We start from the raw sequence: 57,671 nt of genomic DNA, 5'->3' as shown, positions 1-57,671 counted from the left end.
CCGCTCAACCCTGTCCGCCAGTCGCGCGCGACCGCCCGGAGCGCACGGGGTGATGTGGTCCCGGATCGGTCACGACCCCTCGCCCTGCGGGCGGATCCGCGCCATGCTGGCTGGGTGGACACCACCTCGCGACGTCGGCGGCTCGGCCTCGGTGCGCTCCTGGTCACCCTGGCACTGCTCGTCGCCGGCTGCATGCGGATCGACATGGCGCTGACCCTCGGCGAGGACGACACCGCCGACGGCACGATCGTCATGGCGATCTCGGACGAGGTGGCGCAGTCCCTCGGGCAGGACCCGCCGGCGTTGTGGGACCAGCTGGGCTCCGAGCTGCAGTCCGACCTCCCACCCGGGGCGACGACCGAGCCGTACGCGGAGGACGGGTACACGGGCACGCGGCTGACCTACACGGACCAGCCGATCTCCCAGATGTCGGCGGGAGACCTCTCGATCACGCGCGAGGGCGACGCGTACGTCGTGAGCGGCGCGCTGGACCTGTCGGACGACGAGCTCGGCCTCGGCGGCGACCAGCCGTCCGACGACATGGCCCGCCAGATGATGGAGGGCTTCGAGGTCGTCGTCTCGGTGACGTTCCCCGGCGAGGTCGCCGAGACGAACGGCGACGTCGACGGCACCACCGTGACGTGGCGACCGGTCGTCGGCGAGGTCAACGAGATCTCCGCGCGCGGCTCGGCGGTCGCCGGCGGCACCGTCGCGCCGGGCCCCGGCACCGGGGACGACGGGACGGACGGCACCGACGAGACGGACGACGGCACGAGCGGCTCCGCGGACGGGACGGGCACGGACGTCGGCGACTCCTTCCCGTGGTGGCTGCTCGGCATCGTCGCGGGCATCGTGCTGCTCGGGATCGTCGCCCTGGTGCTCTGGCTCCTGCTGCGCACGAAGCCCGCCGACCGCGGCGCGCGGGGTTCCGGGTACCCCCAGGCGACGTACGCCGGCGCGCCCGGCCCCTACGGGCCGCCCGGACAGGCGGGCGGGCAGGCGCCGGGGCCCGGTCACCCGGGTCAGCAGAGCGGCCCGTACCCCGGTGCACCGCAGGGCGGCCCCTACCCCGGTGCACCGCACGGCGGCCAGCCGTACCCCGGCGGGGCCGGGCCCTACCCGGGCGGAGCACCAGGACCGCAGGGCCAGGGCCCGTACGGGGCTCCGCCCGCGGCACCGTACGGCGCACCCGGGCCGCAGGGCGCCGGGCCGTACGCATCCGGGCCGTTCGCACCCGGGCCGCCGGGTGCGTACGGCCCGCCGCACCCGCAGTCCGCGCCGACGGCGCCGCTCCCGCAGCAGCAGCCGCTGTCCCCGCCGCCCTCGTCCCCGCCGCCTTCGTCCCCGACGGTTCCGTCGCCGGACGTGACTCAACCGCTGCCCCCGCCCCCGGGTCCGGACGCCGCGGCGCCCGGCCCGACCGGCGAGCCCGCCCCGACCGGTCAGCAGGACGCCGACGCCCCGGGTGCGGCGCGGAGCGACCCCGGTCCCGACGACGAGGTCGACGACACGACGCACCTACGCCGGCCGCAGGACTGAGGGTCCGCTCAGCCCCAGAGCGGTTCGCCCGGGACGTACCCGAGCGCCCGCGCCCCGAGCTCCGGGTCGACGTCGGCGAGCCTCGGCGGGTCCCACGCGGGCGCGCGGTCCTTGTCGACGACCTGGGCGCGGATGCCCTCGACGAGGTCCGGCTGGGTGTCGACGAACCAGGAGACGAGCCCGTACTCCTGGGTCAGGCCCGCGCGCAGGTCGGGCAGCCCGCGCGCCCGGCGGACCGCCGCGAGCGTCACGGTGAGCGCGGTGGGGGACAGCGTCTCGAGCTCGTCCGCCTCGGCGCCGGCCGCCGCGTCGCCGCTGCGCGCCGCCTCCCGCAGACGCGCGACGATCTCCGGCACCGTGTCGCCCGCGTAGCACCGGTCGACGCGCGCCTGCCGCGCGAGCAGCCCCGACGTCGGCGGCTCGACGGCGTGCATGCGGGCGACCTCGTGCACCGTGTCCGCGTCGAGCGGGTCGACCCCGGCGGCGGCGAGGTCGACGAGGTCCTGGTGGAGGAGCCGCAGCCGCTCGGTCGGGACGAGGTGGTCGGCGAGCCCCGCGTGGATCGCGTCGGCGGCGTCCATGGTCACGGCCCCGAGCGCGAGGTGCTCCCCCAGCCGGCCGGGTGCGCGCGCGAGGAGCCACGAGCCGCCGACGTCGGGCGTGAACCCGATGCGCGTCTCCGGCATCGCGACGCGCGAGCGCTCGGTGACGACGCGCACCGCCGCGTGCGCGCCGAGACCGACGCCGCCGCCCATCGTGATCCCGTCCATGACGGCCACGACGGGCACGGGGCTCTCGGCGATCGCGGCGTCGACGGCGTACTCGCGGCGGAAGTACCGGCGTGCGTCCGCGTGCCGCCCGGCGACGATCGACGCGTGCAGCTCCCGGATGTCGCCGCCCGCGCAGAACCCGCGCTCGCCCGCGCCGTCGAGGAGCACGACGCGGACCGTCGGGTCGTCGTGCCAGGCGCGCAGGACGTCGGCGATCTCGCCGAGCATGTCGTACCCGAGCGCGTTGAGGGCGCGGGGACGGTCCAGCGTCAGGTGACCGACGGCGTCGTCGGAGCGCGCGATGATCTGGCTCGTCACCCCGTCACGGTACCGTCGGGCATGGCTTTCGCGACGGACGAGCGGGACGGCACGCACGCGCGGGACGGCTGGCGGGCCGACGTGCTGGGGGCCACCTGGCAGGCGCGCGACCTCGACCTGCCGGGCGGCGCGGTGGCGACGCTCGTGCGCGACGCGGCCGCGCCCGGGCGCCCCGGGCGCCCCGCCGTGCTCTACGTGCACGGCTTCATCGACTACTTCTTCCAGACCCACGTCGCCGACGCGTTCGCGGCGCGCGGCTACCCGTTCGTCGCGCTCGACCTGCGCGGCTACGGGCGGTCGATCGGGCGCGGGACGGGCGCGCCGTCGCGGCCGGACGACGACCCCAACTTCGTCACCGACCTCGCCGTCTACGCCCAGGACCTCGACGCGGCGGTGCGCGCGCTGCGTGCGGAGGGGCACGAGGAGGTCGTCGTGCTCGGGCACTCGACGGGCGGCCTGGTCGCGAGCCTGTGGGCCGACGCGCGGCCGGGCCGCGTCGCGGCGCTCGTGCTCGACAGCCCGTGGTTCGAGCTCAACAGGCCGTGGGTGTTCCGCGGCCCGGTGACATGGGTGGTCGACGTCGTCGGCCGGGTGGCGCCGCGGCTCGTCGTCGGGCACCTCGACGAGCACTGGGCCCGGGCGCTGCACGCGAGCACGGGCGGCGAGTGGGACTTCGACCTCGCGTGGAAGCCGCTCGAGGGGTTCCCGGTCCGCGCGGGCTTCCTGCGCTCCGTGCGCCGTGCGCACCGCCGCGTCGCGCGCGGGCTGGCGGTGGACTGCCCCGTGCTCGTGCTCGCCTCGGCGCGCAGCGGGCCGGCCGCCGGCTGGCACGAGGCGCTGCTGACGACCGACAGCGTGCTCGACGTCGAGCACATCGTCTCGCGCGGGGCGCGCCTCGGCGACGACGTCACGGTCGTCCGCGTCGAGGGCGGCGCGCACGACCTCGCGCTCTCGCCCGAGCCCGCGCGCTCGACGTACCTGCGCGAGGTGCTGGACTGGCTCGACGCGCGCACCTGACCCCTGCCCCGGTGCCGAACCCGGGGTTGCGCGCCAGGATCGTGCTCGGCTGGCGCGGAACCCGGGGTTCGGCGGCTCTCGCGCCGCCGTGTCCGAATCCCGCTAGCCAGGGGCCGCGCCCGCGCGCGAGGATCGACCCGTGACCACGACGCACCCCGTCCCGGAGCGCGCGGCGACGCCGGCCGACGACCCCGTCTTCGCCGAGCGCTACCGCGCCATCGCGTCGCGCGACCGCCGGTTCGACGGGCAGTTCGTCACGGCCGTCCGCACGACCCGGATCTACTGCCGCCCGTCGTGCCCGGCGCGGACGCCGCGGCCGGAGAACGTGACGTTCTACCTGACCTCGGCCGCCGCGCACGAGGCGGGGTACCGGGCGTGCAAGCGGTGCCTGCCCGAGGCGGTGCCCGGCACGCCGGGGTGGGACCTCGGGCACGACCTCGCGGCGCGGGCGATGCGCCTCGTCGCGGACGGGGTCGTGGACCGCGAGGGCGTCGACGGGCTCGCGGCGCGGCTGGGGTACTCGGCGCGGCACGTGCACCGAACGCTCGTGGCCGAGCTCGGCGCCGGGCCGGTCGCGCTCGCCCGCGCCCTGCGCGCGCAGACCGCGCGGGCGCTGCTCACGGGCACGGACCTGCGCCTGGCCGACGTCGCCTTCGCCGCCGGGTTCGGCAGCGTCCGGCAGTTCAACGACACCGTCGTCGAGGTGTTCGCCACGACGCCCGGCGAGCTGCGCCGTCGGACCCGTCCGACGCCCCGCCCCGCCGCGGTCGACGGCACGGCGCACCTCGAGCTGGTGCTCCCGCTGCGCGAGCCGTACGACGCGCGCGGCGTCTTCGCCTTCCTCGCCGCGCGCGCGGTCGCGGGCGTGGAGGTCGTGGGCGACGACCCGTATCACCTGTCCTACGCCCGCACGCTCGCGCTGCCGCACGGGCCCGGCGCGTTCCGGGCCACCTACGGTCCGCTGCCCGACGCCGCCCGGTCGGCGCGGTCTGGAGGCCCCGCCACTCGCGGCGCGCACCCGGGCGCACGGTTCCGCGTCGAGCTCGAGCTGACGTCGGTCGCGGACCTCCCGGCGGCGATCGCGCGCGTGCGGCGCCTGTTCGACCTGGACGCCGACCCGCACGCCGTCGACGAGGTGCTCGTGGCGGACCCGGCGCTCGCCGGAGCCGTCCGCGCGACGCCGGGCGTGCGCGTGCCGGGTGCCGTGGACGGCGCGGAGATCCTCGTGCGCGCGCTCGTCGGGCAGCAGATCTCGGTCGCGGCGGCGCGGACGCACCTCTCGCGCCTCGCGGGCGCGCTGGGCGCACCGTTCCGGTCGCGGTTCGGGCCGACGCTCCTGTTCCCGACGGCCGGACGCCTCGCCGAGGACGGACCCGCCCACCTGCGCGGCCCGGCCCGGCGCACTGCCGCGGTCCACGGGGCCGCCCGCGCGCTCGCCGACGGCGCGCTGGCGCTCTCCGCCGCCGACGACCCCGCGACGATGTGCGCGGCGCTCGAGGCGCTGCCGGGCGTCGGGCCGTGGACGTCCGGCTACGTCGCGATGCGCGTGCTGCACGACCCCGACGTCCTGCTCGACGGCGACCTCGCCCTGCGCGCCGGCGCCCGCGCGCTCGGCCTGCCCGACGACCGCCGCACCCTCGCCGCGCACGCGGCGCGCTGGGCGCCCTGGCGCTCCTACGCCGCGATGCACCTGTGGCGCGCGGCCGCCCCGACCACCCCGACCGCCCCGGCGACCCCCCAGGAGGAGACGTGACCGGCATGACTGCCCCCCTCAGCACGAGCCCCCCGACCGCCCTCACGACGTCCGTCGCGACGCCCGACGGTCCGTTCACGCTCGTCGTCGCGCCCGACGGCGCGGTGCTGGCGTCCGGCTGGACCGACGACGTCGGCGAGCTCGTCGCGCTCGTCCACCCGAGCCTGCGCACCGCGGAGCCCGACCCCGTGCCGGACGACCACGCGGCGGTGGCGACCGCCGTCGGCGCGGTGCGCGCGTACTACGGCGGGGACGTGCGCGCGATCGACGACGTGCCCGTGCGGCAGGCCTCCGGGCCGTACCGGGCGCACGCCTGGGACGTCCTGCGCAGAGTCGGGCCCGGGGCCCCCGTGACGTACACGCGGTACGCCGAGCTGTCCGGCCGGCCGGCCGCCGTCCGCGCCGCGGCGGGCGCGTGCGCGATGAACGCCGCCGCGCTGTTCGTACCGTGCCACCGCGTGCTCCGGACCGACGGCAGCCTCGGCGGCTACCGCTACGGCCTCACCGTCAAGCGGAGCCTGCTGGACCGGGAGCGGGCGGCCGCCGGCGACGCCGCGACCCTCGCCGTGTGACGCCGCTGCTCCCGCGGCGGCGGGCCCTTCTCGCGGGTCGCGGCAGGTCCTATCCTGCAGGCAGCCGGCCACACCACGACGGCCACCGCCCGCACGAGCGACCCGGGAGCGCAGCCATGGCGCGTGGAGCGACGACGAAGGACCCGAGCCCCCCGCCGCGCTGGTTCGTGCGCACGGCGTGGGTCGTGCACCGCGCACTGCACCGCGTGTCGGGCGGGCGCTTCCTGCGGCGACCGCGGCCGGACCGGTGGGGCATGATGCGCCTTACGACGACCGGGCGCCGCACGGGCCAGGAGCGCAGCGTGATCCTCGGGTACTTCGAGGACGGGCCCGACGTCGTGACGATGGCGATGAACGGCTGGGCGGAGGGGCACCCGGCCTGGTGGCTGAACCTCCAGGCCCACCCGGACGCCGTGGTCGTCCTGCCCGACGGCGCCCGGCGGGCCGTCCGGCGCGCGCGGCCGAGGGTGCGGAGCGGGAGCGCCTCTGGGCGCGGTGGCGCGAGCTCGGCGACGACGTCGACGGGTACGCGGCGCAGCGCGGGACGGACACGGCCGTGGTCGTGCTCGAGCCCCGGACCGGCGCGGCCGGCACGCCCCCGGCCTGAGGTCGCCGGCGTCAGCCCCGGCCGAACAGCTGGGTCCACACCCCGCCCGCGTGGCCCACGCCGATCTCGCGCGCGTCGCAGTCCAGGATGTTCGCGCGGTGCCCCGGGGAGTCCATCCAGGCGCGCACGACCTCCTCGGCCGTGCGCTGACCCTTCGCGATGTTCTCGCCGGACGGGTTCGCGTAGCCCTGCGCCTTCGCCCGGTCCCAGGGCGACCGCCCGTCGAGGCTCGTGTGGTCGAAGTAGCCCTGCGCGAGCATGTCCTCGCTGTGGAGCTGGGCCGCCGCGGTCAGGCGCGCGTCCACCACGAGCGGGGCGCAGCCCGCGGCCGCCCGCTCGGCGTTCGTGAGCTCCACGACGGCGGCGGCCTCGGCGGAGGGCCCGCTCGGCGCCGGGGCCGCCGTGGCGCCGGAGCGGCGCCGGAGCGGGTGCGGCGGTCGGCGCCGGTGCGGCGGTCGGCGACGGTGCGGCGGTCGGCGACGGGGAGACCGACGGCGCCGGCGCGGCGTCGTCCGGCGCGGCGTCGTCCGGCGTGGCGTCGTCCTGCTGCGCCGGGCCGGACGCGGCACCGGACCCGGACCCCGCTGCCTGCGGGTCCGGCGCGCGACGTCGCGTCCGGGCGCCGACGCGCTGCCGGTCGGCGCGGGCGCCCGCGCCGTCGCCTGCTCGCCGTCGGCCTGCCCGCCCTCGTCCTGCCCGCCCGCGTCCGCGGCGGGCGACGTGGCCTCCGCACCGGCGTCCTCGCCGGCGACCTCGTCACGCGCGCCGGCGGAGCGCGAGGCGGCGCCGTCGTGACGCTCCGCCGACGGCGCGGCGTTGTCCGCGCGGCCCTGCCACGCCAGCGCCTCGACCACGGGGCCGAGCGGGCCCGCGTCGCGCGGTGAGACCTCCCCGGTCAGGGTGGCGGCCGTGAGGCCGACGGACGGCGCGAGCACCGCCACCGCCGCGACCCCGGCCGTGATCGCGGCCGCCCGCGTCGGACCGGTCCGCAGGTGCCGGGCGGGCTCGCGGCGGCGGGTGCGCGAGGCACCCTCGGTCGGTCCGCTCGCGCGATGGCGCGGCGTCGGCTGCGTGGGCATCGCCCGACCATAGCGTTACCGGATCGTGATGCACAGCCGCCCTGGTCAGGCACCTCGCGCGTCACAGCAGCGACGGCTCCTCGGGCGTCGAGACCGTGAAGACGGCGCCCGCGACGTACGGCGAGCGCGTCGCCCTGCGCTCGAGGTCGTCCAGGCGCCGGGCCACGGTCGTCTCGGGCTCGTCGCCCGCGAGGTCGACGCTCGCGACGAGGTAGAGCGAGCGTGGCCCGACGTACTCGAGCCGCAGGTAGGTGACGCGCGCGACCTGCGGCATCGCGGCCACCGCGCGCAGGGCGGCCTCGCGCGTGCGGGGCAGCGCCGCCTCCCCGACCAGGAAGCGCCGGTTGCGGTCGACGAGCACCAGCGAGACGACGGCGAGCACGAGCCCGACGACGATCGACCCGATCGCGTCCGGCACCGGGGAGCCGGTGACCTGGTGGGCGAGCACACCGCCGGCGGCCACGACGAGACCCACGAGCGCGGCCGCGTCCTCGGCGAACACGGCCCGCAGCGTCGGGTCCGACGTGACGAGCACGTGGTGCAGGGTGTCGTGCTCGGCCCGTCGCGCCTCGGCGCGGACCTGGCGCCGCGCCTGCAGGAACGAGACGGCCTCGAGGACGAAGGCGAGGGCCAGGACGACGTACGCGACCACGAAGTCCCCCGCCGGCTCCGGGTGGACGAGCTCCTGCACCCCGTGCGTGATCGACACGCCCGCGCCGACGGCGAACAGGCCGATCGCCGCGAACATCGACCACACGTACGCCTCACGCCCGTGGCCGAGAGGGTGCGTCGCGTCGGCCGGACGGCGCGCCCGGCGGTCGGCGACGAGCAGGAACACCTCGTTGCCCGTGTCCGCCCACGAGTGGACGGCCTCGGCGAGCATCGAGGCGGAGCCGGTGACGACGGCGGCGCCGGACTTGGCGGCCGCGACGAGCGCGTTCGCCACGAAGGCGATCACCACCGTCCGCGTGCTCTCGCCGCCCACGCTCGCGGCCTGCGCGACGCGCGGGCTGCCGCCGAGGTCCGTCCGGTCGTCGGGGGCCTCGGGCCCGGGGGTGCGCATGGAGCCGGTCTACCAGCGCCCGGCCGGGCCCGCGCGACGGCGGCTACCGGTCGCCGGGCGCCGGACCCTCGTCGGGCTCCGGCGCACCGTGCCGGGTCGCGGCGTCCTCGGGCACGGCGCCGCGCGGGCCGTCCTCGAGCTCGACGCCCGTCGGACCGCCGTCCCGTGCCGGGACGGCCCGGCGTGTCGGGTCCGCTCCGCCCTCCCCGTGCTCGCCCAGCAGCTCGCGGTCGGCCGCGGCCTGGTCCCGCGTGAGCTCGTCGACGACGAGGCGCCGGTGCGGACCTTGCCCGTGCGGTATCCCGCTCGGCCGACCATGTGGGCGGCGACCGGCGACGTGAGGAGCTGGAACGCGACGACGAGCGCGAGCGTCGCGACGACGCCCCACGACCGCAGGCGCAGGCTCAGCCCGAGGAGCACGAGGATCAGCCCCAGCACCTGCGGCTTGGTCGCCGCGTGCATGCGAGCCAGCAGGTCGGGGAACCGGACGACGCCCACCCCCGCCGCGAAGGCGAGGAACGCCCCCAGCAGGAGAAGGACGGCCGCGACGACGTCCGCCACCGCGTCCCAGAACGCCGCGTCCATCAGCGCACCTCCCCCTCGGCGCCCGTGCCGTGGCTGTCGCGGTCCACGGCGCGGTCCCGCTCGGCCTCCTCCGCGGCGCGGCGCTCGGCGTCCTCGCGCGCGACCTCCTCGGCCGTGCGGATCCGCCCCTCGCCCTCGGGCTCGACGGAGGCGAACCGTGCGATCGTCACGGAGCCCACGAAGCCGACGAGCGACAGCACGACGAGCAGCGGGATCGTGTCGGTCCGGCGCGAGAACGCGGCCTCGAGCGCGATCGCCGCGACGAGCGTTGTGGTGAAGACGTCGAGCGCGATGGTGCGGTCGAGCATCGTGGGCCCGCGCTCGGCACGCACGACGGCGAGCGTCGCGGCGATGCCGAGCAGCACCGCTGCCGCCACGACCACCACGAGGAACACGGTGTCGCTCATCGCCCTGCCACCTCCCTGCTCACGTCCCCGTCCCTTCGTCCGCACCGGTCGCGCGTCCTGGCCGACCGCCGCCCGTGCGCGGCGCGACCGGGTCGGCGTCCTCCCGCTGGTAGAGCCCGGCGGCACGCAGCTCGTCGTTCGTGGCGAACGCGTGGAGCACACGGGCCTCGAGCGCGAGCGTGTCCGCACGGACCTTCTCGATGCCGCCCGCCTGGTCGACGTCGAGCACGTGCAGGTACAGCATCCCGGTGAGGCGGTGCGCCTCGATGACGAGCGAGCCCGGCACGAGGGACGTGAGCTCGGCCGTCAGCGTCATGTAGACGTCGGACGGGTTCCGCAGCCGCACGCCCACGACCGCCCCGTGGGCCGTGCGGCGCGGGTCGACCGCCAGCGCCGCGACCTGGAAGGACGCGGTGAACAAGTCGGACACGAAGCGCGCGAGCAGCACGAGCACGGGCCACGGGCGCGCGGTGCCCCGTGTGGCGACGGACGGCAGCGGCAGGAGCACCATCACCGCGCAGGCGATGACGACCCCGGCCACGACGTTGCCCCACGACAGGTCTCCCCAGAGCGCCACCCACACGAGCGTCAGCCAGGCGACGGTGCGCCACTGCGTCGTCAGGCGCCGGAACGGCCCGCTCGTCAGCGTGCTGCGGCGACGGTGGAGGCTGTTCACGAGCCCTCGCCCTCCTCCGCGACGTCGCTCGAGACGCCCTGGCCGCGCCCCGAGCCGTCGGGGAAGACCGCGTCCACGTAGGTGTGACCGTCGAGGAGCGTCGCCGCGGCCCGCTCGGTGTACGCGTAGAGCGGGCCGGCGACCACGGTGAGCGCCACCCCGAAGGCGACGAGCGCCGTCGCCGGGCCGACCATGCCGCGCGGCAGCCGCACCGACTCCGGGATCTCGACGGGCGGCGTCTGCCAGAACGCCTTGTTCCACGCCTTGACGATCGCGTAGAGCGTGAGCAGGGAGGTGACGACGGACCCCACGACGAGCGCCCACGTGAGCGGCGTGCCCTGCGCGACGCCCTCCTCGAGGAGGCCGAGCTTGCCGAGGAACCCGGACAGCGGCGGGATGCCCGCGAGGTTCATCGCCGGGACGAAGAACAGGATCGCCAGGCCCGGCGCGAGCTTGGCGAGACCGCCGAGCCGGTCGAGGGACGTCGACCCGCCACGGCGCTCGACGAGACCCACGACGAGGAACAGCGTCGTCTGCACGGTGATGTGGTGCACGACGTAGAAGACGGCCGCCGCCATGCCCGGCTCGGACGCGAGCGCGATCCCGAAGATCATGAACCCGATGTGGCTCACGAGGGTGAACGACAGCAGTCGCTTGATGTCGTTCTGGGCCACGGCGCCGAGGATGCCGACGATCATCGTCGCGAGCGCGAGCCACAGGAGCAGGTCGTCGAGCCGCCCGCCGGGGAAGAGCAGGGTCTGCGTCCGGATGATCGCGTACACGCCCACCTTGGTGAGCAGGCCGGCGAACACGGCCGTGACGGGCGCGGGAGCCGTCGGGTACGAGTCGGGCAGCCACGCCGAGAGGGGGAACAGCGCCGCCTTGATCCCGAACGCGAGGAGCAGCAGGAGCTGGATGGTCGTCGCGACACCGGGGTCGATCTCGGCGAACCGCTCGGAGAGCTGCGCGAGGTTCACCGTGCCCGTCGCCGCGTACGTCACGGCGATGGCGACGAGGAAGATGATCGACGACAGCAGCGCGACGACGACGTAGATCGACCCCGCGCGGATGCGCTCCCCGGTGCCGCCGAGCGTGAGCAGCACGTAGCTCGCGGCGAGGAAGATCTCGAACCCCACGTAGAGGTTGAACAGGTCACCCGAGAGGAACGCGTTGAACACGCCGGCGGCGAGCACCATGAAGGTCGGGTGGTAGATCGCGACGGGCGTCTCGTCGTCGCCGTCCGCCACGCCCTGCGCGAGCGAGTACAGCAGGACGCAGAGCATGACGAAGCTCGACACGGTGAGCATCAGCGCCGACAGCCGGTCCGCGATGAGGTCGATGCCGACGGGCGCCGCCCACTCCCCGACGTCCACGACGACGGGCCCGCCGTCGGCCGCCACCAGCAGCACGACCGACACGCCGAGGACGACGGCGAGCGTGGTCGCCGTGATGATCCGCTGCGCGCGGGGGTGGCGCCACAGCGCGAGCGTCAGGCCGGCCGCGACGAGCGGCAGGGCCACCGGCAGCGGGACGAGCGCCTTGGAGACCTCGACCAGGTCCATCAGCGCCGCCCCTCGTCGTCGAGCCGTCGGTCCGTGACACCGTCGCCGTCCGCGTCGGTCTCGTCGCGCACCTGCGCGGCCTCGTCGTCGAGCGTCTGTCCGCTCTCCTCCGTGTCGAGGTCCTCGAACGCCGGGGCGTTGCGCGCGGCCTGCCGCGCGACCCGGCGGTCCTCGAGATCGTCCTGGACCTCGTCGTGGCCGTGGAGCTGCCACGAGCGGTACGCCATGGCGAGGACGAACGCGGTGAACCCCAGCGTGATGACGATGGCGGTCAGCACCATCGCCTGCACGAGCGGGTCGCTCATCTCGTCCTCGGGCGTCGTGCCGACGAGCGGCGCTCCCCCGGCGCGCCCGCCCGCCACGAGGAACAGCAGGTTCGCGCCGTTGCCGAGGAGGATGAAGCCGAGCAGGACGCGCGTGAGGCTGCGCTCGAGCAGCAGGTAGACGCCGGCGGCGAACAGCACGCCGATCGCGAGGACGAGCACGACGCTCGGGGTCATGTCGATGTCGCTCATCGCCGGCCTCCTCCGATCGCGTCGGGCTCCAGCGCCGACAGGGGGTCGGTGTCCTCCCCCGGCTCGCGGCCGAGCGCCGCCCGCTCGCCCTGCCGGTCGATCTCGGCGCCGAGGGTGCGCAGGATGTCGAGCACGAGCCCGACGACGACGAGGAACACCCCGATGTCGAAGAACAGCGTGGTGACGAGCTTGACGTGGCCGAACACCGGGAGCGTGAGGTCGATGATCGCGCTCTGCAGCACGGACCCGCCGAGGAGCAGCGGCACGAGGCCGACGCCGGCGGACAGGAACAGGCCGAGGCCCAGGAGGATGCCCGGGTGGACGGGCGCCGCCTCGCCGAGCTCGTACCGCCCGCCCGCGAGGTAGCGCACGACGAGCGCGATGCCGACGACGAGCCCCGCCGCGAACCCGCCGCCGGGGTTGTTGTGCCCGGCGAAGAGCAGGAAGAGCGCAAAGACGATCATCGAGTGGAACAGGACGCGCGTGACGACCTCGAAGATCACCGACCGCCGCTGCGGCGCGAGCGTGCGGCCCGCCGAGAGCCACACGGACATGCGCGGCTGGGACTCGTCGGTCACCCCGCGCCGGCGCAGCGCGGCGCCCGGGTCCGGCTCGCCGCCCCAGATGCCCTGCCCCTGCGGCCCTCGCACGACCCGCGCGTCCGCGGTCCGCAGGACCTCTCCGCTGCGCACGCGCAGGAACACGAGCGACGCGACGCCGGTGGCCGCCGCGAGCAGGACCGAGATCTCGCCCATGGTGTCCCAGGCGCGGATGTCGACCAGCGTGACGTTGACGATGTTCTTGCCGCCGCCCCACGCGTAGGCCTCCTCGGGGAAGTCCACGGAGATGGGGACGGCGACGCGCGCGAGCGGGGCGACGAGCGCGAGCCCCATCATCGCGACACCGACCGCGACGCCGATGCCCAGCCGGACCCAGCGGCTCGCGGCGAGGGGCCGGTCGGAGAAGTACGGGGGCAGGCGCCGCAGGACGAGCACCATGACGACGAGCGTGACGGTCTCGACGAGCACCTGCGTCAGCGCGAGGTCGGGTGCCCCGTGCAGCAGGAAGAGCACCGCGTTGCCGTAGCCGGCGATGCCGATGAGGACCACGGCCTTGAGGCGGCGCCGCGACCGTGCGGCCAGCACCGAGGCCACGCAGATCGCGAGGACGGCCGCGAGCTGGGCGGGACGGTCCCACGCCTTGAGCTGGTCGGGCCAGCTCGTCTGCACGACCATGACGAGCCCCGGCCCGAGGGCGAGCGCGAGGAGCATGATGCCGAGGTAGAACGGCAGGGAACCGCGCTGCGTCACCGCGGTGACGTCGGCCGCGACGTCGTCGAGCCGGCGCATGACCCGCCGGTAGGCGACGTCCGCCTCGGGGACGTGCCACAGCGATGCCTGGAACCGCTCGACGCGCGACCGCTGCCAGAAGAGCAGCACGCCGACGACGAGGATCAGCACCGTCAGCGCGAGCGCCGGGGTGAGACCGGCCCACAGCACGAGGTGCCCGGGCTCGCCCGTGGGGTACGACGCGGCGTACGGCTGCAGCAGCTCCTCGCCGAGGTGCGGGACCAGGCCGACGACGAGGCCCAGCACGGCGAGCACGACGGCCGGCGCGACGAGCAGGACGGGCAGCGGCTTGATCCGTGCCGGGTCGACCAGCGGCTCCTCGGGCTCGACGGCCGGACCGCGCGGCGCGCGCAGGTCGAGGTGCTCGTTGGCGCGGACGGGGGCGCCCGCGAAACGCTTGTGCGACGAGAACGCGCCCCACCAGAAGCGCAGGCTGTACGCGGTCGTGAGCATCGAGCCCACGACGACCGACCAGAGCGCCACGGCGTCGACCCAGGCGGGTCCCTGCCCGTGCAGCAGGCCCTCCAGCGCGGCCTCCTTCGCGACGTAGCCGGCGAGCGGGGGCAGCCCGATCATGGACGCCGTCGCGAGCGCGCCGGCCGTGGCGGTCCACGGCAGCGCGCGGCCGACGCCGGTGAGACGCCGCAGGTCACGGGTGCCCGTCGCGGCGTCGACCGCGCCGACGACGAGGAACAGCGTCGCCTTGAACATCGCGTGCGCGCCGATCATCGCGAGGCCGGCGAGGGCGGCGCCTGCGTGCCGAGACCCACGAGCAGGACGATGAACCCGAGTTGGCTCACGGTCCCGAAGGCGAGGACGAGCTTGAGGTCGTACTGGCGCAGGGCGCGGTAGCCGCCGACGAGCATCGTGCCGGCGCCGAGCGCGACGACGAGCACCCGCCACACCGTCGTGTCCGAGTAGGCGGGGGCGAAGCGCGCGACGAGGTAGACGCCCGCCTTGACCATCGCCGCCGCGTGCAGGTAAGCGCTCACGGGCGTCGGGGCGGCCATCGCGGCGGGGAGCCAGAAGTGGAACGGGATCAGCGCGGACTTCGTGGCCGCCCCGACGAGGAGGCACACGACCGCCGCCGTCACCGCGCCGCCCGTCGGCGGGTCGGCGACGATCTCCGACAGCCGGTACGTCCCCGCCTGCACGCCGAGCACGACGAGCCCGACGAGCATCGCGAGGCCGCCGCCGGTCGTGACGACGATCGCCTGCATGGCCGCGCGCCGCCCCGCCTTGCGGTCGGCGTAGTGCCCGATGAGCAGGTAGGAGAAGACGGTCGTGAGCTCCCAGAACACGAACAGGAGCAGCACGTCGTCCGCGACGACGAGGCCGACCATGGCCCCGGCGAACGCGGTCAGCGTGCCGCCGAACCGGCGCAGCCCGTGGGCGGTCGGCGAGAAGTACGCGGAGCAGTAGACGAGCACGAGCGCGCCCACGCCCCCGACGAGCAGCAGCATGAGCCACGACAGCGTGTCCATGCGGAACGCCAGCTCGAGCCCGAGGCCCGGCACCCACGCGTGCACGCTCGTCGGGTGCTCGCCCTCCATGACCCGCGACGTCCAGCTCAGCGCGTAGACGGCGGCCGACGCCGGCGCGAGCGCCATGACGAGGAACGCCCGCCGGCCCAGCAGCGACACGAGTGCGGGCGCGCCCAGTGCCATCGCGAGATGTGCGACGAGCACGAAGAGCACGGGCCGCTCCGTCCGGGTCGGGGGCGGGTGGGCGGGTGTTGCCTGGACTTGTCACTCGTCGTGGCACCGGGGGCGGTGCGCACGACGGCACGGGGCCGTGACGTGACGGAGCCACGTCGGCCACGACCATTTTACGCGGACGGCGCGCCGGGCCGCGCCCGGGCGCGCGCGGCCGGGCGCGTGACCCGCCTCTCACCGCACCGCCGGTGCGCCGGGGGCGACGGGTGGCAGCGGGGCGTCAGAGGTCCTCGCGGTCGACGAGGAACTCGGCCTCGTCCGCGATCTCGCCGCCCACCGCGTCGTGCAGCGTCCCGACGACCTGCGCGACCACCCCGGCGGCGCGCTTGCGCGCCACGCGGTGCTCCATGGAGGGCTGCTCCTCCTGCGACTCGAGGAGGTCCCGCGGCTCCCACCGGACGCGGTAGGACACCGCGCCGTCGGCCGCCCACGGCAGACCGCGCAGCAGCAGCGGGAGCTGGTCCTCCCCGCCCACCTCGACGGCCACGAGCCCGTCCAGGCCGAGGTCCACGAGCAACCCGTAGCCGTCGAGCACCGAACCGGTCGTGAGCGCCCGGATGTCGACGCCGTCCGCCGCGGCGTGGATCGACCGGCGCAGCTCCGGGTCCATCTTCTCGCCGGGGTACAGCGGCAGCTCGGCGATCCCCTTCGGCGGGCCCCCGTAGGAGGCGCCCTCGGTGGCGAGCGTCGTGCGCGGGTGCTGGCGCGCGACGAGCGCGAGCGCGGCCGTCGGCTCCAGCCAGACGTCCGAGTACAGGCTCATGTCGACGGCGGCGCCGGGGTCGGGGGTGAGGACCACGCCGGGCGACGCCGGGTGGCCGACGTCGGTGCGCACCGACCCGCCGAGGCGGCGCGCGGCCGCGACCAGCCACGTGACGACCCGTTCCTCCTCCCGGACGGGCAGACCCGCCGGGAAGGCCCGGCCGACGCCGTCGCGGTCCCCGCCCCCGGGGTACGGCGCCTCGCCGCGCTCGCGCGGGCACACGACGTCGAGCACGAGCGCCGTGCCCGGCGGGAGACCTGCTCCCGCGGGCGAGTACGGACCGGTGAGCGTCGAGTGGCGGGACGTCCGCAGGACGCCGGGCTGCCCCGGGGAGGCTGTGCGCGCCGGCGGCACGAGGGGCTCGGCGCCCACGGGGGCGACGTCCCACCGGGCTCCGGCGAACCGCGACAGCGCGAGGGTCTCCAGCTCGTCGACGAGCACGTCGCCCGGGACCCCGAGCAGGTGGCGCGCCTGGTGGGCCTGCGCGGGGCCGGGCCCGTCCGGGTGCGGCAGCGGAGGAAGGGTGGTCACGGGCGCCTCAGACCTCGGTGCGGTGGAAGTTCTGCCAGGAGCGCGACGCCGTCGGCCCCCGTTGCCCCTGGTAGCGCGAGCCGTACACGCTCGCGCCGTACGGGTTCTCCGCCGGCGACGACAGCCGGAAGAAGCAGAGCTGGCCGATCTTCATGCCGGGCCACAGCGTGATGGGCAGGGTCGCCACGTTGCTCAGCTCGAGCGTGACGTGGCCGGAGAAGCCGGGGTCGATGAACCCGGCGGTGGAATGCGTGAGCAGCCCCAGCCGACCCAGGCTCGACTTGCCCTCGAGGCGCGCCGCGACGTCGTCGGGCAGCGTCACCGCCTCGAACGTCGACCCGAGCACGAACTCGCCCGGGTGCAGGACGAACGGCTCCGCCGCGTCCACCTCCACGAGCCGCGTGAGGTCCGGCTGGTCCTGCGACGGGTCGATGAACGGGTACTTGTGGTTGTCGAACAGCCGGAAGAACCGGTCCAGCCGCACGTCGATGCTCGACGGCTGCAGCATCGACGGGTCGTACGGGTCCAGCTCGACGCGGCCGGCGTCGAGCTCGGCGCGGATGTCGCGGTCGGAGAGCAGCACGGGGACACGCTAGCCGACACCCCCGCCCTGCCCGGCGCCTGCCCGCGCGAACGAGCCGCGGCGTCGCTAACGTCGCTGGCAACCGCACGCCGGACCACCGTCCGGCACCCGAACGAAGGAGACCACCATGAAGTCGAAGCTCGCCCTCGTCGTCGGGATCGGCGTCGGCTACGTGCTCGGCACCCGCGCCGGACGCGAGCGCTTCGAGGAGATCCGGGGCAAGGCCAAGGAGCTGTGGCAGTCGGACGACGTCCAGTCGGCCGTGCACTCCGCGCAGGACAAGGTCACGACCGTGGCGAAGGAGCAGGGCGCGAAGGTGGCGGGCGTCGCCAAGGAGCAGGGCGGCAAGGTCGCCGACGCGGTGCGGAGCCAGACCTCCGGCTCCTCCGAGCCGGGCAAGCACTCGAACGGCGCGGCGTCGCCGGACCCGACCTCGCGGGACGACTACCGCATCTGAGGCGCCCCGCCCCCGACGGACCCGCGGCGGCCGGTCCTCGCCGCCGTCGTCAGGCGCGCAGCGGGCGGCCCGTCGAGTCGACGGCGTACGTGCCCTGCTTCGCGGTGAGGTAGAGGATGCCCTCGACCAAGCCCCAGATCGCCACGAGGGGCGCGAGGAACCCGACCGACAGCACCGTGAGCAGGAGCATCACGAGACCGATGCCGGTGTACCCGAGGTAGAACCGGTGGATCCCCAGGCTGCCGAGGAGGATCCCCAGCAGGCCGGCCGCGAGCCGGGACTTCGCGGTCGGGTCGAGGTTCGGGTCGTACCCGCCGGGGTAGCCGGCCGGCCCGCCCTGCGGCGGGTACCCGTAGGGCTGGCCGTACCCCGGCACCGGCCCGGCCGCGCCCGGCTGGCCGTACCCGCCCGGCTGGCCGGGCTGGCCGTACCCGCCCGGCTGGCCGGGCTCGCTCGGCCGGCCGGACGCACCGTACGGCGCGTCGGGTCCGGGCTGCTGCGGGTACGGGTTCTCGGTCACGACGCCTCCTCGGAGCGGTTCGGTCATCACCGGCCGCGTCCGCTATGATCGGGGCGCGCGCTGGTTCGCCGAGATCCTCGCAGAGGGATCACGGCGAGCGCCACCAGCGCCGCGCGGGTGTAGTTCAATGGTAGAACTTCAGCTTCCCAAGCTGACAGCGCGGGTTCGATTCCCGTCACCCGCTCAGCGCCCGAGAGCCCCGCACCACGAGGTGCGGGGCTCTCGTCGTCGCGGGCTCTTGCTTCCTCCGAGCGCGCCGCCTCAGAGCGGCTTGGCGAAGTGGTGCGACGTGATGCTCATCCGCTCGCGCAGGTAGAACCGGTGCGCGTCGAACCGCTGGACGCCCGAGTCGAGGTCCAGCACGGCGCATCCGGCGTCGCGGGCGCGCCGCTCGAGCTCGGCCAGCAGCGCGGCGCCGACGCCGCGCGACCGGGCCTGCGGCGCGGTCACGAGGTCGTCGACGTAGAGCTTGCGGACGGCGCTCGTGTTCGCGATCACGCGCCAGCCCGCGACGCCGAGGCACGCGTCGCCGTCGAACGCCGCGAGGAAGCGCGGGCCCGGGGCGTCGTCGGCCAGCACCTGGCGCAGGAGGTCGGCCGTGAGGTGCGGGCGCAGCGCCTGGAGGACGGGGAGCGCGGCGTCCCAGCGCGGGTCGTCCGCGGCGAGGTCGACGAGCGCGAGCCGCGGCCCGGCGGCGTCCGCCGACGGTGCCGAAGGTGCCGACGTCACGTCGGTCGACGGTGAGGTCTCGGGAACGGTCACGTCAGCACCCTAGGGTGCCCGCACCGACGGCCCGAACCCCGGGTCGTGCACCGATCGAGGTCCCGAACGGTGCAGACCCGGGGTTCGGCACGCGGAGGTGGCCCGGCTCAGCCCAGGATGCGGCCGGCCGCCTTGGCCGACGCCGCCATCGACCCCGTGAGCGGGAGGTCCGGCAGGATCACCGCCTGGGCCGCGTGGTAGACGTCGGGCTTGCCGACCCACGTGATGCCGCCCGGCCGGTTGGCGGTGTCGAGCTCGTGGTGCCACGACCCGCGCTCGTGGTCCACCAGGTGGCGGTCGATCCACGTCCACCAGACCGCGGCCGCCGCCTCGAACCGCGGGTCGCCGGTGACCCGGCCGAGCACGTCCGCCGCGGCGACGGCCTCCGCCGCGACCCAGTGGTAGCGGCGCGGCTCCACGGGCTCGCCGGACCAGTCGACCGTGTAGACGAACCCGCCACCGCGCGCGGCGTCCCAGCCGTCGGCGACCGCGCGGTCGAACAGCGCCACCGCCACGTCGGTCCGCGCTCCGGGCGTGCCGGCGGCGACGTCGATCTGCAGCAGCAGGCGCGACCACTCGAGGCCGTGCCCGGGCGTCGACCCGTAGGGCTTGAACGGGTCGCGCGGCCGGTCGGCGTTGTACTCGGGCAGCGGCGTCCAGGCGCTGTCGAAGTGCTCGGGGATGCGCCAGCCGTTCGCCTCCGCCCAGCCGACCACGCGGTCGGCGATCGACGTCGCACGGCCGAGCCACTCGGCGTCGCCGGTGGCGTCGTGGGCGGCCAGGAGCGCTTCCACGGCGTGCATGTTCGCGTTCACGCCGCGGTAGTCGTCGAGGTGCGACCAGGCGCGGTCCCACTCGTCGGCGTGCATGCGCGGACCGGCCTCCCAGAACCGCTCGTCGAGCACGGCGAGCGCCGCGTCCAGCAGCTCGCGGGCGCCCTCGCGCCCGGCGAGGGTCCCGGACGCCGCGGCGAGCACGACGAACGCGTGCGCGTAGGCGCTCTTCGTCCCGTCGACCGGCTGCGCCTCGACGTCGACCACGTCGCCCGGGGCCGGGGCCGGCCCGCGCGAGGACACCCAGCCGCCGTGCTGCGCGTCGACGAGCACGCTGCGCAACCCCCGCAGCGCGAGGTCCGCGCGCTCCCCCGCGCCCGGCACGCCGAGGAGCGACGCGACCGCGTAGACGTGCGCCATCCGCGACGTGATCCACGTGTGCACGGGCTGGGAGGGGTCGGGACGACCGTCGTCGTCGAGCCACCAGGCGGCGCCGTCCGGCCGCAGCGACGCCTCGCCGAAGCGCAGGAGCTCGGCGAGCTGGTGGTGGCGCCACGCCGCGAGGGCGGTGCTGCCGGGCGTCGTGGGCAGGTCGATGTTCATGACGTCCTTCTCGTGTGACTGCTGGACAGCGCTGTCAGGCTGCCGAACGTACGCGCAGCCGTCCGGTCGTGTCAATGCCAGCCTAGGTCGCGACGACGTGCGACGACCCCCCGTCCGCCGGACGCGCCGGCGGGACGGGGGGTCGCTCCCGTCAGGTCAGCCGCAGTCGAGGGCCGGGTAGTCGGCCTCGACGGTCGACCGGACCTCGTCCTCGCCCGTCCCGCGGACGGCCTCGACGGACGCCGTGCCGGCCTCGACGGACGTCGCCCGCACCGCGAACGAGTAGTACGCGGACCGACCCGGCTCCACGGAGGCGAACTCCTTCGTGCCGAACGGCGTGGTGAGGGTCACCGCGAGCGGGACGTCCTCGCCGTTCTCCGCACGCACCGCGAGGTACACCTTCCCGGCGAGGCACCGGGCGCTCGCCGTGGCCTCGACGGACAGGCCCGCCCCGGCCTCGGTCACGGTCACCGGGACCTCCACGACCGCGCTCGTCCACCCGTCGTCGACCACGACGTACGCGGTGTACGTCCCGGCCTCGGCGTAGGCGTGCGAGCCGCTCACGGTTCCGTCGCTCACCGTGCCCGCGACGACGTCGGACCCGTCGCCCCAGGTGATCGCGGCACGGAGGTCCGCGCCCTCCCGGCCGCCCGCGACGGTCGCGAGGGCCGTGTCGGCCTCCTGCCCGACGGCGACGCTCACGCCCTCGGCAGCCGTCACCTCGAGCGGCGACTGCTCGGCGAACGTGCCGTCGTGCGCGATCGCCACCACGTGGATGCGCCCGTCGGACGAGAGCTCGCCCGGCTGGTCCGGCAGGGTCAGGCTCACGGCCCGCTTGCCGTCCGGCAGGTCGATCGGCGCCGTCGCGAAGAACGCGGCGGGGGTGCCGGTCTGCGGGCTGCCGCCGCGCAGGCGGTGGTCCGTCACGGCGACCGGGATGTTGCCGAACACCGGGTTCCGGGCCGCACCCGACCAGTCGCCGAAGCTCAGGTCGATCGCCTGCGTCGAGCCGTCGTCGAACGTCAGCGTGCCCGAGGCCTCCTGGTTCTTCTCCGTGCCCGTGCCGACCACCGAGAGCTGCTCGGCGTCCGCGGGGACGTCCAGCTCGATGGTCTGCCCGTCACCCGTCGCGTTGTCCGGCTCCCCGGCGGGGACCGCCGGGACGTCGAACTGCAGGTCGGTGCCCGGGACCGTGCCGCGCTCGCCCTGCACGAAGCCCTCGTCCGCGAGCTGGCCGCGGTCGAAGAACACGCCCTGCCCGTCGCACGAGCCGACCGTGGTACCCGGGTCGCCGATGCACACGTTGTCGTACGCCGCGAGGAGCGACCCCTCGCGCAGCAGCGAGACCGAGACGTACGTGGTCGTCGTGACCGGGTCGCCGTCGGCCGGCGTCACCGTGACGGTCACCGGGTAGACCCCGGGCGCGTCCCAGGTGTGCGCCGCGCGCACCGACCAGGCCCCGAAGGACCCGGCGACGAGCGTCGCCTCGGCGGGCTCGCTCCCGTCGCCGAACGCGACGGTCGCGGTGAGGTCGTCGCCGGAGCCGTCGACCCCGGTGAGCGTGGCGAACGTGGCCTCGACCTCGCGGCCCGTGACGGCGTCGCCGTCGGCCGCGGGGCTGAGGGTCAGCTCCTCGGCGCCCGACGCGTCCGGGTCGGCGAGGAGCTCGACCTCGGCGAGCGAGAGCGCGCCGCCCTCGTCGCCGCCGGCCGACGCCGTGACCACCACGCGGTAGTGCGCGTAGGCCGCCGGCTCCGCCACGGTGAACGGACGGGTCTGCAGCGCCCAGCGGAACTGCTCGTCCGAGCGCTCGTCGAGCGTCGTCCACGTCTCGCCGTCGTCCGACCCCTCGAGCGTCCACGCGGTCGGCGACGCCGTGCCGCTCGCGCCCGAGGTCAGCGTGTACGTCTCGACGGTCGGCCGGATGCCGTTGCCCGACCACGTGATCGTCGGGGTCGTCGTGGCGAACGTGGTCCGGCTGGCCGACGTGTTGTCGGTCAGCGCCGCCGCGCTCGTCGAGGCGTCGCCGTCGGCGACGGTCGTCGTGCCGAGACCCGGGGTCGCGGCGTCCTGCACCGGCTCCGGCGCCTCGTCGCCCTCGGTCAGCGACGGCAGCCCGTCGTCCTCGCCGGTCCCCCAGTCGGACGGCTCCGGCCCCATGACGAAGTCGAGCGTCGCACCGCCGGAGAGCTCCTCCTGCGACAGGGACGTCGAGGTGTGCGCCTCGCCGTCGACCTCGAGGGACTGCACGTAGACGTTCTCGACCGAGTTGCCCGCCGCGTTGACGACGAGGTCGCCGTCGGGCAGGTGCACCGTCGCCTTCTCGAACAGCGGCGACCCGATCGCGTACTCGTCGGAGCCCACCTGGAGCGGGTAGAAGCCGAGGGCGGAGAAGATCCACCACGACGACATCTCGCCGTTGTCCTCGTCGCCCGGGTAGCCCTGGCCGATCTCGCTGCCCGTGAACAGGCGGCGCGTGACCTCGCGGACCTTCTCCTGCGTCTTCCACGGCGCGCCGACGGCGTCGTAGAGCCACGGGATGTGGTGGGACACCTGGTTGCTCATGCCCCACATGCCCATGCGGACGTCGCGCGCCTCGCGCTGCTCGTGGATGCCGCCGCTGCCGGCACCGAGCTCGGGCGTCGAGAAGAACGCGTCGAGCTTGGCCTCGAGGCCCTCGTCGCCCCCGTAGAGGTTGGCGAGGCCCTGCGGGTCCTGCGGCGCGTGGAACGCGAAGTTCCAGCCGTTCGTCTCGGTGTAGCCGCCGCCCCAGTCGGCCGGGTCGTACGTCTCCGGGTCGACCGCGAACTCGCCGTCCGCGTGGCGCGGGACGAAGAAGTCGACCTCGGGGTCGTACAGCTCGACGTAGTGCGTCGCGCGCTCGAGGAAGTACGCGGACTCCTCGCGGAGCGTCTCGCGGCGCTCCTCCGGCGTGGCGGGGTCCTCGGCGAGCGCAGCGGCCATGTTGCCGATGCCGAAGTCGTTGACCAGGCCCTCCAGGCCCCACGACACGGACTCGTGCGTGGACTCCGGCGTGAACCCGAGGAACGGCGACGACTGCAGGCCCTTGCGGCCCACCGCGTTGCTCGGCGGCGCGACCGTGGCGTTCTTCAGCGCCGCGTCGTAGGCCTCGAGCGCGACGTCCGTCGGCAGCGAGCCCTTGAGGTAGGCGTCGGCGAACGCGACGTCCGAGCTGGTCCCGGTCATGAGGTCCGCGTAGCCCGGCGAGGACCAGCGCGCGATCCAGCCGCCGTCGCGGTACTGCTGGACGAAGCCGTCGACGAGCTCGCCGGCCAGCTCCGGGTACAGCAGGGAGTACGCCGGCCACGCCGTGCGGTAGGTGTCCCAGAACCCGTTGTTGACGTAGATCTTGCCCTCGACGACCTCGGCGTTGGTCGCGGTGTCGGTGGCGCTGCCCGACGTCGGGGAGACGGGGCTCGCGTACGCGAACTCCGGCTCCTGCGCGGTGCCCGTGTTCTCGAACTGCGAGTTCGGGTACAGGTTCAGGCGGTAGAGGTTCGAGTACAGCGTGACGAGCTGGTCCTGCGTCGCGCCCTCCACCTCGATCACGCCGAGACGCTCGTTCCACGCGTCGGCCGCGGCGGCCTTCACCTCGGTGAAGGTGCGGTCCGTGACCTCGAGGTCGAGGTTGGCGCGCGCCTGGTCCTGGCCGATGAACGACGTCGCGACGCGCAGCTCGACCGTGTCGTCACCCGACGTGTCGAAGGTCGCGAAGCGCGCGTCGGCGCGGTTGCCCGCCGCCGTGCCGGTCGCGGTCGGCGTACGGTCGAACGTGCCCGCGACGAACATGCGGGTGCGGCCGACGGAGAGGCCGGAGCCGTTCTCGACCCAGCCCGAGAGCGTCCCGGTGGCCTGGTCGAACGTCAGCTTCGACGAGCCGTCGACCTTGTCGACGAGCACGTGCCCGACGTCGCCCGGGAACGTGAAGCGCAGCACCGCGCCGTGGTCCGTCGGCGTCGCCTCGAGCGCGGAGTCGTTCGTGAACGTCACGCCGTAGTAGTCGGGGCGCGCGGTTTCGTCCGCGTGGTCGAACTCGAGGCCGCGCTGGGACAGCGAGGCGCTCGGGGTGCCCGACGCCGTGGACGGCAGGAACGTCAGCTGGTTGCGGTCCCCCATCCAGGGGCTGGGCTCGTGCGAGACGCCGAAGCCCTCGAGCACCGGCTTGTTGTTCGCGTTGTTGCCCTTGTGGTACTCGTACAGCCAGCTCTGGGAGTCCGCGTTCGTGAAGGGGACCCAGAAGTTGAAGCCGTTCGGCACGGCCGTCGCGGGGATGTTGTTGCCGCGCGAGAAGCTGCCCGTCGCGTGCGTCCCGCGGCGCGTGTCCACGTAGTTGGCGAGGCTCGAGCCGTCGATCACGGGCGGCTGCGCCTCGATCGCGACGTCGTCGAGCCAGCCGGCGAACTGCGTGCCGGCCTCACCGCCCGGGTTGTCGTAGCCGAGCAGGACCTTGTCCACCGTCTTGCCCGCGGCGACCTCGCCCAGGTCGACGCGCACGGAGTTCCACTGGTCGGCGTAGAGGATCTTGCCCTCGCCCTGCTCCTGCGCCGACGCGCCGGTGCCGTGGGCGTCCGTCGCGTCGAGGTCGGACAGGTACGTGCCGTCGGTGAACTCGAGGTCCACGGACGCGAACGTCGACGGGTACTGCAGGTCGTCGAGCAGCTCGGGGAAGATCTTCCAGCTCAGGCGGGTGTCGTCGCCGACCGTGACGTCCACGTCGTCGTAGAGCACGTTCGTCGCGTACGCCTCGCCCTCGCCGAGGTGCGAGCCGTCGTAGCGCAGGGAGTGCGTGCCGGTGAAGCCGACGCCCGGCTTGTTCGTGAAGCTCACCGACGGGCCCGTGCCGACCTCGGTCTGCATGGGCGCCTCCTGCGGGGGCGCGTCCAGGTCGGCGGACAGGTCCCACTCGGCGAGCTGCACGAGGCCGTCGCCCGAGTTCGCGGTGATGTTCAGCCGGTAGTACCGGTGCGCCTCCGTCGGCGCGTCGAGCTCGAAGACCCGCTGCTGGAAGCGCTGCGGGAAGTCCTCGTCGGTGCGCTGGTCGACGGCGGTCCACGTCTCGCCGTCGTCCGAGGCCTCGATCGTCCACGTCTTCGGGTCGCGGCCGGCCGAGTCGTTGGCCGACGTGAGCGCGTACGCCTCGAACGCGACGGGCTCGGCGAACTCGTAGACGACCCAGCCGGTGGACTGGAACGCGAGCCACTTGCTGCTCGCGGAGCCGTCGGCGAGCTTCGCCGCGCCCTCGTTCGGAAGGTTCTCCGCGCTCGCGGTCACGGCGGACAGCGCGCCGAGCACGCTGCCCGGCAGCCCGCTCGTCGCGCCGGCGATGTTGTGCTGCCAGGGTGCGCCGTCGCGCTGGGCGACGGTCGTCGCGAGCGGGGCGGCGTCGCCGTCCTCGAACGACGTCGCGAAGTCGCCCGGCTCCGCGGCGGCGGCCGGGAGCGCCGTCGTGACCGCGAGGGGGACGACGAGAGCGGCCGCGACGGCCATGCCGAGCGGCCTGCCGCGCACGGCGGAGCGGCTCCGCGGCGCGGTTCCTCGGGGGGTAGGAAGGGTCATGACGCGCGATCTCCTTCGATCGACTGGACAGCGCTGTCAGATGTCAGGTCGAACCTACGGTGCGGTCCGGACCTTGTCAACGGCCGGGAGGAGCGCGGGAACTCGGGGCGCCCCTCAGGAGGCGGGCGCGGGGATCTCGCCCGTGCCGCGCACGACGAGGTGCGTCGGCACGACGACGAGCCGCGGCGGCACGTCCGGCTCCTCCGCGCGCGACACCGCGAGCGCGGCCGCCTGGCGGCCCATCTCGACGACGTCGTAGCCCACGACCGTGACGTCGAGGAGGTCCGCGAGCTCGAAGTCGTCGAACCCGACGAGCGCGACGTCCGGCGGCGTGCCCGCGGGCAGTGCCGCGAGGTGGTCGCGCAGTGCGTGCAGGGCGCCCACGGTGATCTTGTTGTTCGCGGTGAGCAGCGCCGTCGGCGGCTCGGGGAGCGCGAGCAGCTCCGCGACGAAGTCGCGGGCGAGGTCCGCGTCGTGCGCGCCGTCGCGCACGTAGCGGCCGGGGTCGGCCACGCCGGCCTCCTGCAGCGTCGCGACGAACTCGTCGCACCGCTCCTGGAACGTCCACAGCCGGGACTCGTCGCCGACGAGCGCGATGCGCCGGTGCCCGTGCGCGAGCAGGTGCTCGACAGCGGCGCGCACCCCGCCCCGGTTGTCGATGACGACCGTGTCCGCCTCGATGCCCTCGGCGGGCCGGTCGACGAAGACGACGGGCGTCCCGCCCTCGATCTCGGGGCGCAGCGCCGAGTGGTCCGTGGCCGTCGGCGTGACGACGAGCGCCCCGACGCGGCGCTCGACGAGGGCCTCGGTGAGCGCGTGCTCCCGACCCGGGTCCTCGTCCGAGCTCGTGGTGATGAGCTGGAGCCCGTGCGGGCGCAGCTCGCGCTCGATACCGCTCGCGAGCGCGGAGTAGAACGGGTTGGCCAGGTCGCCCGTGACGAACCCGACGAGGCGCGACGAGCCGCCGCGCGCGAGGTCCGCCGCGACGGCGTTGCGGCGGAACCCGAGCTGCTGCGCGGCGTCCTGCACCTTCGCCCGGGTCGCGTCGGCGACGTTGGGCTCGTGGTTGAGCACGCGGGAGGCCGTCTTGAGGCTCACTCCTGCGAGGTCCGCGACGGACGCGAGCGTCGGCCGTCGGCCGCTCCGCGCTCCCGGCGCCCGTCTGGTCGTCGTCCCCGCGGACGTCACCACGTCCGCCCCGCCCTGCATCACCATGTGTCAGATCTCCCGTCGGCCCCGGAGGAGCATGTCGACGACGATAGCGAGGAGGAGCACCGCACCGGTGGCGATGTAGCGCGTCGCCGCGTCGAGGTTGAGCAGCGTCAGACCGTTCGCGATGGACTGGATGACCAGCACGCCGAGCAGCGCCGACCACGCGCTCCCCCGGCCGCCGAACAGGCTCGTGCCGCCGATCACGGCGGCCGCGATGGCCGTGAGGTACGTGTCGGCGGCACCCGTGCCCTGGTTGGCCGCCGCGAGCCGGCCCGCCGCGAGCACGCCGCCGAGCGCGGCGAAGGTCGAGCACGCGACGAAGCACGAGACCACGGTGCGCCGCACGGCCACACCCGCCAGGAGCGCCGAGCGCCGGTCACCGCCCACGGCCCGCACCGAGCGGCCCCAGCGCGTGCGCCGCAGGAGGAGGTCGACGACCGCGACCAGCGCGACGAACAGCACGACCGTGTACCCCACGCCGCGCGCCGTGCCGAGGTAGGCGACGGCGGCGGCCAGCACGGCCGCGAGCACCGCCGTGCGCCCGGCGATCCGGCCCGTCCCGGTGCCCGGACCGCGCAGGCCGGCGCGCACCCGGCGCACGTGGTCGACCGCGAGCACCGCCGCGTACGCCGCGACGACGGCCGCGACGAGGACCCACGCGAGCGGCGTCGGGAGGAAGCCCTGCTGCACCGTGCGCACGAACCACGACTCGAAGGGCAGGTTGATCGACCCCTTGGGTCCCAGCACGACGAGCTGGACCCCGGCGAGCACGAGCAGCCCCGCGAGCGTGAAGACGAAGGACGGCAGGCCGAGCCGCGTCGACAGCACGCCGTAGCCGAGCCCGACGACCACGCCCACCGAGAGCGCCGCGAGGACGGCCACCCACACGGGCCAGCCGAGGTTCACCGTCCCGACGGCGAGCAGGGCGGCCGCGAGACCGCTCACCGACCCGACCGAGAGGTCGATCTGGCCGACGAGCAGGACGAGCACCACACCGAGCGCGATGACGCCCACGGGCACGCTCTGCAGCGTGAGGTTGACGAGGTTCTCGGCGGACAGGAACGCGGGGTTGACCACGCCGAGCACGGCCCAGATGACGAGGAGCGCACCGACGATCGGGACCATGCCGAGGTGGGCGCCGCGGACCCGCTGCACCACGGAGCCGGACAGGACGCCGCCGGGCACGGACCCCTCGAGCCGCGTGCCCGCCGTCGGGCCGGGGACGCTCATCGCCGCACCACCCCCGCGCCGCCCGCGTGCCGCGCACCGCGCGGCACGGCGTCGTGCTCGCCCCGCACCGGCCGGACCGCGCCGGTCATCGCCGCCAGCAGGTCCTCGTACGACGCGTCGCCGGCGAACTCGCCGTGCACGCGTCCGAGGCGCAGGACGAGGATCCGGTCCGCCACCGCCTGGAGCTCGCCGGCCTGGTGGCTGACGAGCACGACGGCGTGGCCGCGCTCGCGCAGGCGCTCGATGAGGTTGAGGACCTCGGCGGACTGCCGGACGCCGAGCGACGCGGTCGGCTCGTCGAGCACGATGACGCGCGGCTCACCGAGCAGCGCCCGCGCGACCGCGACGACCTGGCGCTGGCCGCCCGAGAGCGCCTGCACCGGGAGCCGGACGGACGGCACGGTCGCCGCGAGCTGGTCGAGCAGGGTCCACGCCTCGCGCTCCATCGAGACCTCGTCGAGGAACGGCCCCTGGAGCGTCTCGCGGCCGAGGAAGAGGTTCTCCACCACGTCGAGGTCGTCCACGAGCGCGAGGTCCTGGAAGACCGCCGCGATCCCGAGGGCGTGCGCCTGCTTGGGCGAGTCCAGGGCGACGGGCGCGCCGTCGAGCAGCAGCTGGCCCTCGTCCGGGCGGAAGGCCCCCGCGAGGATGCCCGCCAGGGTCGACTTGCCGGCGCCGTTGTCGCCGACGACCGCGAGGACCTCGTGCTCGTGGACGTCGACGTCGACGTCGACGAGCGCCCGGACGCCGCCGAAGCTCTTCGACACGCCGCGCACCGCGAGGACGGGCTGGTCGGGGACGCCGGTCACGGGGCGGCCTCCAGCACGCCCGTGCGGACGCAGTCGTCGACGTAGTAGCGGGTGCAGATCTCCTCGGCGGAGTGCACGCCGCCGTCGACGATCACGCGGCGCACGTCGTCGGGGCCGACGGCGCGCGGCGCCAGCAGGAGGCTGGGGACGCCGTCGATGACGGCCGTGGCCAGCGGGTCCTGGCCGCGCAGGAGCCGCACGGCGAGCTCCGCGGCGGTGCGCGCCTGCTGCGTGGTCGCCTTGTAGACGGTCATGTACTGGTCGCCGGAGATGACGCGCTGGACGGCGGCGAGCTCCCCGTCCTGGCCCGTCGTCGGGGGCACGGGGTCGAGACCGGCGGCCTTCATCGCGGCGATCGCGCCGCCCGCGATGCCGTCGCTCGCGGCGAGGACGCCGTCCACGCGGCCGGGGTACTGGGTGAGCTGGGCCTCGACCCACTCGGTCGCCTTGTCGGGGCTCCAGTCGGGGGTGTCGTACTCGGCGAGCACGTCGATGTCCTCTCCGTCGAGGGCGCGGTGGGCGCCGGCGGCCAGCGCGGCCGAGTTGGGGTCCGTCGGCGACCCGTGGACGAGCAGCACCCCCGGCCGTCGGCCGCCCGCGGGCGGGTCCTCCTCCGCGCGCTCCAGGACCGCGGCGACGAGGGCCTCTCCCATGAGGTAGCCGATGAGCTCGTTGTCGAACGACACGTAGTAGTCCGCGTCGGCGACGAAGCGATCGTAGGCGATGACGGGCACGCCGAGGCGCTGCGCCTCGGCGACCACGCTCGCGGCGGCGGTCGTGTCGACCGCGTCGAGCACGAGGACGTCGACGCCGCGCGCGAGCATCGACTCCGCCTGCTGCTGCTGGTTCGCCGCGTCCTGCGCCGCGTTGGCGTACAGGACCTCGCACGTCGGGCACCGGCGCCCGACCACGGCCTCGAACGTCGGGCGGTCGGTCGTCTCGTAGCGGGCGGTCTTGGCCTCGGGGAGCAGCAGGCCGATGACCCCCTCGGTCGGCCCCGAGGCTGCGCCCCCGGCTCGGCGGCGCCGCAGCCCGCGACGAGCGCGGCGACGGCGAGCACGGCCGCGACCGCGGCGAGCGCGGTGCGCCGGAGCGCGCCCGGACGCCGGCGGGGTATCAGGACGCTCATGCGCTCACCCCCAGCGACCCGCTGACGCGGGCCTCGTCGAGCGCGACGGCGAGGGCGCCGCGGACCTCCGCGGCCGCGCCCAGCTCGGACGCCACGACCTCGACCGGGCCCGCCGTGCTGGGGACGGTCCGCTGCTCGAGGACCGTGCGGAGCGGGCCGAGGAGGATCTCCCCGGCCTCGGCGAGCTGGCCGCCGACCACCACGATCTCCGGGTCGACGAGGTTGCACAGGTTGGCGGCCGCCACGCGAGGTGCTGCCCGGCGTCGAACAGGACGCGGCGGCAGCCGGGGTCACCCTCGCGGGCGCGGGCGATGACGTCGCGGAGCGTCAGGTGACCGCGGCTCTCCGAGAGCATGCCGAGCAGCACGTTGGCCCCGACGAAGGTCTCCAGGCAGCCCCGGTTGCCGCACCGGCAGATGGGCCCGTTCTCGTCGATCGTGACGTGGCCGATCTCGCCCGCGACGCCGCCCCGGCCGTGCACGAGGCGACCGCCCAGGACGAGACCGCCCCCGACGCCGTGCGAGACACGCAGGTACGCGGCGGCGTCGTGGCCCGCCGCCGCGCCGAACCGCGCCTCCGCGAGCGCGCCCAGGTTCGCGTCGTTGTCGACGCTCACCGGCGCGTCGAGCTCGGTCTCGAGCACCTCGGCGACCGCGACGCCGTCCCAGCCGCGCATCATCCCGACGGTCGAGATGCGCCCCGCGCGCACGTCGACGGGCGCGGGCACGCCCACCCCGACCCCGAGGAGCTCGCCCGGGGCGGCGTCGAGCGAGGCCACCATCTCCGCGACGAGCAGCGCGGCGCGCTGGAGCCCGGTGTCGGCCCGGTGGTCGGGGGCGAGCGGCATGCGCTGGTCGGCGAGGACGCGCATCGAGGCGTCGGCGAGGGCGACGCGCAGCGACCGGGTGCCGAAGTGGACGCCGGCGACGAGCCCGAGGGTGCGCGCGAGCGTGACCTGGAGCGCGCGCCGGCCGCTGCGCGTCGAGGGCGACGTGTGCAGCACGCCCGCGCCCGTGAGCTCCTTGACGATGTTGGAGACGGTGGCCGGGGACAGGCCGGTGACGCCGGCCAGCTCGACCTGCGTGAGGGAGCCACGCTGCTGGACGGCGCTCACGATCCGGGCTCGGTTGGCCTCGCGCAGAGACGTCTGCGAGCCCGGTGTCACCCGGTCAGCGCGCACAGCCGAAGGATAGCGCCCTGAGTTCACGTCCCGACCTCAGCACCCGGCCCGGGCCCGCCCCCTGCCGGGACGGGTCCGGGCACGCCGGAGGCGCGCCGGTCCGGAGGTCGGACGACCGGCGCGCCTCGGGCGGGTCGGGTCAGCCGCAGGCCGGGAGCGCGTGCTCGGGCACGACGACGGTCTCTCCCCCGTCGCCGTCCGACGGCCGCGCCGTGACCGTCGCGGCGTCGGCCTGGGGCTCCGCACCGCGCACCGCGAACGCGTGGTACGCGTTCTTCCCGGGCGCGACCGCGGCGAACGAGCGCGTGCCGTACGGGGTGGCGACCTCGACGTCCACGGGGACGTCGTCGTCGTTCACGACCCGCACCGCGAGGTACGGGCGTCCCGCGAGGCACCGCACCTCCGCGACCGCTGACACCTGGACGCCCGCGGGCTCCTCGGGACGCTCCACCACGCCCTCGAACCCCTGGCCCCCGACCCGCACCGTCACCTCGTCGAGCGAGGTCGCCGCGGACCGGTAGGTGTAGTCGAGCACACCGCGACCGTCGGCGGCGACGAACGCCACGTGGTCGAGGCCGTCCACGCCGTCGACGAGCCCCTCGAGCACGAGGACCGCGCCCGGCGAGAAGCCCGCGCCCTGCACCGTGACGTCCTGCGTCGCCGCGTCGAGGCGCACCTCGACCGTCGGGCCGGAGGCCGGCACGACGTCGCGCAGCGCCGCGTGGGAGAAGGAGTCCTCGCCGGCGGCGAGGTCCTTCGTCCACGCGCCCGCCACCGGGGCGAGCGTGCCGTCCCGCACGAGGAGGTACGACAGCGACGCGGGCGTGGTGCCCTCGGGCAGCGTGATCGGCAGGTCGCCGTCCTGGTTGCCGTCCTCGGTGTCGAACGTGACCTCGCGGTACCCGAGCATCCGGTTCGCGTCGTCGTAGGCGACGGCGATGCTGCGGATCTTCTCGCCGGTCGGCTCCGTGCTCAGCAGGTAGCCCACCGAGGCGGTGGTGCCGTCCACGTCGGAGGTCAGCCGGATCATGTCGACCGGCTCGTCGACCTCGTCGCCGACGAACGTCACCTGCGGGTCGCCCCACACCCCCTGGGCCGGGCCGGTCGCGCCCTCGACCGGGAGCATCTCGAGACGCAGCGCCTCGTAGGCGTGGCGCTCGCCGTCCTCGTCCGTCCAGGTGAGGTCGAGGTCGAACCGGTGCAGACCGGTCTGCGCCCCGAGGTCGTCCGCGACGTCGGCGCTCGCGAGGACCGGCGAGGTCCCGAGCTCGTCCCAGCCCTCGGCCGGGAGCTCGCCCGCGGCCGGGTCGGCCGACGCGTAGTAGCCGTTCGTCAGGCTCGCGGCGTCGCGCGCGCCCCACACCGCGAACCGGACGGCCGCGCCGTCGGGCCGCACGGTGTGGTCGATCCCGACGTCCGCGGTGAACCGCAGCGCGTCCCGGTGCGAGACGTCGACGTCGAGGACCTGCTGCGCGCGCCCGGCGAACCCGTGGTCGTACGTGACGACGTCGCCGTCCTCGCCGGCCTCGCGCAGCCGCAGGGCCGTGTCGCCCTCGACGCCCTCGCTCCGGTCGACGTAGACGGCGCCGGACGCGCTGTACGCGTAGAGCAGGTTGCCGTCCAGGACCGCCGCCTGGTCCTCGCCGTCGGGGGAGATCGTGGTCGGTGCCGTGACGAGGTCGCTCAGGTAGGCCTGCTGACCCTCGGGCACCTCGGCGCGCCGCAGGTCGATCGTGTACGTCTCCGTCCCGACCCGGACCGTCGCCGTGCCCGGCACCTGCGCGGCCTGGCGGACCTGGACGTACAGGCCGGTGTCGTGGTCGACCGTGACGGTGGGCACGTCGGCGCCGGACCCCAGGACGAGCGTGTACGCGTCCGTGCCCGGGTCGAAGCCCGGCAACGGCGCCCCGTCCACCTCGATCGCGTGGAGCTGCGGGTCCTGCGGCAGGTCGACCGCGACGCGGGGGTCGCCCCACACGCCCTGGTCGTGCCCGTTGTCGCCGTTCGCGTTCATGACGAGACGCAGGGCCTGGTAGCGGCCGGTCGCGCCGTCCGCCTCGTAGGTCAGCGGCACCTCGTCGAACGCGAAGTCGTTCTTCCCGGAGATCACCGGGCTGGCGGCCAGCTTCGTCCACCCGTCCGTGACGATCGTGCCCGTGCCCGCGCTACCCGGCGCCATCGGCGCGTAGTAGGCGGCGTCGAGGGCCCCGACGTCGCGGTGCCCCCAGACCTCGAAGACCACCGTCGAGCGGGTCGCGCCCGAGCCCGACCACTTCGACGGGTCGATGCCCGCGACCGCGGAGAACGACCGCACGGCGAGGTCCGAGACGTCGACGTCGACGATCTGCTCGGCGTTGCCCTGGAACCCCTTCGCGTACGTGCCGCTCGCCGTCTCGAGCCCGGCGCCCGTGCCGCTCACGTTCTCGAAGATGCGCGAGTATCCGCTGTAGGCGTAGAGCAGGTCGCCGACGCCGGGCTGGCCGCCCGTGAACGCGCCGGACGCGGAGATCGTCGTCGGCACCTCGACCAGGTCCGTCACCGAGACGACGGGCTCGGGCTCGGGAGCGCGCTCCAGGTGCACGGTGTAGTCGACCGACGACGACCCGGACGTCACGTGCAGCACGGCCGTGCCGGGGACCTCCGTCGGCTGGTCGATCGTCACCGTGGTCCCCTCGGGCGCGGTCGCCTCGACGACCGGCAGCAGGGACTCGGGGTAGTAGTCGGGGAGCACGTGGTCGTAGTCGAACGTCTCCGGGGTGAAGCCCTCCAGCGGCTCGCCGTCGACGGTCACGGAGTCGAGCAGCGCGTAGGTGGGCGCCGGGTAGATGGCCTTGGACAGCGCCATCGGGTCGGAGCCGGCCTCGAGCGGCGTGAGCGTGTAGGTGTAGTCGAGCAGGTCGGCGTCCGTCTTGCGGATCACCGCCGACGGCGGCTCGGAGCCCCAGTCGAGGTTGCCGACGCCCTTCTGGTGCTCGAGCACCCGGAGCACGACGTCGTCCGTGCGCTCGACCTCGTGCGGGTACCGGTCCTGGCTGTTGTAGGAGGACAGCGCCTCGGGCGTGTAGTGCAGCGCCACGGCCTCGAGCGGGTCGCCCGCGTAGCCCTCGCCGTACGTCATCGAGGCGAGCAGGCCCGTCCCGTCGTCGTCGGTGAGCGCCATCCAGCGCACGTCCGTCTTGTTGCCGTTCTCCTGGATGCGCGGGTACGCGACGAACTGGTCGGTGACCGTGCCGGACCAGACGCCGACGTCGTTGCCCTCCTTGCGGTCCCAGTACGTCTCCGACGGGCCGCGCCCGAACCACTCGACGTTCTCGAACCGGCCCGGGAGCTGCATCATCATGCCGAACTCGCCGAGCTGGTCAGGCGCCTCGGCGGACGGGACGAGCCGGGCTCCCACGACCACGGTCCCGTTCGCGTACACCGTGTACGTCGTGGCGTAGGCGCTCCCGTTCTCCAGGGTGGCGTTGACGACGATCTTCGTGGTCGTGCCGTCACCGCCGAGCACGTCGACGGAGACGTCCCGCGGGTCCTCGCCCTGGTTCAGCCAGCCCTGGTACGCCTCCGGGGTGCGGAGGTTGTGAGCGTTGCCGCGGACCGCGCCGTTCTGGTCGGTCTCGGCACGGAAGAACGAACCCACGGGTGCCTTCGAGACGAGGTCCACGCCGTCCACCTGGTAGGTGTCGAGCAGACCCGTCGCACGGTCGACCGCGACCGTGAAGGGCGAGCCCTCGGGCGTGGTGCCCGTGACGGTCACCGCGTCGTCCGTGGTCTCGGTACGGGACGCGTCGAGACCCGCCACGTCGACGAGCTGGTCGACGCCGTGCGCGTCGAGCGCGAACTGACCGCCGCCCTGCACGTAGCCGGCGTCCGCGTACGGGGTGTCGGCCGCGAGGCGGTACTCGACGAGCAGCTGGTACTCGGCGCCCGGCGCCGGGTCGTCGAGCCCGTAGGGGATGGTCAGGACCTTCGTCGAGCCGCCGGCCACGTCGCCCGTGGGCGGCGCGAGGTCGGCCTCGGCGTCGGAGAGCGTGCCCGTCTGGACCGTGGTGCCGTCCTGCTGCAGCGACCACACGATGTCGTAGTGGTTCGCGTTCTTGAACCGGTTGACGTTGGTCATCGTGACCTGGTGCTCGGCGCGCTGCTCGTCGGTCTGCGAGAACTTCAGGTCCTGGTACTGCTTACGGACCTCGTACGCGCCCGGCTTCCACGTCCGGTCCGGGAACAGGACGCCGTTCATGAGGAAGTTGCCGTCGCCCGACACCTGCGGCCAGCTGCCGTCCATGCCGAGGTACAGCTCGTCGTCGGTCACGCCGTCGGACGTGTCGGCGCCCTCCTTCAGGGTCAGCGCCGACTGGTCGACGTAGTCCCAGATGAACCCGCCCTGCTGGCGGTACGAGCCCTCCATGATGTCGACGTAGCGGCGGAGCTCACCACCGGTGTTCCCCATGAAGTGCTGGTACTCCATCATGATGAACGGCTTCTCGGCGGTGGGCCGGTTCGCGGCGCTGTACGCGGGGTACATCGCGCCGATCATGTCGACGCGCGCGTTGCCGTTGTCGCCCTGGTAGTGGACGAGCTTCTCGCCGTCGAGCTCCTTGATGACGTCGATCATCGCGTCGAAGTTCGGCCCGTGCCCGCCTCGTTGCCCAGCGAGTAGATGATCACCGACGGATAGCCCTTGTCGCGCTCGACCATGCTCGTCATGCGCTGCACCATCGAGGCCGTGTACCGGGAGTCGTTGCCCGGGAAGTCGCGGCTCGTCAGCGACGGGTCGATCGCGTACGGCCTGTTGTCGATCCCGTCACGCCCGTTGTGCGACTCGACGTTCACCTCGTCCATGACGTACAGGCCGTACTCGTCCGCCAGGTCGAGCAGGTGCGGGTCCGGCGGGAAGTGGCTCGTGCGGATGGCGTTCATGTTGAGCCGCTTGGCGTTGCGCACGTCGGCGACGACGTTCTCGTAGGGCACGTGGTGCCCGTAGGCGGGGTCGTTCTCGCCGCGGTTGACGCCGTAGAACTCGATGTTCTGGCCGTTGATCGTCATGTTCGACGTCGAGTCCGACGTCCCCGCGTGCGCCATCGTGAACTCGCGGAAACCGACGCGCTTGCCGAACGTCTGCAGGGTCGCGCCGTCCTCGTCCGTGAGCTCCAGCACGAGCGTGTACAGGTTCGGCAGCTCGGCCGACCAGAGTGCGGGGTCCTCGACCGTGGTCCGGAGGGCCGCCGTGCCGGTCCGCCCCGGCTCCACGGCGACGGGCGCGCTGACGGGCTCGCCGACCTGCTCGCCGGCGGCGTCGAAAAGGTGCGCGGTGACCGTGCGCGCCGCGGCCTCGCCGGACGTGTTCGCGACGTCGACGTCGACCGCGAGCTGCGAGGTCGAGTAGTCGCCGTCGGCGAAGGTCGTCTCGACGTCGTAGTCGTAGACGGCGACCTCGGGCTGGACCGTGAGGAGGACGTCGCGGTGGATGCCGCCGTAGTTGAGCCCGTCCTGGTTCTCGAGGAAGCTGCCGGTCGTCCACCGGTGCACCTGGACGGTGACGAGGTTCTCGCCCTCGTGCACGTAGTCGGTGACGTCGAACTCCGAGGTGCTGAAGCTGTCCTCGCCGTACCCGACGACGGCGCCGTTGACGTAGAGGTAGAACCCGGACTCGACGCCGAGGAACGACAGGATCAGCCGGTTGTCCTCGAGGTCCTCCGCGGACAGGTCGAGGGTGCGCATGTAGGTGCCGACCGGGTTGAACTCGGTCGCGCCCGGGCGGCGTCGAAGTCGCCCTGGTTCGGCACGCCGCCGCCGGACGCCTGGAAGGGGTAGTCCTGGTTGTTGTAGATCGGGAAGTCGGTGCCGAGCGCACCCGCGTACTGCCCGGCCACCTGCCAGCTCGAGGGGACCTCGATGTCCTGGTAGCCGCTGGCGGGGATGCTCGTCACGCCCGCGACGTCGGGCTTGTCGGCAGGCCAGGGCACGTAGTTGAACTGCCACGTGCCGTTGAGCAGGCGGACGTCGGGCGACTCCTGCTCCGCCTGGCGCAGGGTCGGGTTCGCGCGGGCCTGCTCGACGGTGTCGAACGGCACCATGACGGCGCGCGACGGCGTCTGGCCGACCTTCACCGCGCCGGGGGTGGTCCACTCGGTGCCGGTGATCTCGGGGTTGGCCACGGCGACGGGCGGTGCGGCCGTCGCCGGGACGGCGAGCCCCGAGACGGTGAGCCCGGCGGCCGTCGCGAGCGCGACGGCGATCCGGGCGATCGTGCGGTGGGGGTGCATCTGGTCGGACCTTCCACTGGGCCGCGGGCCGACGCTGCCGGTGGGGACGCAGGTCGTGCGCCGCGACGACTCTCCATCGAGGCGGTCGCGCCGCGTGCCGTCGCCGTGCCGTCGGTGGCACGGGCGTGGGGGGCGGACGCGGGGCGCGCACCGATCGTACACACGGTCCAACAGAAAGCGACACAGCCGACCGTCATCGCACACGGACGACACCGCGTGCGGCGCGCGCGGCGCCCGGGCGTCGACCACGACGCGCCCCGCCGGGCCGGGCCTGCGACCTCGTTGAATCCACGACCTGACGGCGACATCACGAAACGGACTCGTTTGCGTTCACTTCTTGACATCAACGTCGGGCCGCCGTTGTATGGGCGTCGGGTTCGAGGGCGCACCGATGCGCCCGGCCGGTGACGGTGCGCTCCCCGCACCTCCGGTCCCCCACGACCGAAGAAGGCGTAGGGAAAGACACGATGCGACTCAATCGCAGGACGAGCGCGACGGTGGCCGGTGCCGCCCTCGTGGGTCTCGCACTCGCCGCGTGCAGCAGCGGCGGTTCCGGTGACGGTGGTTCCGGTGACGACGGCAACGGCGGCGGCGCCGACGAGGTGGAGGTCTTCACCTGGTGGGCCGCAGGCTCGGAGAAGGCCGGCCTCGACGCCCTGGTCGGCGTGTTCAACGAGCAGCACCCGGACGTCGAGTTCATCAACGGCGCGGTCGCCGGCGGCGCCGGCTCGGCCGCGAAGGACCTGCTCCAGTCCCGCCTCCAGGCGCAGGACCCGCCGGACACGTTCCAGGCGCACGCCGGCGCGGAGCTCCAGGACTACATCGACGCCGCGCAGATCGAGGACGTCTCGGACCTCTACGACGAGTTCGGCCTCACCGACGTCTTCCCGGCGGACCTGGTCGACCGCGTCACGGCCGAGGACGGCGCGATCTACTCGATCCCGTCGAACGTGCACCGCGCCAACGTCGTGTGGGCCAACCCGACCGTCCTCGAGGAGAACGGCATCGACCCGGCCGCCGAGTACGCCGACCTCGACGCGTGGATGGCGGACCTCGACACGCTGCAGGCCGCGGGCGTCACCCCGCTGTCCGTCGCGACCACCTGGACCCAGGTGCACCTTCTCGAGACGGTGCTCCTCGCCGGTCTCGGCGCCGAGGCGTACAACGGTCTGTGGGACGGCTCGACCGACTGGGAGAGCGCGGAGGTCACGGCCGCTCTCGAGGACTTCGAGCAGCTCATGAGCTACACCAACTCCGACCGTGACGGGCTCGACTGGCCCGAGGCGACCCAGATGGTGATCGACGGCAACGCCGCGTTCAACGTCATGGGCGACTGGGCGGTCGCGGCGTTCGAGGAGCAGGACAAGGCCCTCGGCACCGACTTCGTGGCCTTCCCCGTGCCGGGCACGGACGGCGTGTTCGACTTCCTCGCCGACTCGTTCACCCTCCCGGTGGGCGCGCCGCACCCCGACGGCGCCAAGGCGTGGCTCGAGACCGTCGGCTCGCTCGAGGGCCAGGTCGCGTTCAACAAGGCCAAGGGCTCCATCCCGGCCCGCACGGACGCCGACCCGTCGGAGTTCTCCGAGTACCAGCAGACGGCCATCGAGTCGTTCGGCCAGGACACGATCGTGTCCTCGCTCGCGCACGGTGCCGCGACCCCCGTCGCGACGCTCAACGCGATCTCGGACGCGACGAGCAAGTTCACCTCCGGCGCCTCCGACCTCGCGACGTACCAGTCCGAGCTCGCGGCCGCCGCGCAGGGCTGAGCCGACGCGACCTCGCGCGGCCGCGCGCGTCGGGACGACCCGACGGCGCGCGGTCGCGTCCAGCCGGAACCGCTCGGACACCAGGAACCAGGCGCAGCACCGCGCCCAGGACGGGAAGACCACCATGCTCAAGTCACTGCGGCGGGCGGGGCCACCCCTGCTGCTCCTCGCCCCCTCGCTCATCCTCGTCGCCGTCTTCGTCTACGGGCTCATCGGAGCCAACTTCCGGACGTCGATCACGGACAACCACACCGCCGCCCAGGCGACCGGCCAGGAGCCGTCGGCCGTCGTGTGGTTCCAGAACTACTTCGCCCTCCTCGGCGACGAGGCGTTCCAGCACTCGCTGAAGAACCTCGTGCTCTACACCGTGGTCTTCCTCGCCGGGACCATGCTCATGGGGTTCGTGTGGGCGTGGCTCCTCGACAAGCCGATGCGCGGCGAGGGCATCTTCCGCTCGATCTACCTCTTCCCGATGGCCGTGTCGTTCGTGGCCTCGGGCGTGGTCTGGCGCTGGCTGCTCAACTCGAACCAGGGCGAGTCCGCCTCGGGCCTCAACCGGCTGTTCCAGATCATCGGGCTCGACGCGCTGCAGAACAACTGGTGGAACAACGTCAGCGTCGGCATCGTCGCGATCGCGATCCCCGCGATCTGGCAGCTGTCCGGCTACGTGATGGCCCTGTTCCTCGCCGGCTTCCGCGGCATCCCCGACGAGCTGCGCGAGGCCGCCCGCATGGACGGCGCGAGCGAGTGGAAGCTGTACCGCCACGTGCTCTTCCCGCAGCTGTCGCCCATCGCGCTGTCGGCGCTGATCATCATCGGCCACATGTCGCTCAAGGCGTTCGACCTCATCATGTCGATCTCGAAGCCCGCGAACTACCAGACCAAGGTCCCCGCCGTCGACATGTACGTGTTCAAGTCGAGCTTCGACTACGCGAACGCCGCTGCCGTCGGCTCGATCCTGCTGGTCATCGTCGCGGTCGTCATCGTGCCGTACCTGATCCGCACCAACCGTCAGGAGAAGCGATGACCACCACCTCGACCCCGGCGGTCCCCACCCCCGACGTCGTCGGCACCCCGCGCGAGACGCGCACCGAGCGGCCGCGCAACCGGTTCAGCCTCGGCCGCACGCTGAAGTACGCGGCGCTCATCCTCTTCCTGCTGATCGTCCTCATCCCCGTGTACGTCCTGTTCGTCACGAGCTTCAAGGGCGCTGGCGACGCGTCCCCGGCCCGTGCCTGGGCGCTCCCGGAGGTGTGGACCCTCGACAACTGGCAGACCGCGTGGACGTCGCTGTCCCCCGCCATCTGGCGCACGCTGCAGATGGTGATCCCGGCCTCGATCATCGCGGCGTTCCTCGGCTCGCTCAACGGCTTCGTGCTGTCGCGGTGGTCCTTCAAGGGCGCGAACATCGTCTTCACGCTCATCCTCTTCGGCATGTTCATCCCGTACCAGGCGGTGATCATCCCGCTGAACCAGCTGCTCGTGCTGGACCTCGGCGTCCCGAGCGGCATCCCGACGCTGATCATGCTGCACGTGATCTTCGGCATCCCGATCACGACGCTGATCTTCCGCAACTACTACATGACCGTGCCGCACGAGCTCATCGAGGCCGCGCGCGTCGACGGCGCGGGCATGCTCCGCACGTACTGGTCGATCCTCCTGCCGATCTCGGTCCCGAGCTTCGTGGTCGTGCTCATCTGGCAGTTCACGTCGGCATGGAACGACTTCCTCTTCGCCGTGTTCTTCTCCTCGAGCCAGAACGGCCCCGTCACGCTCGCGCTGAACAACCTGGCCAACGGCGCGCTGCTGCAGAACTACGGCGTCTCCATGGCCGGCGCGCTCTTCGCGTCGCTGCCCACGCTGCTCGTCTACATCATCCTCGGCAAGTACTTCGTGGGCGGCCTGATGTCCGGCTCGGTCAAGGGCTGAGCCGCAGACCACCGCACGACGCGAAGGGGGTCGCGGTCGTGGGCAGGGCTCGACGAGCCCGGCCCACGACCTCGGCCCCCTTCCTCGCACACGCGGCGCGACGACGCGCCACCACCCCGCTCGACGGCCACCGCCCACCCCGCGGTCGCAGCACGGGCAGCACGCCGCCACCCGCGGCGCCCTGCCCCCTCCCACCGACGACGACGTCCCAGGAGCTCCTCGCATGCGCCATCGCACCCTCTCCCCTCCCCACGTGCACGACGACCGGTCCGCGCCACGCGCGCCCCGGCGTCTGACCGCCCTCACCCTCGGGCTCGCCCTCGTGGCCCCCGTCGGGGCCGGCGTACCGGCAGCCGCCGCGACCGCCGCCACGCTCTCCGCCGCGCCCCCGGCCACGGTGCCGCTCGCGGCCGTGAGCGCCGTGACCGGTCACGACGTCGTCTCGCCCGACGGCACCCTCGACCTCACGGTCGGCGTCGTGGACGGGCGTCTCACGTACGACGTCGTGCGGGACGGCACGACGTCGGTCGTCGGGGCGTCCGGCCTCGGCCTCGTGCTGCGCGACCCCGACGTCGACCTGACGTCGGGGATGACGATCGCGTCCGTCGAGCGCGACGAGGTCGACGAGACGTGGACCCCCGCCTGGGGGACGCAGTCGTCGGTCCGCAACCACGCGAACGAGCTCACGGTGCACGCGGTCCACGAGTCCGGCCTCGAGGTCGACGTCGTCGCCCGCGTCTTCGACGACGGCATCGGCTTCCGGTACGTGCTGCCGCAGCAGGACGCGCTGGACGGCCCGTTCGTCGTGACGTCCGAGAGCACCGAGTTCGCGCTCGCTGACGACCTGACCGCGTACTATCTCGCGGCCGGCACCGACTGGCGCGCCGACGAGAAGCACTACAGGACGGCGCCGATCGACCAGGTCGCGACCGCGCAGACCCCGATCACGTTCTCGCGCGGTGACGGCCTGTTCCTCGCCGTGCACGAGGCCGACCTCACCGACTACGCGAGCATGACGCTCGACCGCGTCGACGGCGAGCCCGGGACGTTCGTGAGCGACCTGATCGCCCTCCCGGACGGGACCAAGGCCGTGCTCGACGCGAGCGAGCAGGACGTCGTCACGCCGTGGCGCACCGTGCAGGTGGGCCGCGCCGCGGGCGACCTCGCGGAGTCGCACCTGATCCAGAACCTCAACGACCCGTGCGCGATCTGCGACGTCGACTCCGACGGCGACGGCGTGGACGACACGACGGACTGGATCGACCCCGGCACCTACACCGGTGTGTGGTGGGAGCTCCAGCGCCGCGACACGACGTGGAACGCGGGCCCGAACCACGGCGCGACGACCGAGCGCATCAAGGAGTACGTCGACCTCGCCGCCGAGGCGGGGGCGGAGTACGTCCTCGCCGAGGGGTGGAACACGAACTCCGGCGGGTCGTGGACCAACCAGGACTTCGTGACGCCGCAGGCCGACGTGGACATCGACGAGGTGCTCGCCTACGCGGAGTCGAAGGGCGTCGGGTTCGTCGCGCACAACGAGACACGCGGCTACGTGGACTACTACGACGCGCACCTCGAGGAGATCTTCAGCCAGTACGAGGAGTGGGGGATCCACGCCATCAAGACCGGCTACGCGACGCGCTTCGAGCTCGGCGGCGTGAACCGCAGCACCTTCGACCAGGAGGCGGTCAAGCACTTCCAGCGGGTCATCGACGCCGCCGCGCGGCACGGCATCTCGATCAACGCGCACGAGGCGATCAAGCCGACGGGCAAGGAGCGCACCTACCCCAACATGATGACCGGCGAGGGCGTCGCGGGGATGGAGCAGCAGAACTACATGGGCTCGAACGGCAACCCGCCCGAGCAGGCGACCATCCTGCCGTTCACCCGCTGGATCGGCGGGCCCGCCGACTACACGCCCGGCGTGCTCGACGTGCTGTGGGACCCGGCGAACCTCGGCACGCGCGTGCAGACGACCACCACGACGCAGCTCGCGCTGTACACGACGTTCTACAGCCCGCTGCAGATGCTCGCGGACACGCCGGAGAACTACGCGAGGTCCCCGAGTCGTTCGAGTACCTGCGTGACATGCCCGCGACGTGGGACGAGTCGCACGTCGACGCCGAGATCGGCGACCACGTGACGACGGCGCGCCGCAGCGGCGACGCCTGGTACGTCGGCGTGGTCACGGACGAGAACGACCGCACGCTCGACGTCCCGCTGGACGTGCTGGACGACGACGTCACGTACGTCGCCGAGGTCTGGGCCGACGCGCAGGACGCGAGCTGGAAGGGCAACCCGACCGCCGTCGAGGTGACGCGGTCGCTCGTGACGTCGGACGACGTCCTCAGCGCCTCGCTCGTCGGCGCCGGCGGGCAGGCGCTGCGCCTGCGCCCGGCGACGCCCGAGCAGCTCGCGTCCCTCGAGGCGTACCAGCGGCCGCGGGTCGACGTGGTCGGCGACGTCACGACGGACTTCGACCCGGTCACCCGCACGGTCGACGTCACCCTCGACGCCCGCAACGCGGGCACCTCGGTCACCGAGGCGCGACTCGTCCTCGACGGCGAGACGGTCCCCGGGACGGCCACGCGGATCGGCGGTGGGCAGACCCGCACGCTGACGTTCACGGTCGACGCCGACGCGGTGCCCTACGCCGCGACCACCGACCTCGCGCTCGCGAGCGGCACCGGCGAGGCCGGCGCGTCGACGGACGTGCCGCTGCTGCCGTTCCCCGACACGGCCGCGCTGGGCGAGCTGCTCGACGCGGCGCGCGTCGACGGCGACGTCACCTCGGCGACGGCGCGCGTGCTCGACGCGCGCGTCGACGCGCTGGCGGTGGCGGCCGACGCCGGTGACCTCGCCGCCGTCGAGCAGGCGGCGCAGGGCCTGCGCAGCGCCCTCGTCTCCCGCTCCGCGGACGACGTGGACGGCGACGCCCTCGCGGCGCTCGACGCGCAGGTGGAGCCGTGGCTCGGCGAGCGCGTCGGGATCCCCGCGCTGCTCGTCGCGCTGCGCGACGCGGAGTCCGCGAGCGGTGCCGCGCAGGACGTCGTCGACGCCGTGCGCGCGCCGCTCACGGCCGCTCTGCGCGCCGCCGTGCGCGGCGACGCCGAGGCGGTGGACCGCACGCTGGAGCGGGCGGCGACGGCGCTGCAGGGCGGGGCCGGCGACGCCGTCGCGGGGCTCCTCGCGCTCGTGGAGGCCCAGCGCACGGCGCTCGTCCTCGAGGCGGAGGACGGTGCCCTCTCCGGCGGTGCGATCACGACGACCGAGCACCCCGGCTACACGGGCTCCGGCTTCGTGCGGACGCTGTCGCGCGAGGGCGCCGCGTTCTCCGTCGACGTCGACGTCGCCGCGGGCACGAGCTACGACGTGTCGTTCCGCTACGCGAACGGCATGGTCGTCGCACCGCTCGACCGGCAGCTGTCGCTGACCGTCGACGGCGAGGTCGCCGGACCGGTGGCCCTGCCCAACCTCGGGCAGGACGCGAACCGGTGGCGGCGCTGGGGCTACACCGAGCCGGTCCGCGTGACGTTCGAGGGCGCCGACGCCTCCTCGGTCGGTCTGCGCTTCGCCCCGGGCGACACGGGCCACGTCAACGTGGACCACGTGCGGCTCGTCCCCTCGAGCGGCGTGCTCGTGGCGGACCCGGGTCGTGGCGTCGACGTCACGGTCGAGGCCTCGACGCGCTGCCTGGGCGGCCAGGCGTACGTCGCGGTGCGCGCGCTCAACGCCGAGGACGTGCCGGTCGACCTCGCCGTCACGCTCCGCACGGACGCCGGCGAGCGGTCGTTCGACGCCGTCGCGCCGGGCGCGTCGGCGTACCACGCGTTCGCGACGCGTTCCGCGGCGCTCGACGCGTCGACGGCGACCGCCGTGGTGAGCGGCACCCTCGGCGGGGAGGCGCTCGACGCCGAGATCCCCGTCGACGTCCCGGCGGCAGCCTGCCGCTGACGCGAGCGACGGCCTCGCGGCCCAGCCGCGGGGCATGTGCGACGGGAGAGCCCCGGCCCTCGGGCCGGGGCTCTTCCCGTCGGCGGGACCGGAGACCGTCCGACGGACCGCACCCTGGACAGCGCTGTCACACCCCGGTATCGTCCGCGGGGAGGCCCGCCGCGCCCACCGCACAGCTCGGGCGCCGACCGCACGTCCCTGTCGACGACGACACCGAACGAGGTCCCATGGAACACCAGTCGCCGCGCCGTCCGTCGCGCGAACCGTTGCGTCACCCCTCCCCCCGACGGTCCCGGCACGGTCGCGGCAGGCTCCGTGGCGGTGCCGTGGCGCTGCTCGCCGCGGGGTCGCTGGTCCTCACCGGCCTGCCGGCCCAGGGCGATCCGGCCGCGGCGGGGCCGGACGCGTCCGGCCAGGTCGCGTACGGCGAGGTCGCGTACGGCGCGCCCGACGCGATCGCCGCCGACTACTACGCGGCCCTGCTGCGCCACACGCGGTGGGTCGAGAGCGTCTGGGACGAGTCGGCGGGCGTGTACCAGTCGAAGGACATGAACTTCGCCGTCGTGCTCGGCAACGCCGTGCTGCTCACGCACGGCGAGTACGACGCGGAGCTCGCCGGGGTCTCCGAGGACGAGCTGCGCGCGCAGACGCTCGCGACCATCGAGCACTACGCCGCGACCAACCGGAACGTGGACCCGGCGGGCACGTGGGGCCAGCGGCTGTTCTGGGACTCGACGTTCCAGTCCTACTTCCTCGCCGCGGGCACGCTCCTGTGGGACGAGCTCGACGCCGCGACGCGCGAGAACCTCACGACCATCGCGACCGAGCAGTCCCGCTACACGGCCGACCTCGACTTCGGGCGTGACCCGCTGTCGGGCAGCTGGACCGCGGACTGGCCCGACGGCAAGCACGTCGGCGACACCGCGCAGGAGGAGGTCGGCGTCTACACGCAGGCGCTCGCCCCGGGCCTCGCGTGGGCGCCCGACGACCCCGACGCCGACCGCTGGGCCGACCAGCTCGGCGACTGGGGACGCAACGCGGCCGGGCAGCCGACGGCGGACCGCAACAACCCCGCCGTCGTGGCCGGCGAGCCGGTGTCGACCAACACGATGCAGACGATCTACGACACGTACCTCGTGGAGAACCACGGGTCGTTCGGCCCGCACTACCAGTCGGACATCTGGCGCTCGGGCGGGCGCAACGCGATCCACTTCCTCCTGCACGACGAGCCGCTGCCGGAGATCCTTACGCGGCAGCCGAACGCCGCGGAGCTGTGGGAGTCGATCAAGCTCGTGATGTCCGAGCAGGGCGAGCCGTTCATGCCCATGGTCGCCGACCGCGAGTTCCTCTACGGGCGCGACGTGCTGCCCATGGCGTTCCTCGGCCAGGTGCTGCGCGACCCCGACGCCGCGGCGGCCGAGGCCGGGCTCGCCGCCGCGCTCGAGGACTACCAGGCGTACCCGCCGGTCGACCGGCTCACCAAGTTCTCGGGCGAGCCCAAGTACGAGCCCGAGGCGCGCGCCGAGATCGCGATCTCCTACCTGCTGCACGTCGAGGCCGCCGAGCACGAGGACGGCCCCGTCGTGCCCACGCCCGAGGACGAGCTCTTCGCAGGCCTGGCCGGCGTGCGCGACTTCGGCGACGGCCCCGGGCTCACGGTCCAGCAGTCGTCCGACGCGTGGGCCGCGGCCGGGAGCCGCCGCGGGTTCGTGAAGTTCCCGTGGGTCCCCGGCCACGACTCGTGGCTGTTCCACGTCTCCGGGTCCACCCCGTACCTGTACCCGAACCCCGGGGCGACGGTCGACGAGCGCCGGGTCACGACGTACACGGCGCCGCGCGACGGATTCGAGGGCACCTCGACGGTGCTCCGCGTCGGTGACGGCTACGCCGGGCAGGTGACCCTCCCGACCGGCGCGGCGGTCTACGCCTCCACCGGTGCCGGCGCGGACGACGCGAGCCTGTCCGTGCGCAACCTCGACATGGGCGGCTACTCCGAGCTCGACGGCTCCCGGACGTACACCACGGCCGCGGGCGAGACGACGGTCACCCTCCCGGTCACGCGCCCCGACGACCCGGCGGACGCGAACGCCGCCCGCGTCGACGACCTCGCGTTCGCCCCCGTCACGGCACGCTACGTGCGGGTGCTCGGCCAGGAGGGCCACCCGCGCTACGGGTACTCGATGTTCGCGCTGCACGCGTACGGCCCGGGCGACGGGTCCGACCTCGCCGCGGGCCGTCCGGCCACGGCGTCGAGCGAGGACGCCGCGAACGGCCGCACCGCCGCACGCGTCACCGACGGCAACCCGTCGACGCGGTGGGCGGTCGCCGTCGGCGAGCGCTCGCGCCCGGACAGCTGGATCCAGGTCGACCTCGGCGAGGAGACGACCGTCGACGCGGTGCGCGTGGCGTGGGAGGCCAGCGCCGGGGCGCGCTACCTCGTTCAGACGTCCACCGACGGTCAGACGTGGACGACGGCGACGTCGTACGGCAGGGCCGGCGCGGACGTGAACGTCGCACGCCTCGACACGGTCGACCTCGTGCCGCCGGACGCCCAGGTCCCGGCGCCGGTGACCACCCGCTACGTGCGGATGCAGGGCGTGCGCGGCAACCCCGAGTACGGCTACTCGCTCTACCACCTACGCGCGTTCGCGCCCGACGGCACGGACCTCGCCGCCGGCCGCCCCGCGACCGCCTCGAGCGCCGACGGCGCCCACCCCGCGAGCGCCGTCACCGACGGCAGCCCGACGACGCGCTGGGCCGTGTCGCGCGACGACCGGTCGCGCGCCGACTCCTGGGTCCAGGTGGACCTCGGCGAGGCGGTGGACGTGGCGCAGGTCCAGCTCGGCTGGGAGTCCGCCGCGGGGCAGGAGTACCGCGTGCAGACGTCGCTCGACGGGCAAGCGTGGCACGACGCCGCGTCCTACCGGTTCATCGGTGACGAGGAGCTGCGCGACGAGGACGCGGCGTGGATCGACGTCGAGGGCGTCGCGGGCTTCGTCGTCCGCGGGGCGGACGGCACGCCGGGCACGGACGGCGCGATCAGCGTCTCGAGCCCGACGGACACGCGTCACGTCGTGCGCCTGGCCGACGGCGCGACCGGCCCCCGTCTCGTGGAGATGGTGCCCGGCGACGCGCAGGCGACGGCCGCGCTGGCGGCGCGCCCCGTCCCGACCGCGGACGCCGACGGCGTGCTCGTGACGTCCCTCGACGGGTACCTCGTCGCGTTCAACCTCACGGGTGCCGACGTGACGACGGCCGTGACCGTCCCGCACGACGGCGGCCCGGTCCCCGTGCTCGACGGCACCCAGACGATCGGCGCGACCGCGTCCACGCTCGAGCTGAGCATCCCCGCCGGCGACGCCGTCGTGCTCGCGCCCCGGGCGACGGTCGCCGGGCACGGGGACGTCGCGCCGGCCGGTGCCACGGTCACCGTCGACGACGCCCGCACGGTCGTGGTGACGGGCGACGAGCCCGTCGAGGTGCGCAACGCCGAGACCGGCGGCACGCGGACGGCGGGGGCGTCGCCGTCGGGCACGACGGTGCGCTTCCCCGGCGCGACGCCGTTCCCCGTCGCGGACCACGCCCTGAGCACGCTGACGTTCCCCGCGTCGGTCCTGCCCGCGGGCATGACGTCGCCCGCCCTCGCGGTCGACGGCGACGCCGCCACGACCTGGGTCCCCGGGCCGGACGGCCGGATGGTCACCGACCTGGGGAGCGTGCGCGCGATCGGGACGGTGGTCACGACGTGGGAGCGCGGCGGCGCGCCCGACGCGGTCGTGTCCGTGAGCGACGACGGACTGACCTTCACCGATGTCGGGGAGTTCCGCGGGGGCTCGTCGCGCGGGACGCTCGCCGTCGACCGGACCGCCCGCTACGTCGCGCTCAGCACGGCCTGGGCGGACGGCGACCCGGGCCTCGCGACGCTCCGGGTGCTCGAGCCCGGCGCGGCCGACCCCGACGTGCCGACGTCCGTGGCGGTCCGCGCGACGGCGGACCTGCGGTGCCTCGCCGGCCGGCCGTACGTCGCCGTACGGGTGGTCAACGACGACGACGTCGCGCTCGACGTCGTGGTCGCCACGCCGTACGGGACGAAGGAGTTCGACGCCGTCGCCCCGGGTCGCAACGCCTACCAGGCGTTCGCCGTCCGCGACGCAGCACCGGAGGCCGGCGTCGTGACCGTCACCGCGCGGCCCGACGGCGCGGGCGACGACCGGGAGACCACGACCACCGTGGAGCACGCCGCTCCCTCCTGCGGCTGACCTCCGCGGGCCGCGCACGGCCCGGAGACGCCGCCCGGGTGATCCGCACCGCCCGGGCGGCGTGGGGTCGTGCGCGGCATGGGCGACCCCGAGGACCTCGACGACCCGCGCACCGGTCCCGGTCGGCCGCTGCGCCTGCGGCCCTCGCAGCACCGGGTGGACCCGCGCGCCGTCTGGTGGGTGCTGCGCGGCCTGCTGCCGGCCGGGGCTCGTGACACGGTCGTGCTCGGCGTCCTCGCGTGGCTACGTCCCTCGAGCGCGCCGACGTCGGGACGGGATGAGGATGCGACGTCGTGCGGTGCCCGCCCCGTGATGTGAGGGTGGCACGCATGCGACACGCGACCCGGACGCCTGCCCTCGCCGCCTCCGCCCTCGTCTCCGCTCTCCTCCTCGCCGCCTGCTCCGGCTCGTCCGACCCGGCGGCGCCGACGTCGTCCGGCACCGGCCCGAGCAGGGGCGCGACGCCGTCCTCCGAGCCCGACGCCACGGACCCGGCGTCCGAGGAGCCCGCGCCCGCGGTGCCGACGGACCTTCCTGCCGAGGCGCTGCTCCCCGCGGCGGCGTGGGAGGCGTCGGGCGACGCGCGCGAGGAGAGCGAGGGGGCCGCGGCGTGGCGCCTGCCCGACGCGTGCGGCGCCGAGCCGCCCGCCGACGTCGCCGCCATGCTCACCGTCGCCCAGGGCGACGGCGCGGCCGAGGGGCCCGTCGGGGTGCAGCAGGTCGCGGTCTTCCCCGACGCCGACGCGCCGTGGCCGCGGCGGACCGCCTCGCCGCCGCGATCGACGCGTGCGCCGGGACGTCGCCGGACGAGACGTCCGGGGGCACGACGTTCGTGACGGAGCCGCTCGACGTCGGCGCGCAGGGGGCGGGGCTCGCGACGGACTACTACGGGGCGTCCGACGGCGGGGACCTCGACGGCGCACTGGGCAGCTACCTCGCCGCGACGCGGCGCGGCACGGCGGTCACGCTGGTCGCGCTCGACGGCGGCGAGACCACGGTCGGGGTCGCGCGCGAGACGGTCGTCGCGAACGCGCAGGCGGCGTGGGACCTGCTGTGCCGCTACGACGCGGAGGGCTGCTGACGGGCGTCCCCGACCGTCGGGGTGCCGAACACGGGCCTGCCCACCGATCGACAGTGTGATCGGTGGGCAGGCCCGGGTTCGGCGTCGGCGGCGCGGGTCAGACCGGCGCGGGCTCGGTCTCCGGCTCCGTGACGAGCGGGTAGACGCCGTTCTCGTCGTGGACCTCACGGCCGGTGACCGGCGGGTTGAACACGCACACGCACGTGATGTCGGTGCGCGGACGCACCTTGTGCTTGTCGTGGTCGTTCAGCAGGTAGAGCGTCCCGGGCGCGAGCGGGTGCACCTCGCCGGTGGCGAGGTCCTCGATCTCCCCCTCGCCGGACGTGATGAACACCGCCTCGACGTGGTTCGCGTACCAGAAGAAGCTCTCGGTACCGGCGTAGAGCGTGGTCTCGTGGACCGAGAAGCCCACGCGCTCCTTGGCGAGGACGATGCGCTTGCTGCGCCAGTTCTCGGTCTTGATGTCGGCGTCGGTGTCGGTGATCTCGTCGAGCGTGCGCACGAGCATGGGGATACCTCCAGGTGGGGACGACGGGAAGAGGGCGCGGGCCGGGGTCACGACGACGTCCCCCGGCCCGCGCGGTCTGGGCGGGTCCGGACGGGTCAGGAGAGGACGGCGGCGAGCGAGTCCCCGATGATCGCGAGCCCGCGACGCAGCTCCTCGTCGGTGACCGTCAGCGGCGGGAGGAGCTTGACGACCTCGCTGTCGGGGCCCGACGTCTCCATGAGCAGACCTCGCGCGAAGGCCTCCTCGCACACCCGGCCGGCGGTCTCGCCGTCGGCCATCTGCAGCCCTCGTGCGAGGCCGCGGCCCTTGGAGACCAGCCCGTGGTCGGGGTAGCGCGCGACGAAGGTGTTGAAGTGCGACTCGATGAGCGCGCCCTTGGCGGTGGTCGAGCGCTCGAGGGCGTCGTCGGACCAGTAGGTGCGGATCGCCTCGGCGGCCGTGGCGAACGCCGGGGCGAAGCCGCGGAAGGTGCCGTTGTGCTCGCCCGGCTCCCAGATGTCGAGCTCGGGGCGCACGAGCGTGAGCGCCATCGGGAGCCCGTACCCGGAGATGGACTTCGAGAGGCAGATGATGTCCGGGACGATCCCGGCCTCCTCGAAGCTGAAGAACCCGCCGGTGCGGCCGCAGCCCATCTGGATGTCGTCGACGATGAGCAGGATGCCGTGGCGCTTGCACAGGTCCGCGAGCCCACGCAGCCACTCCGCACGCGCGGCGTTGATGCCGCCCTCGCCCTGCACCGTCTCGACGATCACCGCGGCGGGCTCGTTGAGGCCGCTCCCCCCGTCCTCGAGCAGGCGCTCGAGGTAGACGAAGTCGTCGACGTCGCCGTTGAAGTAGTCGTCGTACGGCATCGGCGTCGCGTGGACGAGCGGGATCCCCGCGCCGCCGCGCTTCATCGAGTTGCCCGTCACCGACAGCGCGCCGAGCGTCATGCCGTGGAAGGCGTTGGTGAAGTTGATGACGGACTCGCGGCCCGTCACCTTGCGCGCGAGCTTGAGCGCCGCCTCGACGGCGTTCGCGCCGCCGGGGCCCGGGAAGACGACCTTGTGGTCGAGGCCGCGCGGACGCAGGATCGTCGACTCGAACGTCTCGAGGAAGTCGCGGCGGGCGGTCGTGAGCATGTCCAGGCTGTGGACCATGCGGTCGTCCGCGAGGTAGTCGATCAGCACCTTCTTGAGCCGGGGGTTGTTGTGCCCGTAGTTGAGCGAGCCCGCGCCGGCGAAGAAGTCGAGGTACTCGGTGCCGTCCTCGGCGTGGACCGTGGCGCCGCGGGCGCGGTCGAACACGACGGGCCAGGCGCGCGAGTAGCTGCGGACCCCGGACTCCAGGGCGGTGAACCCGGTCGGGTCGTCGGCGGCGTTCGCGTCGGCGGTCGGGAGGATCGGGGTAGTCACGAAGGAGCTCTCCTTGTGGTGGTGCGCACGGGTGCGTGAGGTCACGGGGGCTGCGTCGTCACTCGTGCGCCGGACCGGCGCAGCCCGAGATCAGGGGTGTCAGCGTGGGTGCACGCCGTCGATGACGAGCAGGGGCTCGTCCGCGTGCGCGTCGGGGAACTGGTCGGCCGTGAACAGCGGGGTCGTCTCGATGGTGGCGCCCCGTCGCGCCGCCCAGCGGACGAACAGGGTGCGCGAGGCGACGTTCTCCTCGGCCACGGTGGTCTTCAGGGTGGTGACGTCGGGGGCCGCGTCGACGAGCGCGTCGAGCATGCGGCCGGCGATCCCGCGGCCTCGCACGACGGCGTCCACGGCGATCTGCCACACGAACAGGTGCGCGACGTCGTCCGGGAGGCGGTAGCCGGTGACGAACCCGACGACGCGCTCGCCGCCGGCAGCCGTCTCGTCCGGCACGACGGCGACCCGGCACGTCTCCGCGAAGTGCTCGGCCAGGAGCACGTACGCGTACGACGAGTTGAGGTCGAGCTCACCGGAGTCGCGCGCGACCCGCCACATGGCGGCGCCGTCCGCCGCGGTCGGGCGGCGGACCGTCACCGGTGCCGCGCCGACGGTGTCGGCGGGCGTGCCGGCGAGCGTCTCGGCGGGCGTCTCGGCAGGCGCAGCAGCGGAGTCGCTGCCGGTCGTGCTCGGGGTCGAAGGAACGGAAGGCGCGGCGTTCGTCGTCGTGTCCATACCAGCGACGACCATAGACACAGATCGCCCTGTCTCGCACCTGTCGATGGTGATTCGATGACCATTTCGCCCCGCGGGCACCCGGAGTTATCCGCATCCTGCCGCGGATCACGGCCGGTGCGTCACGATCCGATCACGAAGATGCCGCGCGTCTCCCATGGTGAGATCGTTCGCGGACGGCGGGAGAGCGGCTCGGCCCGTCCGCCCCGGGGCGGACGGGCCGGCAACGACGAACGGCCCCACCCGCGAGGGGTGGAGCCGTTCGTCCCGGTGCGCCCGGAGGGATTCGAACCCCCAACCTTCTGATCCGTAGTCAGATGCTCTATCCGTTGAGCTACGGGCGCTGGCCGTGCAGCCGCTGATCGCTCACCGGCCGTCGAGAACACTACCTTGTCCGGCGGGCGATCCCAAACCGTACCGACCCTGCCCGGAGACGGCGTGACCGACGCCACGACGAGGTCCGCTCCCTCGGGTCGTCCTCGCGCAGCACCGGCCCTCCACCCGTGGTCGGACCCGAGCGCGGCACGGTCCCGTCCACGGCCCGACGCGACGCCCCGCGGCGCTCGCGCACGATCGAGGCATGACGTCCACCGGCCCCGCACCCGCCCCCGGCGGCTCGCCCCTCGTCGCGAGCGCGCTCACCAAGGTCTACGGCACCGCCCAGGCCACGACGCACGCCCTCGCCGGCGTGAGCCTCACGGTCCGCCCCGGCGAGTCGCTCGCTGTCATGGGACCCTCCGGCTCGGGCAAGACGACGCTGCTCCACTGCCTCGCCGGCATCACCGCCCCGCGTCCGGCTCCGTCGTGTGGCGCGGCACGGACCTCGCGACGCTGTCCGAGGCGCGCCGCACGGTGCTGCGTCGCGAGGACTTCGGCTTCGTGTTCCAGTCCGGCCAGCTCCTGCCCGAGCTGCCCGCGGTCGAGAACGCCGCGCTGCCGCTGATGCTCGCGGGCCGGTCCCGCGCCGAGGCCACGGCGGTCGCCACCGGCTGGCTCGCGCACCTCGGCCTCGGCGGCATGGAGCAGCGTCGCCCGGGCGAGCTGTCGGGCGGGCAGGCGCAGCGCGTCGCCATCGCCCGCGCGCTCGTCGGCGCGCCGGGCGTCGTCTTCGCCGACGAGCCCACGGGCGCGCTCGACCAGTCGACCGGCGCGGAGGTGCTCGACGTCCTGACCCGGGCGACGCGGGCGTCCGGCGCGGCCCTCGTCGTCGTCACGCACGACGCCGCGGTCGCACGCCACTGCGCGCGGACGGTGACGATGCGCGACGGACGCGTCGTCGGCGAGTTCCACGCGCCCGCCTCCTCCGCACCCGCCGGGTCCGACGCCGCCGCGGCCGTCCCGGGCCCCGCCACGGCGCCGTCACGGGCGCCGGTCAGGAGGGCCCGCGATGAGAACCATCGACCTGTGGTGGCTCCTGCGCCGCCGCAGCGCGGACGACCGCGATCCCCAGCGCCTGACGAACGTCCTCGCCGTCATCGCGTTCGCCACCGTGACGGCGGTGCTGCTCGTCGTCGTCGGCGGGTTCAGGGCGTTCCTCGACCGCGCCGGTGGTGTCCAGGGACTGCGCGAGGGCGCGGACGCGTCGGTCACGTCCTTCGACACCCAGTACCCGCTGCTCGCCGGCATCGCGTCGCTCCTCCTGCTCGTCCCGCTCGTCACGCTCGGTGGTGCGGCCGCCCGGCTCGCCGTCGCCCGCCGCGACGCGCGCCTCGCGGCGCTGCGCCTCGCGGGCGCCACGACCGGTCAGGTCACGACGCTCACCATGCTCGACGCCACCGCCCAGGCCGTGACGGGTGCGCTCGGCGGGCTCCTCGGCTATGCCGCGCTGCTGCCGCTCGTGGCACGGCTGCGGTTCCAGGGTCGGACGTTCGAGATCGCCGAGCTCTGGGTCGGCGTGCCGGCGCTGCTCGTCGCCGTCGTGCTCGTCGTCGCCGTCGCGCTCACGTCCGCGCTTCTCAGCCTGCGGCGCGTCGCGATCACGCCGCTCGGCGTCGCGGCCCGTGTGACGCCGCCCGGGCTCAGGGCGGTGCGCCTCGTGGCGACGGGCGTCGCGTTCGTCGCGATGCTCGTCGTCACCACCGTGTCGTTCGGGTCCGTCGCCATCGCGATCACGCTCGTCGTCGGCGTCCTGCTCGTCGGGTTCGCGACGCTCAACCTCGTCGGGCCGTTCGTCATCGGGGTCGTCGGCAGGATCACCGCGGCGAGGGCGCGGCACGTCGCGACGCTGCTCGCCGGCCGCCGCATCGTCGACGACCCGCGGACCGCGTGGCGATCGGTCGGCGGGGTCGCGCTCGCGACGTTCATCGCCGGGGTCGCGAGCATCGTCGCGCTCTTCGACCCGCAGGCGGTCTCCGACCCCGCGGAGGCCCAGCTGCTCGGCGATCTCAAGACCGGCGGCTTCCTCACCCTCGCGATCGCGGGTCTGCTCGCGGGCGTCTCCACGGGCGTCATGCAGGCGGGCCGGGTCGTCGACCAGCGCGGCGAGTACCGCTCCCTCGTCCTCGCCGGGACGGACGTGCGCACGCTCGACCGGGCGAGGTTCCGCGAGACGCTCGTACCGCTCGCCGTGAGCGTCGGCGCCGCGACGGGCACGGCGCTCCTGCTCATGGCGCCCGTAATCGGGCTCCACGCGTTCGCGGACGTCGGCGTCGTGGTGCAGTTCCTGCTGTGCGTCGCCGCCGCCTCCGGGCTCGTGCTCGCCGGGGCGGGTGCGTCGCGGTTCGTCGTCCGCTCCGTGCTCGCGACGTCGGGCTCCGCGTAGCCGCCCGGGCGACCCGGCGCGGGCCTCGCCCGGCAGCATCACACGGGCAACAGAAAAGGCCCCGGGCGCGTGGCTGCCGGGACCTTCCTGGCGGAGACGGAGGGATTTGAACCCTCGAACGGGTTGCCCCGTTACCACCTTAGCAGGGTGGCGCACTAGACCTGACTATGCGACGTCTCCTCGCGGGCCGGGCCGAAGGCCGTGATGCTGCACCCGCGTCGCCCAGGGTACCGGCGGGTCGCCGCGCGTCCAAACCGCGGGCCGCGCGCCGTGCCCGCCGCTCGACCGTCCGGCCGCGCACGGCACGCTCGGCGCCCGTGGGACGTTCCCGGCACCGGGACCGGGCGGGGCGGAGGGCGAGGGATTCGAACCCCCGGTGCGTTGCCGCACAACGGTTTTCAAGACCGTCACATTAGGCCGCTCTGTCAGCCCTCCCGAGCCTCGCGGCTCAGCGAGACATTGTGGCACGTCGCGCCGCGGGGCGACGACGCCCGGTACGACGACGCCCGGTACGACGAGGCCCGGGTACGACGAGGCCCGGGTACGACGACGGCCCGGGTACGACGACGGCGGGCCGCCCCTCCCAGGGGCGGCCCGCCGTCGTGACGCGGATCGTGCGGCGGTCAGGCCGCGCCGCGGAGCTGGCGCATCGCGAGCTGCACGAGCGCGATGAGCGTCTGCTTGGTCGCCGCGCGCGACCGGGCGTCGGTGTAGAGCATGGGCACGTGCGCGGGGATCTGCAGGGCCTCGCGGACGTCCTCGAGCCGGTGCTTGGCCACGCCGTCGAAGCAGTTGACGCCGACCACGAACGGGATGTTGCGCGACTCGAAGTAGTCGATCGCCGGGAAGCACTGCTCGAGACGGTCGGTGTCGACGAGCACGACGGCCCCGATCGCACCGCGGACCAGGTCGTCCCACATGAAGAGGAAGCGGTCCTGGCCCGGTGTGCCGAACAGGTACAGCCACAGATTCCCCGGGAGCGAGACGCGCCCGAAGTCCATCGCGACGGTGGTCGTCGTCTTGCGGTCGCTCACGCCGCCCGCGTCGTCCACGCCCACCGAGTGCTCGGTCATCGCGGCCTCGGTGTTCAGCGGCTCCACGTCGGAGATCGAGCCGATGAACGTCGTCTTGCCGACCGCGAAGCCGCCCGCGACGACGATCTTCACGACCGTCGGCGCCGTGCGCTGCTCACCTGCGGCAGGACGGGCCTGGCCCGCGGCGGCGGGCGGCCCTGCGGTCGCCGGCTGGGGCGCGGTCGCAGGCTGGGGCGCGGCTGCCGGCTGGGGCGACGTGCGACGGGCCTGGCCCGCGGCGGCGGGCGGCCCTGCGGTCGCCGGCTGGGGCGCGGTCGCAGGCTGGGGCGCGGCT

The 57,671-nt window shown here is 74.3% G+C and carries 42 protein-coding genes, 4 tRNA genes and 5 pseudogenes; 20 read left to right on the top strand and 31 right to left on the bottom strand.

Going from position 1 to position 57,671, the window contains the following annotated elements:
• The first annotated feature begins 114 nt into the window (after positions 1-114).
• Positions 115-1,539: a hypothetical protein gene (locus tag BJF88_RS11335; RefSeq protein WP_075828862.1), complete on the top strand. Its 1,425-nt coding sequence runs from the start codon at positions 115-117 to the stop codon at positions 1,537-1,539.
• A gap of 8 nt (positions 1,540-1,547) precedes the next feature.
• On the opposite strand, the gene BJF88_RS11330 is transcribed toward BJF88_RS11335, so the two are convergent.
• Positions 1,548-2,627, bottom strand: coding sequence for an enoyl-CoA hydratase/isomerase family protein (locus BJF88_RS11330; RefSeq protein ID WP_075828861.1), 1,080 nt, complete (start codon positions 2,625-2,627; stop codon positions 1,548-1,550).
• Between the two features lie 21 nt (positions 2,628-2,648).
• On the opposite strand from BJF88_RS11330, the gene BJF88_RS11325 reads away from it, so the two are divergent.
• From BJF88_RS11325 to BJF88_RS22125, 5 genes and pseudogenes are all read left to right on the top strand, one after another.
• Positions 2,649-3,644 (top strand): alpha/beta hydrolase, encoded by a 996-nt coding sequence (locus BJF88_RS11325; protein ID WP_075828860.1) that lies wholly within the window; start codon positions 2,649-2,651, stop codon positions 3,642-3,644.
• 139 nt (positions 3,645-3,783) lie between these two features.
• Complete coding sequence (locus BJF88_RS11320) at positions 3,784-5,397, top strand: AlkA N-terminal domain-containing protein (RefSeq protein WP_075828859.1); 1,614 nt, start codon at positions 3,784-3,786, stop codon at positions 5,395-5,397.
• 5 nt (positions 5,398-5,402) lie between these two features.
• Positions 5,403-5,969, top strand: a complete 567-nt coding sequence (locus tag BJF88_RS11315; RefSeq protein WP_075828944.1) for a methylated-DNA--[protein]-cysteine S-methyltransferase — start codon at positions 5,403-5,405, stop codon at positions 5,967-5,969.
• Positions 5,970-6,085: 116 nt separating this feature from the next.
• Positions 6,086-6,328, top strand: a pseudogene (locus BJF88_RS23625) (nitroreductase family deazaflavin-dependent oxidoreductase); the annotation flags it as partial.
• Positions 6,329-6,351: 23 nt separating this feature from the next.
• Entirely contained in the window at positions 6,352-6,576 is a 225-nt protein-coding gene (locus tag BJF88_RS22125; protein ID WP_255371970.1) for a hypothetical protein, read from the top strand.
• A gap of 11 nt (positions 6,577-6,587) precedes the next feature.
• On the opposite strand, the gene BJF88_RS20000 is transcribed toward BJF88_RS22125, so the two are convergent.
• From BJF88_RS20000 to dcd, 10 genes and pseudogenes are all read right to left on the bottom strand, one after another.
• On the bottom strand, positions 6,588-7,655 hold the full coding sequence (locus tag BJF88_RS20000) for a CAP domain-containing protein (protein WP_075828858.1): 1,068 nt from the start codon (positions 7,653-7,655) through the stop codon (positions 6,588-6,590).
• A 61-nt stretch (positions 7,656-7,716) separates the two neighbouring features.
• Complete coding sequence (locus BJF88_RS11300) at positions 7,717-8,718, bottom strand: cation diffusion facilitator family transporter (protein ID WP_083649069.1); 1,002 nt, start codon at positions 8,716-8,718, stop codon at positions 7,717-7,719.
• A gap of 9 nt (positions 8,719-8,727) precedes the next feature.
• Positions 8,728-9,303, bottom strand: a complete 576-nt coding sequence (gene mnhG, locus BJF88_RS23620; RefSeq protein ID WP_369824580.1) for a monovalent cation/H(+) antiporter subunit G — start codon at positions 9,301-9,303, stop codon at positions 8,728-8,730.
• Complete coding sequence (locus tag BJF88_RS11290) at positions 9,303-9,710, bottom strand: monovalent cation/H+ antiporter complex subunit F (protein WP_075828857.1); 408 nt, start codon at positions 9,708-9,710, stop codon at positions 9,303-9,305. The genes mnhG and BJF88_RS11290 overlap by 1 nt, the downstream gene beginning before the upstream one ends.
• 19 nt (positions 9,711-9,729) lie before the next feature.
• Positions 9,730-10,386: a Na+/H+ antiporter subunit E gene (locus tag BJF88_RS11285; RefSeq protein WP_075828856.1), complete on the bottom strand. Its 657-nt coding sequence runs from the start codon at positions 10,384-10,386 to the stop codon at positions 9,730-9,732.
• Complete coding sequence (locus BJF88_RS11280) at positions 10,383-11,948, bottom strand: Na+/H+ antiporter subunit D (protein WP_075828855.1); 1,566 nt, start codon at positions 11,946-11,948, stop codon at positions 10,383-10,385. Before BJF88_RS11280 ends, BJF88_RS11285 begins: the two co-directional genes overlap by 4 nt.
• On the bottom strand, positions 11,948-12,463 hold the full coding sequence (locus BJF88_RS11275) for a Na(+)/H(+) antiporter subunit C (RefSeq protein WP_075828854.1): 516 nt from the start codon (positions 12,461-12,463) through the stop codon (positions 11,948-11,950). The genes BJF88_RS11280 and BJF88_RS11275 overlap by 1 nt, the downstream gene beginning before the upstream one ends.
• Positions 12,460-15,479: pseudogene (locus BJF88_RS11270) on the bottom strand (Na+/H+ antiporter subunit A). Before BJF88_RS11270 ends, BJF88_RS11275 begins: the two are co-directional and overlap by 4 nt.
• Before the next feature lie 268 nt (positions 15,480-15,747).
• Positions 15,748-16,821 carry a hypothetical protein gene (locus tag BJF88_RS11265; protein WP_255371969.1) on the bottom strand — a complete coding sequence of 358 codons (1,074 nt, stop codon included), beginning with the start codon at positions 16,819-16,821 and terminating at the stop codon, positions 15,748-15,750.
• A gap of 7 nt (positions 16,822-16,828) precedes the next feature.
• On the bottom strand, positions 16,829-17,404 hold the full coding sequence (gene dcd / locus BJF88_RS11260) for a dCTP deaminase (protein WP_075828853.1): 576 nt from the start codon (positions 17,402-17,404) through the stop codon (positions 16,829-16,831).
• Between the two features lie 127 nt (positions 17,405-17,531).
• Between dcd and BJF88_RS11255 the strand changes: the two genes are divergently transcribed.
• The gene (locus BJF88_RS11255; protein WP_075828852.1) at positions 17,532-17,861 is read left to right on the top strand and encodes a hypothetical protein; all 330 of its coding nucleotides are present in this window, start codon (positions 17,532-17,534) and stop codon (positions 17,859-17,861) included.
• A 49-nt stretch (positions 17,862-17,910) separates the two neighbouring features.
• On the opposite strand, the gene BJF88_RS11250 is transcribed toward BJF88_RS11255, so the two are convergent.
• The gene (locus BJF88_RS11250; RefSeq protein WP_075828851.1) at positions 17,911-18,381 is read right to left on the bottom strand and encodes a TM2 domain-containing protein; all 471 of its coding nucleotides are present in this window, start codon (positions 18,379-18,381) and stop codon (positions 17,911-17,913) included.
• Between the two features lie 113 nt (positions 18,382-18,494).
• Between BJF88_RS11250 and BJF88_RS11245 the strand changes: the two genes are divergently transcribed.
• Positions 18,495-18,565: transfer RNA gene (locus BJF88_RS11245), tRNA-Gly, on the top strand.
• Positions 18,566-18,642: 77 nt separating this feature from the next.
• On the opposite strand, the gene BJF88_RS11240 is transcribed toward BJF88_RS11245, so the two are convergent.
• From BJF88_RS11240 to BJF88_RS11190, 12 genes and pseudogenes are all read right to left on the bottom strand, one after another.
• Positions 18,643-19,143, bottom strand: a complete 501-nt coding sequence (locus BJF88_RS11240) for a GNAT family N-acetyltransferase (RefSeq protein ID WP_255371968.1) — start codon at positions 19,141-19,143, stop codon at positions 18,643-18,645.
• Between the two features lie 107 nt (positions 19,144-19,250).
• Positions 19,251-20,519: an AGE family epimerase/isomerase gene (locus BJF88_RS11235; RefSeq protein WP_083649067.1), complete on the bottom strand. Its 1,269-nt coding sequence runs from the start codon at positions 20,517-20,519 to the stop codon at positions 19,251-19,253.
• Positions 20,520-20,675: 156 nt separating this feature from the next.
• Positions 20,676-26,096 carry a GH92 family glycosyl hydrolase gene (locus tag BJF88_RS11230; protein ID WP_255371967.1) on the bottom strand — a complete coding sequence of 1,807 codons (5,421 nt, stop codon included), beginning with the start codon at positions 26,094-26,096 and terminating at the stop codon, positions 20,676-20,678.
• 114 nt (positions 26,097-26,210) lie between these two features.
• Positions 26,211-27,311, bottom strand: a complete 1,101-nt coding sequence (locus BJF88_RS11225; protein ID WP_222843995.1) for a LacI family DNA-binding transcriptional regulator — start codon at positions 27,309-27,311, stop codon at positions 26,211-26,213.
• A gap of 3 nt (positions 27,312-27,314) precedes the next feature.
• On the bottom strand, positions 27,315-28,538 hold the full coding sequence (locus BJF88_RS11220; protein ID WP_075828850.1) for a sugar ABC transporter permease: 1,224 nt from the start codon (positions 28,536-28,538) through the stop codon (positions 27,315-27,317).
• Complete coding sequence (locus tag BJF88_RS11215; RefSeq protein ID WP_083649066.1) at positions 28,535-29,347, bottom strand: ATP-binding cassette domain-containing protein; 813 nt, start codon at positions 29,345-29,347, stop codon at positions 28,535-28,537. Before BJF88_RS11215 ends, BJF88_RS11220 begins: the two co-directional genes overlap by 4 nt.
• Positions 29,344-30,318, bottom strand: a complete 975-nt coding sequence (locus tag BJF88_RS11210; RefSeq protein ID WP_255371977.1) for a substrate-binding domain-containing protein — start codon at positions 30,316-30,318, stop codon at positions 29,344-29,346. The genes BJF88_RS11215 and BJF88_RS11210 overlap by 4 nt, the downstream gene beginning before the upstream one ends.
• Before the next feature lie 154 nt (positions 30,319-30,472).
• Positions 30,473-30,676: a hypothetical protein gene (locus BJF88_RS23615; RefSeq protein ID WP_369824579.1), complete on the bottom strand. Its 204-nt coding sequence runs from the start codon at positions 30,674-30,676 to the stop codon at positions 30,473-30,475.
• Between the two features lie 104 nt (positions 30,677-30,780).
• Positions 30,781-31,590, bottom strand: a pseudogene (locus BJF88_RS11205) (ROK family transcriptional regulator); the annotation flags it as partial.
• 205 nt (positions 31,591-31,795) lie between these two features.
• Positions 31,796-35,893: a beta-galactosidase domain 4-containing protein gene (locus BJF88_RS11200; RefSeq protein ID WP_369824588.1), complete on the bottom strand. Its 4,098-nt coding sequence runs from the start codon at positions 35,891-35,893 to the stop codon at positions 31,796-31,798.
• Positions 35,873-37,374, bottom strand: a pseudogene (locus BJF88_RS11195) (glycoside hydrolase family 2 protein); the annotation flags it as partial. The pseudogene BJF88_RS11195 and the gene BJF88_RS11200, both read right to left, overlap by 21 nt.
• Positions 37,326-37,919: a hypothetical protein gene (locus BJF88_RS11190; protein WP_075828847.1), complete on the bottom strand. Its 594-nt coding sequence runs from the start codon at positions 37,917-37,919 to the stop codon at positions 37,326-37,328. The pseudogene BJF88_RS11195 and the gene BJF88_RS11190, both read right to left, overlap by 49 nt.
• Positions 37,920-38,386: 467 nt before the next feature.
• On the opposite strand from BJF88_RS11190, the gene BJF88_RS11185 reads away from it, so the two are divergent.
• The 9 genes from BJF88_RS11185 (at position 38,387) to BJF88_RS11145 (ending at position 50,908) form a co-directional block, all read left to right on the top strand.
• Positions 38,387-39,685, top strand: a complete 1,299-nt coding sequence (locus BJF88_RS11185) for an ABC transporter substrate-binding protein (RefSeq protein ID WP_075828846.1) — start codon at positions 38,387-38,389, stop codon at positions 39,683-39,685.
• A gap of 124 nt (positions 39,686-39,809) precedes the next feature.
• Entirely contained in the window at positions 39,810-40,712 is a 903-nt protein-coding gene (locus BJF88_RS11180) for a carbohydrate ABC transporter permease (protein WP_075828845.1), read from the top strand.
• Positions 40,709-41,614 (top strand): carbohydrate ABC transporter permease, encoded by a 906-nt coding sequence (locus tag BJF88_RS11175; RefSeq protein WP_075828844.1) that lies wholly within the window; start codon positions 40,709-40,711, stop codon positions 41,612-41,614. Before BJF88_RS11180 ends, BJF88_RS11175 begins: the two co-directional genes overlap by 4 nt.
• Before the next feature lie 223 nt (positions 41,615-41,837).
• The gene (locus tag BJF88_RS11170; RefSeq protein WP_075828843.1) at positions 41,838-43,757 is read left to right on the top strand and encodes a glycoside hydrolase family 97 catalytic domain-containing protein; all 1,920 of its coding nucleotides are present in this window, start codon (positions 41,838-41,840) and stop codon (positions 43,755-43,757) included.
• A complete protein-coding gene (locus BJF88_RS11165) occupies positions 43,703-45,568 on the top strand; it encodes a glycoside hydrolase family 97 C-terminal domain-containing protein (protein WP_075828842.1) in 1,866 nt (621 codons plus the stop codon). Before BJF88_RS11170 ends, BJF88_RS11165 begins: the two co-directional genes overlap by 55 nt.
• A gap of 326 nt (positions 45,569-45,894) precedes the next feature.
• Positions 45,895-49,827 carry a discoidin domain-containing protein gene (locus BJF88_RS11160; RefSeq protein WP_075828841.1) on the top strand — a complete coding sequence of 1,311 codons (3,933 nt, stop codon included), beginning with the start codon at positions 45,895-45,897 and terminating at the stop codon, positions 49,825-49,827.
• 78 nt (positions 49,828-49,905) lie between these two features.
• Complete coding sequence (locus BJF88_RS11155) at positions 49,906-50,145, top strand: hypothetical protein (protein WP_075828840.1); 240 nt, start codon at positions 49,906-49,908, stop codon at positions 50,143-50,145.
• Positions 50,146-50,156: 11 nt separating this feature from the next.
• Positions 50,157-50,663, top strand: a complete 507-nt coding sequence (locus BJF88_RS11150) for a hypothetical protein (protein ID WP_139316028.1) — start codon at positions 50,157-50,159, stop codon at positions 50,661-50,663.
• The gene (locus BJF88_RS11145) at positions 50,660-50,908 is read left to right on the top strand and encodes a hypothetical protein (protein WP_158068927.1); all 249 of its coding nucleotides are present in this window, start codon (positions 50,660-50,662) and stop codon (positions 50,906-50,908) included. Before BJF88_RS11150 ends, BJF88_RS11145 begins: the two co-directional genes overlap by 4 nt.
• A gap of 97 nt (positions 50,909-51,005) precedes the next feature.
• Here the strand turns inward: BJF88_RS11145 and BJF88_RS11140 are convergent, their stop codons facing one another.
• The 4 genes from BJF88_RS11140 to BJF88_RS11125 all read right to left on the bottom strand — a co-directional run bounded on the left by BJF88_RS11140 (position 51,006) and on the right by BJF88_RS11125 (position 53,886).
• The gene (locus BJF88_RS11140; RefSeq protein ID WP_075828837.1) at positions 51,006-51,416 is read right to left on the bottom strand and encodes an ectoine synthase; all 411 of its coding nucleotides are present in this window, start codon (positions 51,414-51,416) and stop codon (positions 51,006-51,008) included.
• Positions 51,417-51,511: 95 nt separating this feature from the next.
• Positions 51,512-52,810 (bottom strand): diaminobutyrate--2-oxoglutarate transaminase, encoded by a 1,299-nt coding sequence (gene ectB, locus BJF88_RS11135; protein ID WP_255371966.1) that lies wholly within the window; start codon positions 52,808-52,810, stop codon positions 51,512-51,514.
• 99 nt (positions 52,811-52,909) lie between these two features.
• Entirely contained in the window at positions 52,910-53,542 is a 633-nt protein-coding gene (ectA, locus tag BJF88_RS11130; protein ID WP_083649064.1) for a diaminobutyrate acetyltransferase, read from the bottom strand.
• A gap of 271 nt (positions 53,543-53,813) precedes the next feature.
• A tRNA-Arg gene (locus tag BJF88_RS11125) sits at positions 53,814-53,886 on the bottom strand.
• A gap of 236 nt (positions 53,887-54,122) precedes the next feature.
• On the opposite strand from BJF88_RS11125, the pseudogene BJF88_RS19090 reads away from it, so the two are divergent.
• A pseudogene (locus BJF88_RS19090) lies at positions 54,123-54,835 on the top strand (ABC transporter ATP-binding protein); the annotation flags it as partial.
• 94 nt (positions 54,836-54,929) lie between these two features.
• The gene (locus tag BJF88_RS19085) at positions 54,930-56,303 is read left to right on the top strand and encodes a hypothetical protein (protein WP_075828836.1); all 1,374 of its coding nucleotides are present in this window, start codon (positions 54,930-54,932) and stop codon (positions 56,301-56,303) included.
• Positions 56,304-56,391: 88 nt separating this feature from the next.
• Here BJF88_RS19085 and BJF88_RS11110 read toward each other — a convergent pair.
• From BJF88_RS11110 to BJF88_RS11100, 3 genes are all read right to left on the bottom strand, one after another.
• A tRNA-Ser gene (locus BJF88_RS11110) sits at positions 56,392-56,483 on the bottom strand.
• A gap of 170 nt (positions 56,484-56,653) precedes the next feature.
• A tRNA-Ser gene (locus BJF88_RS11105) sits at positions 56,654-56,738 on the bottom strand.
• Positions 56,739-56,926: 188 nt separating this feature from the next.
• A complete protein-coding gene (locus BJF88_RS11100; RefSeq protein ID WP_069387058.1) occupies positions 56,927-57,469 on the bottom strand; it encodes an ATP/GTP-binding protein in 543 nt (180 codons plus the stop codon).
• Here BJF88_RS11100 and BJF88_RS20505 point away from each other — a divergent pair.
• Positions 57,432-57,671: hypothetical protein (locus BJF88_RS20505; RefSeq protein ID WP_222843994.1), on the top strand; the 240-nt coding region annotated here is incomplete at its 3' end. The two genes, BJF88_RS11100 and BJF88_RS20505, sit on opposite strands and share 38 nt — an antisense overlap.

The sequence above is a fragment of the Cellulosimicrobium sp. CUA-896 genome (genome assembly GCF_001942335.1).
Lineage (GTDB): Bacteria > Actinomycetota > Actinomycetes > Actinomycetales > Cellulomonadaceae > Cellulosimicrobium.
This window is presented reverse-complemented; position numbering and strand designations above follow the sequence as displayed.

Excerpts from the sequence above, each read along its gene's own strand:
- BJF88_RS11325 (WP_075828860.1), top strand. The coding sequence starts at position 2,649 with ATGGCTTTCGCGACGGACGAGCGGGACGGCACGCACGCGCGGGACGGC.
- BJF88_RS11315 (WP_075828944.1), top strand. The coding sequence starts at position 5,403 with ATGACTGCCCCCCTCAGCACGAGCCCCCCGACCGCCCTCACGACGTCC.
- BJF88_RS20000 (WP_075828858.1), bottom strand. The coding sequence starts at position 7,655 with ATGCCCACGCAGCCGACGCCGCGCCATCGCGCGAGCGGACCGACCGAG.
- BJF88_RS11300 (WP_083649069.1), bottom strand. The coding sequence starts at position 8,718 with ATGCGCACCCCCGGGCCCGAGGCCCCCGACGACCGGACGGACCTCGGC.
- mnhG (WP_369824580.1), bottom strand. The coding sequence starts at position 9,303 with ATGGACGCGGCGTTCTGGGACGCGGTGGCGGACGTCGTCGCGGCCGTC.
- BJF88_RS11290 (WP_075828857.1), bottom strand. The coding sequence starts at position 9,710 with ATGAGCGACACCGTGTTCCTCGTGGTGGTCGTGGCGGCAGCGGTGCTG.
- BJF88_RS11280 (WP_075828855.1), bottom strand. The coding sequence starts at position 11,948 with ATGGACCTGGTCGAGGTCTCCAAGGCGCTCGTCCCGCTGCCGGTGGCC.
- BJF88_RS11275 (WP_075828854.1), bottom strand. The coding sequence starts at position 12,463 with ATGAGCGACATCGACATGACCCCGAGCGTCGTGCTCGTCCTCGCGATC.
- BJF88_RS11255 (WP_075828852.1), top strand. The coding sequence starts at position 17,532 with ATGAAGTCGAAGCTCGCCCTCGTCGTCGGGATCGGCGTCGGCTACGTG.
- BJF88_RS11235 (WP_083649067.1), bottom strand. The coding sequence starts at position 20,519 with ATGAACATCGACCTGCCCACGACGCCCGGCAGCACCGCCCTCGCGGCG.
- BJF88_RS11230 (WP_255371967.1), bottom strand. The coding sequence starts at position 26,096 with ATGACCCTTCCTACCCCCCGAGGAACCGCGCCGCGGAGCCGCTCCGCC.
- BJF88_RS11225 (WP_222843995.1), bottom strand. The coding sequence starts at position 27,311 with ATGGTGATGCAGGGCGGGGCGGACGTGGTGACGTCCGCGGGGACGACG.
- BJF88_RS11220 (WP_075828850.1), bottom strand. The coding sequence starts at position 28,538 with ATGAGCGTCCCCGGCCCGACGGCGGGCACGCGGCTCGAGGGGTCCGTG.
- BJF88_RS11200 (WP_369824588.1), bottom strand. The coding sequence starts at position 35,893 with ATGAACGGCGTCCTGTTCCCGGACCGGACGTGGAAGCCGGGCGCGTAC.
- BJF88_RS11190 (WP_075828847.1), bottom strand. The coding sequence starts at position 37,919 with ATGCACCCCCACCGCACGATCGCCCGGATCGCCGTCGCGCTCGCGACG.
- BJF88_RS11185 (WP_075828846.1), top strand. The coding sequence starts at position 38,387 with ATGCGACTCAATCGCAGGACGAGCGCGACGGTGGCCGGTGCCGCCCTC.
- BJF88_RS11180 (WP_075828845.1), top strand. The coding sequence starts at position 39,810 with ATGCTCAAGTCACTGCGGCGGGCGGGGCCACCCCTGCTGCTCCTCGCC.
- BJF88_RS11175 (WP_075828844.1), top strand. The coding sequence starts at position 40,709 with ATGACCACCACCTCGACCCCGGCGGTCCCCACCCCCGACGTCGTCGGC.
- BJF88_RS11170 (WP_075828843.1), top strand. The coding sequence starts at position 41,838 with ATGCGCCATCGCACCCTCTCCCCTCCCCACGTGCACGACGACCGGTCC.
- BJF88_RS11165 (WP_075828842.1), top strand. The coding sequence starts at position 43,703 with ATGCCCGCGACGTGGGACGAGTCGCACGTCGACGCCGAGATCGGCGAC.
- BJF88_RS11155 (WP_075828840.1), top strand. The coding sequence starts at position 49,906 with ATGGGCGACCCCGAGGACCTCGACGACCCGCGCACCGGTCCCGGTCGG.
- BJF88_RS11150 (WP_139316028.1), top strand. The coding sequence starts at position 50,157 with ATGCGACACGCGACCCGGACGCCTGCCCTCGCCGCCTCCGCCCTCGTC.
- BJF88_RS11140 (WP_075828837.1), bottom strand. The coding sequence starts at position 51,416 with ATGCTCGTGCGCACGCTCGACGAGATCACCGACACCGACGCCGACATC.
- ectA (WP_083649064.1), bottom strand. The coding sequence starts at position 53,542 with ATGGACACGACGACGAACGCCGCGCCTTCCGTTCCTTCGACCCCGAGC.
- BJF88_RS19085 (WP_075828836.1), top strand. The coding sequence starts at position 54,930 with ATGAGAACCATCGACCTGTGGTGGCTCCTGCGCCGCCGCAGCGCGGAC.